This is a genomic window from Serratia sp. TSA_198.1 (assembly GCF_052686505.1).
In genome coordinates this window covers 56,381-114,051 of the sequence record NZ_JBQZFP010000003.1, presented here as the reverse complement: position 1 = coordinate 114,051, position 57,671 = coordinate 56,381, and the positions used below count along the sequence as shown (strand labels likewise).

Genomic DNA, 57,671 nt, shown 5'->3' with positions numbered 1-57,671 from the left:
GCATAGGGATCCGGTACAAACCCCGCGTGCGGCGGTCACTCTGGCGCGTAAGGTGACGATGGTTATCGTGGTGGTAGTGGCGCTGCTGACGATTTACGGTACCTTGCTCTAACAAAATAAAAACGGGCGCTCAGTTCACACTGGCGCCCGTTTTTGTTTGACCGCGAAATATTACAGCTTGGCGAAGCAGCGGCGTGCGGCATCGATGGTGCGCTGAATGTCTTCCTTGCTGTGCGCAACGGACATAAAGCCGGCTTCAAAGGCGGAAGGCGCCAGATAAACCCCCTCATCCAGCATCAGATGGAAGAAGCGCTTAAAGCGTTCCACATCGCACTGCATCACGTCCTGGTAGCAGGTCACCGCCGGGGCATCGGTAAAGAACAGGCCGAACATGCCGCCGACGTGGTTGACGACCAGCGCGACGTTTTCTTCTTTGGCCGCATCCTGCAGGCCTGCCGCCAGCATATCGGTCAATTCGGTCAGCGTCTGGTGGACGCCGACCTGCGAAACCTCGGTCAGGCAGGCATAACCGGCCGCCATCGCAATCGGGTTACCGGACAGCGTTCCTGCCTGATAGACCGGGCCGGTTGGCGCCAGCGCCGCCATCACGTCGCGACGGCCACCGAACGCGCCCACAGGCATGCCGCCGCCGATGATTTTACCCAGACAGGTAAGGTCCGGCTCCACATCGTAATAGGCCTGCGCACCAGCCAGCGCTACGCGAAAGCCGGTCATCACTTCATCGATAATCAGCAATGCGCCGTAGGTGTCGCACAGTGCCCGCAGGCCCGGCAGGAATTCCGGCAGCGGCGGCACGCAGTTCATGTTGCCGGCGACCGGCTCGACGATGATGCAGGCGATCTCGGCAGGATACTGTTCGAACGCGACGCGGACCGAATCCAGATCGTTGTAGGTGCAGGTCAGAGTGTGCTTGGCGAAATCGGCAGGCACGCCCGGCGAGTTCGGTTGGCCCAGGGTCAGCGCGCCGGAACCGGCTTTTACCAGCAGGCAGTCGGCGTGGCCATGGTAGCAGCCCTCGAACTTGATGATTTTATCGCGATGGGTGTAGCCGCGCGCCAGACGAATAGCGCTCATGGTGGCCTCGGTACCCGAGTTTACCATCCGCACCATATCCATGGTCGGCACCAGTTTGGTGACCAACTCCGCCATTTTGACTTCCATCTCGGTGGGAGCGCCAAAACTCAGGCCGCGCTGCGCCGCTTCGATGACCGCGTTGCGGATCGCCGGGTGGTTGTGCCCCAGCACCATGGGGCCCCAGGAACCGACGTAGTCGATATAGGCTTTGCCGTCGACGTCGAACAGGTAAGCCCCGTCCGCCCGCTCGATAAACAGCGGCACACCGCCAACGCCGGTGAATGCACGCACCGGAGAGTTAACCCCACCTGGGATCACCTGTTGCGCTTGGGCATACAGACTTTCGGACTTGCTGTGTAAGCTCATAAATCGGCTCCTGGATTCTCTTTCGAATGATTTAATCGCGCTATTCTAGAGAAGTGTTCGTCGATATGAAACGATCACAGTCAGATACCTATTTTGGGGGGCGGTCGCTCAGTGGGTGCGTTAGAATAATCGGCTTCCCTATTTGTATTACATTTAATTCCGTTAATGAATACCCCATTATGACTGAATTGCAGCAACAGCCGCCGGTGGCGCGGGCTCCACGCCTGAAACGCAGTGACGCGGTGCGTCAGTTTATCCGCCGAGACAAAACGCCGGTGGCCATCTTGTTTATGGCGGCGGTGGTGGGCACCCTGGCGGGATTGCTCGGCGTAGCCTTTGATAAGGCGGTGGACTGGGTGCAGCAGCGGCGGTTATCCGCGCTGGCGCAGGTCGCCGATTCCTGGATCCTGGTTTGGCCGCTGGCTTTCATTCTTTCTGCTGCGTTGGCGGTGCTGGGGTACTACCTGGTGCGCCGCTTTGCGCCGGAAGCGGGCGGCTCAGGCATACCGGAGATCGAAGGGGCACTGGAAGAGCTGCGTCCGGTACGTTGGTGGCGGGTTATCCCGGTGAAGTTTATCGGCGGCATGGGTACGCTGGGGGCGGGCATGGTGCTCGGCCGTGAAGGGCCTACGGTGCAGATGGGGGGCAACGTCGGGCGTATGGTATTGGATATCTTCCGCATGCGCGGCGCCGAAGCGCGTCATTCGTTGCTGGCCACCGGCGCGGCCGCCGGGCTGTCCGCCGCCTTCAATGCGCCGCTGGCGGGCATTCTGTTTATCATTGAGGAAATGCGTCCGCAGTTCCGCTATAACCTGATCTCGATTAAAGCGGTGTTTATCGGCGTAATTATGTCGAGCGCGGTGTTTCAGTTGTTCAATGGTGAGCACTCGGTGATTGAGGTAGGCAAGCTTTCCTCCGCGCCGATCAACACGCTGTGGCTGTATTTGGTGCTGGGTGCGGTGTTCGGCGCCGTTGGGGTGATGTTTAACGCCCTGATTTTTCGCACTCAAGATATGTTTGCCCGTTTCCATGGCGGGGAAATGCGTAACATCCTGATGATTGGTGGGCTGATCGGCGGTACGTGCGGCATTCTTGGGCTAATCCAGCCGCAAGCGGCGGGGGGCGGCTTTGGTTTGATCCCGATTGCTGCTGCCGGCAATTACAGCGTCGGTATGCTGCTGTTTATTTTCATCGCACGGGTGATCACCACACTGCTGTGCTTTGGCTCAGGTGCGCCGGGCGGGATCTTTGCGCCAATGCTAGCGCTGGGCACGCTGTTTGGCACCGCTTTTGGCCTGGCCGGCGCGCACTTGTTTCCACAGTACGGCATTGAGGCCGGTACTTTCGCCATTGCCGGAATGGGCGCGTTGTTTGCCGCCACGGTGCGCGCACCCTTGACCGGGATCGTGCTGGTGTTGGAGATGACCGATAATTATCAGCTCATACTGCCAATGATCATTACCTGCCTTGGTGCTACGCTGGTGGCGCAGTTCCTCGGGGGTAAGCCGTTGTATTCGTCGATATTGGCCCGTACGTTGCAACGACAGGAAGCGCTGCAGGCGCGTGAGGCGGCAGATAAAACAGGTAAAGAAAATACAACAAATGCGGTGAATACTTGAACGCAGCACTCAGGTATTGGATAATCAAAAACATTAATCAGACTGCCATTGTAGCGGCCTGATGCAGAACAATGTTGGGAGTAAAGAGTATGAGTGATGAAACAGCACTGCCCCTGCAATTTACCGAGGCAGCAGCAAGCAAGGTTAAGGTCCTGATTGCTGATGAAGAAAATCCGAATCTGAAGTTGCGGGTTTACATTACCGGTGGCGGCTGCAGCGGATTCCAGTACGGTTTCACTTTTGACGACAAGGTCAACGATGGCGATATGACCATCGAGAAGCAGGGCGTTGCGCTGGTGGTTGACCCAATGAGCCTGCAATATCTGGTGGGCGGTTCGGTCGATTATACCGAAGGGCTGGAAGGTTCACGTTTCGTGGTAACCAACCCTAACGCCAAAACCACCTGCGGCTGCGGTTCTTCGTTCAGCGTCTGATACCGCCTGCAGCAGCATAAAACCCGCCAACCTCACCGGTTTGCGGGTTTTTTTATGGTCGCCATGTCATGCTGATCCGAACCGGGTTTGCTTCGGTGGGCAGTCGTTATCGTTCGAGGATAAACGCGGGCAGTTTCAGATGCCAGCGGATGGCCGCCAGCCGGATCGCCAGCGTGATGCCCATGCCAAGCATCATCGCCTGCTGCAGCGGCATACCGAAGGTAGCGAAAGCGGTAACGTGGACAATGCCGCCGACAATACAGGCGGTGGCGTAAACTTCGGTTCGCAGGATCATCGGAATTTCCCGCGCCAGGACGTCCCGGATAATACCGCCGCCAACCCCGGTAATGACCCCCATGCACACCGCCACCAGCGGACCGGTATCGGCGGCGAAGGCTTTATTGACGCCGATGCCGACGAACACCGCCAGCCCGACGGCATCCAGCACCGGCAGGATCCATTTCGGCAGGCGTCGCGGTTGGCGTACCAGCAGCAGCGTCAGCACGCAGGTTATCATCGCCACCACCAGATCGGTCGGATCTTTCACCCAAAATACCGGGCCATTGGCCAGCGCCATATCGCGGATGGTGCCGCCACCGACCGCAGTGACCACGCCGAGCACCAACACGCCGAACGGATCCATGCGCAACTTGCCGGCCAGCAATACGCCGGAGATGGCGAAAACCGCGGTACCCAGAATATCCAGCCAAAACACCAGCATCAGGGGAGCTCCGCCAGTTGGCTGCACAGTTGCTGTGCGGCCAGCATGATGCGCGGGCCGGCGCGGTTGAACCAGTCGCCGTTCAGCGCAATCACCGGCACTTGCAGCTGTGGCGCCCAAAAGGCTTTCACGCTGGCAATCTCTTTTGCGTCGCCGGTAATCACTACGGCCTGAGGGTGGCGGGCCAACACTTGCTCGCGGCTGATTTGCGGCCACGGCATGCGGCTGTCGGCAAAGATATTCTCCGCTCCGCACAGCGACAGCACCTGGCTTTGCAGAGTGGCGCCGGAGCTGGTGAACAGCGGCTGGGTGCCAAACTGCAACAAGACCCGGTGCGGCTGGTTGTGCGGGTATTTTGCTTTCAGCGCGGCGATCTGTTGGCGCATGGTGCCCGCAGCCTGGTGTGCCTGCTCCGGATGCGGGCTGTATTTGGCCAGGTCATCCAGCGACTGGGCGATGTCATCGAGCGTGGTGGCATCCGCATAAAAAATCGGGATACCGAAGGCGGCGAGCTGATCCAGCACCCGTTGCGGATTGCCGCCGCGCCAGGCGAGGATCAGATCCGGCTTCAGCGCCAGTACCCGCTCAAGGTTGATCCCTTGCCAGGACGCCACCTGTTCCAGCTTCTTGGCCGCCGGTGGGTAATCGGAGAAGGCGCTCACCGCCAGCAGGGTATCGCCCATGCCGGCGGCGTAGGCAAGCTCGGTGGCATTGGGCGCCAGGCTGATCACGCGTTGAGCGGCGCCGGCAGGCAGAGCCGCCCAGAGCATGAGCAGCCACAACAGAGCTGAAAAGCGTGGCTTCACATCAACCGCGCTTGGCCAGGGTTTGCAGCATCGCGTTGACCATCAGCGTTGATTGCTGGGCGGCCACGACAAGGAACTCGTCAAAGCTCATGTGCGATTCACTGTCGGCGACGTCAGAGATGGCACGCACCACCACAAACGGCGTGCCGAACAGGTGGCAAACGTGGCCGACGGCGGCGGCTTCCATTTCTACCGCGGCAACGGTTGGGAAGGTGGTGCGGATGCGTTCCAACGGTTCTGCGCCGTTAATGAAGGCGTCGCCGCTGCAGATCAGACCGCGTACCGCGTTAAGATCCAACTGCTTGATGCAGCTTTCCGCCAGCGCAATCAGCGCTTCGTCCGCCACGAAGGCAGCCGGGCAACCGGCCATCTGGCCTGGTTCGTAACCAAAGGCGGTAACGTCGGCGTCGTGATAGCGCACTTCTTCGGAAACCACGATATCGCCCACTTTCAGCGTAGCGGCCAGGCCACCGGCGGAACCGGTATTGATCACCAGATCCGGCTTGCAGTGCTCCAGCAGCAGGGTGGTGCCCATTGCCGCAGAAACTTTACCGATACCGGATTTCAGCAGTGCCACGTCAACGCCGCCGATCTGGCCGGTATAGATTTCACAACCCGCGCGTTGAATGGTCTGACGGTTTTCAATTTGTTCGCGCAGCAGGGTAACTTCCTGTTCCATGGCGCCGATGATGCCTACTTTCATAAATAACACTCGCTGATTGGGGGGTGGGAATTGCGCCATAGTCTATCATGGCTCTCATAGAGAGATAATCCGTTGCATATGCCCGCGGGAATTGTTATCACGGGGGCTGGGCGCAACGGAGGAGAAACAGATGTCCGGGATCGACTTTAAGCAAAAAATCAGCTTCCAGCGGCCTTTCAGTAAACCTATTGAAGCTGAGGAAGAATATGACATCGTGCGGCAGTTTGAGAGCGATCGCGGGCGTATCGTCAATTCAGCCGCCATTCGCCGTCTGCAGCAAAAAACCCAGGTGTTCCCTCTGGAGCGCAACGCCGCGGTGCGTAGCCGTCTGACGCACTCGATGGAGGTGCAGCAGGTCGGGCGGCACATTGCAAAAGAGATCCTCAACCGTTTCAAACAGGAACGGCGGATCGACGCGCTCGGCCTGACCAAACTGCTCGATCCTTTTGAAAGCATAGTTGAGATGTCCTGCCTGATGCACGACATCGGCAACCCGCCGTTTGGGCACTTCGGCGAGTCGGCGATTAACGACTGGTTTTCCCAGCGGCTCGCTCCCGCCAGTTGCGGGAGCGAGCCCGCCAGCAACGATCGTTGCCAGATCGGCGTGCTGCGCCTGCACGAAGGCGAAGGCGATCTCAACCGCCTGCGCAGCCGCATCCGCCACGATCTCAGCCATTTCGAGGGCAATGCCCAGGCGATTCGGCTGGTGCATACGTTACTGAAGCTCAATCTGACCTATGCGCAGGTGGGCTGCATTCTGAAATATACCCGTCCGGCGTACTGGGCGAGCGAGATCCCCGCCAGCCACAGCTACCTGATGAAAAAACCGGGCTTTTATCTGGCGGAAGAGGCGTTTGTCGATCGCTTGCGGCGCGAGTTGAATATGGGCGAGTTCGATCGCTTCCCGCTGACTTATATCATGGAGGCGGCGGACGATATTTCTTACTGCGTCGCCGATCTGGAAGACGCGGTGGAAAAAAACATTTTCACCGTTGAACAACTTTATCAGCATTTAACTCAGGAATGGGGCGAGGTATCGCCGGGCGATTTGTTTGATAAAACCGTGGCCAGCGCTTTTCGCAAGATCGACCGCGGCGGTGCGCGGCGCAGCAGCGAAGATCAGTTCTTCATGTATTTGCGGGTGTTCACCGTGGCGCGGCTGGTGCCGCATGCGGCGCAGCGTTTTATTGATAATCTGGATGCGGTTTATCGGGGCAACTTTAATCAGGCGTTGCTGGAAGACTCCAGCCCGGCGTTCCAACTGTTGAAGATCTTCAAAAATGTGGCCTTCAAGCACGTGTTCAACCACCCCGAAGTGGAGCAGCTTGAGCTGCAGGGCTACCGGGTGATCAGCGGCTTGCTGGACATCTACAGCCCCTTGCTGGCGATGTCGCTGGCGGATTTTACCCGCTTGGTGCGAGAAGACAGCCATCGCGCTTACCCGATAGAAACGCGCCTGTTCCACAAGCTATCCACCAAACATCGGTTGGCGTATGTCGAAGCGGTTGAAGGGTTGCAACACCTGTCGCCCGAGCAATTGGCGATCCGGGAATATTATTTCCGCGCGCGTTTGCTGCAAGATTATATCAGCGGCATGACCGATCTTTATGCCTATGACGAATATCGAAAACTAATGGCAGCTGAATAATTCATTCAGTTAATAAATATTATTTGAACGCATGCGTTGCAGGTCGCAGTGAGTATTTCGAGTTTTGTAAAGACGGACAATATTTGTTTACTATTACCAATAACCTGCGCCGGAACTTCGGGCTATTAATAAGCTCTGACTATGCACAAAGAACGCAATACTTTCTGAACGACTTTATAAGAGACACACAGATGAAAAAAACCGCATTAGTTCTTAGCGCCCTGGCTTTCAGTATTGGTATGGCACTGGGCCCGATGACGGCCGGCGCCGCAGAAACCGCTTCTTCAAGCACCCAACAGCTGCCTAGCCTGGCGCCGATGCTGGAAAAAGTGATGCCTTCCGTAGTGAGTATTAACGTTGAAGGCAGTACCACCGTCAACGCGCAGAAGATGCCGCCGCAGTTCCAGCAGTTCTTTGGCGAAGATTCGCCTTTCTGCCAGGACGGTTCGCCGTTCCAGGCTTCGCCAATGTGCCAGGGCGGCACTGATGGCGGGCAGGGCGCACCGGGTCAGGGCACCCAGGAAAAATTCCAGGCGCTGGGCGCCGGGGTGGTGATTGACGCGGCCAAAGGCTACGTAGTGACCAACAATCACGTGGTGGATAACGCCAATAAAATTCAGGTGCAACTGAGCGACGGCCGCAAGTTTGACGCCAAGGTGATAGGCAAGGATCCGCGTTCCGATATCGCGTTGATCCAACTGAAAGACTTTAAAAACCTGACGGCAATCAAAATGGCGGATTCCGAGCAACTGCGCGTCGGCGATTATACCGTGGCGATCGGCAACCCTTACGGATTGGGCGAAACCGCGACTTCCGGCATCGTTTCCGCGTTGGGCCGCAGCGGGTTGAATATCGAAAACTACGAAAACTTTATCCAGACCGATGCGGCGATTAACCGCGGTAACTCCGGTGGCGCGCTGGTTAACCTGAACGGCGAACTGATCGGTATTAACACCGCGATCCTGGCGCCGGACGGCGGCAACATCGGTATTGGTTTCGCCATCCCGAGCAACATGGTGAAAAACCTGACGGCGCAAATGGTTGAGTTCGGCCAGGTGAAACGCGGCGAACTGGGCATTATGGGCACCGAGTTGAACTCCGAACTGGCGAAAGCGATGAAGGTGGACGCCCAGCGCGGTGCCTTTGTCAGCCAGGTGATGCCGAAATCCTCCGCCGCCAAGGCGGGCATCAAGGCCGGTGACGTTATCGTCACCATGAACGGTAAAGCCATCTCCAGCTTTGCCTCGTTCCGTGCGGAAATCGGCACGCTGCCGGTCGGCAGCAAAATGTCGCTGGGCATCATCCGCGACGGCAAGCCGGTCACTGTGGACGTCACGCTGGAGCAAAGCGCCCAGACTCAGGTGGAGTCCGGCAATATCTACACCGGCATCGAAGGGGCCGAGCTGAGCAATGCCCAGGCCGGCAGCCAGAAAGGCGTGAAGGTGGATAACGTCAAAGCCGGCAGTGCCGCTGCGCGCATCGGCCTGAAAAAAGGCGATATTATCCTCGGGGTTAACCAGCAGCCTATTCAGAACCTGGGCGAACTGCGCAAAATTCTCGACAGCAAGCCGTCGGTGCTGGCGTTGAACATCCAACGCGGCGATACCCAGCTGTATCTGTTGATGCAGTAAGTTCTTCACGGTCTACCACTCTCAAGGCACGCTACGGCGTGCCTTTTTTACGTCGCGAAAACTGTGAACCTCGCCGCAACTTCAGCAATGGTCACCAAGCTTTGTGCAACTGCACAATGTGCCTGAGGATCGCCGTCGGTATGCTGAAGAATTGGCACCTTTCCGGGCAGGAGAAAACGGCATGTCGGAATACCATCTCGATGGCAAGCTGGCGCAAGAGATCGTTGCGCGCACCATGCAAATCATCGACAGCAATGTCAATGTGATGGATGCGCGCGGCAAGATTATCGGCAGCGGCGATCGTGAGCGGGTGGGGGAACTGCACGAAGGCGCGCTGCTGGTGCTGTCACAGGCGCGGGTGGTGGATATTGACGAAGCGGTGGCGCGTCACCTGCATGGTGTGCGCCCCGGCGTTAATCTGCCGCTGCGCATTGACGGGCGCATCGTCGGGGTCATCGGCCTGACCGGTAACCCTGGCCAACTGCGGCAGTATGGCGAGCTGGTCTGCATGACCGCCGAAATGATGCTGGAGCAGGCTCGGCTGTTGCATATGCTGGCGCAGGACAGCCGGCTGCGGGAAGAATTGGTGCTGAACCTGATCCGTACCGACGAACTCACTCCGGCGCTGATGGAGTGGGCGCAGCGGCTGGGGATTGATCCCAGCCAGCCACGGGTCGCGGCGGTGGTGGAGGTGGACAGCGGCCAGCTTGGCGTTGACAGTGCAATGGCCGAACTGCAGCAATTGCAGACGTTGCTGACCATGCCGGAGCGCGACAACTTGATCGCCATCGTTTCATTGAGCGAAATGGTGGTGTTGAAACCTGCGCTCAATGGCTATGGGCGCTGGGATGCGGAAGATCACCGGCGACGGGTGGATAACCTGTTGTCGAGGATGAATGAGAGCAGCCGGTTGCGGGTGCGCATCGCACTCGGCAATTATTTCACCGGACCGGGCAGCATCGCCCGTTCCTATCGCACCGCGCGTACCACCATGGTGGTCGGCAAGCAGCGAATGGGGGAGCAACGCACCTATTACTATCAGGATCTGATGTTGCCGGTATTGCTGGATAGCCTGCGCGGCGGCTGGCAGGCGGATGAGCTGGCCCGCCCGCTGGCGAAGCTAAAGGCGATGGACGGCAACGGCCTGCTGCGCCGTACGCTGGCTGCCTGGTTCTTGCATAACGTACAACCGACCGTCACCGCCAAGGCGTTGTATATTCATCGTAATACGCTGGAATACCGGCTCAACCGCATTGCAGAACTGACCGGGTTGAACCTCGCCAGTTTTGACGATCGCCTGCTGCTGTATATCGGGCTGCAACTGGATGCTGACGCCTGATCTAGGTCACCGGCGCCGGATTAAATACCGCCAGCGCGTTATGCAGCCCCCATTGATCCGACCAGGTTTGCTTGCGCCCGCTGGCGATATCCAGAATCAGTTCAAACAGCTGCCAGCCCACCTGTTCGATAGTGGCTTCGCCGGTGGCGATAGTGCCGGCGTTGATGTCCATTAAATCGTACCAGCGATCCGCCAGCGCGCTGCGGGTCGCCATTTTAATCACCGGCACCGCCGTCAGGCCGTAGGGCGTACCGCGTCCGGTGGTGAATACCTGGATAGTGATGCCGGAGGCCAGCTGCTGGGTGCCGCAGACAAAGTCGCTGGCGGGCGTGGCTGCGTAGATCAGGCCGCGTTTTGTGGGGCGCTGGCCGGGGGACAGCACCTCTACAATAGCGCTGGTCCCTGATTTGGCGATCGACCCCAATGCTTTTTCCACCACGTTGGCCAACCCGCCTTTTTTATTGCCCGGGGACGGGTTGGCACTGCGATCGCTTTGCCCCGCCTCGAGATAAGCATCGTACCAGGCCATCTCCTCCAGCAAGCGCTTGCCAACCTGTTCATCCGCCACTCTCGGCGTCAGCAGATGTACCGCATCGCGCACTTCAGTGACTTCAGAGAACATCACCGTCGCGCCGCAGCGCACCAGCAGATCGGAGGCGAAACCCACCGCCGGATTGGCCGTCACGCCGGAAAACGCATCGCTGCCGCCGCACTGCATGCCGACCACCAATTCTGAGGCTGCGCAGCTTTCGCGCTGGCGACGGTTCAGGCGTTGGAGGTGGCGCTCGGCGAGCGTCAGAATGTCGTCAACCATAGATCTGAAACCCCGATGTTTCTCGTCTTGCAAACGGACAATGTGGCTCTCGTCGAGCGAGATCGCCTGCACGTCCGGTGTGCCCTGCAACAGGCGTTCCGGCTGCAGTTTTTCGCAGCCCAGGCCGACCACCATCACCTCGCCGCCAAAATTGGGATTCAGCGCCAGATTGTGAATGGTGCGGATCGGCACCACCGCCGCCGGCGCGTTGATCGCCACGCCGCAACCGTAAAGATGGTTGAGGCCGACCACGCCATCCACATTGGGGTAACGCGGCAGCAGATCGCGTTCAATGATTTTCACTACGTAATCAACCACGCCGGCGACGCACTGCACGCTGGTGGTAATGCCGAGCAAGTTTTTGGTGCCGACGCTGCCGTCGGCATTGCGGTAGCCCTCGAAGCGATAACCCTCGAGTGGCGGCAGCGGGGCCGGAACCTTATTGGCCAGCGGCAGGCGCTGCAGCTCGGGGGCCTCCGGCAGTGAGACCAGCGATTCGTCGATCCAGCAGCCGCGCAAAATGGCTCGTTGCGCATGACCGATGATCTCGCCGTAGCGGACAATCTCGCCGCCGGCGGCAATGTTTTCCAGCGCGACCTTGTGCCCCTGCGGTACATGTTCCAGTAATTGCAGCCCGCAGGAAAATAATGCGCCTTTCGGCAGGCCGCGATCGTTTACCACGATGGCGACATTATCCGAGTCGTGAACCTTAATATAAAGCGGCGTCTCGTTTATATCGGACATGCTTATTATCCTGAGTAGATTTATTTTGGGTAGGCTGTGGGTAATAACCGGCACGGTTGCTCATTAAGCAGTATAAGTGCGGTACGGCTGAGTGGCATTATGCAAATGACCGGGATTAGCGGGTATTCGGCATGGATTATTTGGCATCGGACCAGTCGTCTGTGAGACTGCTCACGGATACTCCTTACGTTTAAGCAGCGGCCGGGTTGCAGATTTAAAGCTAAAGGGCAGGAAAGGTTCGTGAGCGGCGTTTCGTGAGCCAGTCGCCACTGCATTGGGCAAATGCCATAAATTACCCGTGATATCCCCGTAATCCTTGTTGTATTGCCTGATGAGATATGAATTTACGGCGCATATACTTTTCTGCGTAGTGAAATTCATTGGATTTAAATATTGCCGCTGGCGTATTAACCGCACTGCTCATTGTTGGCGCAATCTAATTTAATCGATTTCGTTCTGAGATATTTACATGCCCGTTGTATTTCAATTGCATGGAATGTGCGAATTGGCCGATTGGCGGCCACTTGAAATCCATAGGGGATATATCTGTGGTTCAGGATGAATATAGCAAGCCGCTATCATTCAGGAGAACACAATGTCTACCATCAGCTCCGCAACGAGTTCGATTAAAAGAACCCATGCGCGTTACTGGATCGTGGTGATGCTGTTTATCGTTACCTCGTTCAACTACGGCGATCGCGCCACCCTGTCGATCGCCGGCTCGTCGATGGCCAAGGATATCGGGCTGGATCCCATTGGGATGGGCTATATCTTCTCGGCTTTCTCATGGGCCTACGTAATCGGCCAGATCCCCGGCGGTTGGTTGCTCGACCGCTTCGGATCGAAGCGCGTCTATTTCTGGAGCATCTTTATTTGGTCGTTGTTCACCCTGTTGCAGGGGTTCGTGGATATCTTCAGCGGCTTTGGCATCGTCGTGGCGCTGTTCGCCCTGCGTTTCCTGGTGGGGCTGGCGGAAGCGCCGTCCTTCCCCGGCAACAGCCGCATTGTCGCCGCCTGGTTTCCGGCGCACGAGCGCGGCACGGCGGTGTCGATCTTTAACTCGGCGCAATACTTCGCCACGGTGATCTTCGCGCCGATCATGGGCTGGCTGACTCACGCGGTAGGTTGGTCACACGTGTTCTTCTTTATGGGCGGGCTTGGCATCGTGCTCAGCTTCATCTGGCTGAAAGTGCTGCACAACCCCAAGGAGCATCCCGGCGTAAACCAGGCCGAGCTGGACTATATCGAGGCCGGTGGTGCCTTGATCAACATGGATCAACCGCGGTCGCAGCAGGTGAAGGTGAAAGGCGAGAAGTGGCACCAGATCAAACAGCTGTTGCAGTCGCGCATGATGTTCGGGGTGTATATCGGCCAATACTGCATTAACGCACTGACCTATTTTTTCATCACCTGGTTCCCTGTCTATCTGGTGCAGGCGCGCGGCATGTCGATCCTTAAGGCCGGGATGGTGGCTTCGGTGCCGGCCATCTGCGGTTTTGTCGGCGGCGTGCTCGGTGGCGTGATCTCCGACTACCTGATGCGCCGCACACAGTCACTGACCTTCGCCCGCAAGGCGCCGATTGTGCTGGGCATGCTGCTGTCGATGACGATGGTGTTCTGCAACTACGTCGATACCGAATGGATGGTGGTCGGCATCATGGCGCTGGCGTTCTTCGGCAAAGGGGTGGGGGCGCTCGGCTGGGCGGTCATGGCGGATACCGCGCCAAAAGAGATCAGTGGCCTGAGCGGCGGGCTGTTCAATATGTTCGGCAACGTCTCCGGCATCGTCACGCCGATCGCTATCGGCTACATCATCGGCACCACGGGATCCTTTAACGGCGCGCTGGTGTATGTCGGCATCCACGCCCTGCTGGCGGTGGCGAGCTACCTGTTCATTGTCGGCGAAATCAAACGCATCGAATTGAAACCCTTGCACGGGTGAGGAAATCAGCATGAGCAACACGCAAAGCACGCCGGTGATCACCGAAATGCGCGTTATCCCGGTGGCCGGGTACGACAGCATGCTGCTGAATATCGGCGGCGCGCACGGGGCCTGTTTCACCCGCAACGTTGTGGTGCTGACCGACAGCGCAGGGCATACCGGCGTTGGGGAGGCGCCGGGCGGCGAAGTGATTTATCGCACGCTGATGGCGGTTATTCCCCGGGTCATCGGCCAGCAGGTTGCGCACATGAACCGGTTGGTGCACGACATTCACAGCGGCAATCAGGAGGCCGATTTTAACGCCTTCGCTCAGGGGGCCTGGACCTTTGAGCTGCGGGTGAACGCGGTGGCGGCTTTGGAGGCCGCGCTGCTCGATCTGCTCGGCCAGTTCCTCGGCGTGCCGGTGGCGGAGCTGCTCGGCCCCGGCAAGCAGCGTGACGAGGTGGCGGTGCTTGGCTACCTGTTTTATATCGGCGACGCCGGGAAAACGGATTTGCCCTATCAACCTGCTCAACGCGGCCGACACCCCTGGTACCAGCTGCGACATCAGCAGGCAATGGACACGCCGGCGATCGTCGAATTGGCCGCGGCAGCCAGGGATCGTTACGGCTTCCGGGATTTCAAGCTGAAAGGCGGTGTGTTGCCGGGCGAACAGGAAATTGACGCGGTCTGTGCGCTGGCTAAGCATTTCCCGGATGCCCGCATCACCGTCGATCCCAATGGTGCCTGGCTGCTCGACGAGGCTATCGCTTTGTGCAAGGGCATGCGGGGCATTCTGAGCTATGCCGAGGATCCTTGCGGTGCCGAACAGGGATTCTCCGGCCGTGAAGTGATGGCGGAGTTCCGCCGCGCCACCGGCTTGCCGGTCGCCACTAACATGATCGCCACCAACTGGCGCGAGATGTGCCATGCGGTGATGCTGCAAGCGGTGGATATCCCCTTGGCGGATCCGCATTTCTGGACCCTGCACGGCGCGGTGCGGGTAGCCCAGCTGTGCAACGATTGGGGGCTGACCTGGGGTTGCCATTCCAATAATCACTTCGATATTTCACTGGCGATGTTTACCCATGTCGGCGCCGCCGCACCCGGTAATCCCACCGCCATCGACACCCATTGGATCTGGCAGGAGGGCCAGCACCTGACGAAAAACCCGTTGCAAATCGTCGACGGCCGCATTGCCGTGCCGGATCGACCGGGGCTGGGCGTTGATCTGGATTGGGCCGCATTGGAACAGGCGCATCGGTTGCACCAGCAGCTTCCGTCGGGCGCTCGCAACGACGCGGTTGCCATGCAATACCTGGTCCCCGGCTGGCAGTTCGATGCCAAACGCCCGGCCTTTGGTCGCTGATTTTTCTTAAAGGATAACCTTATGACTTCATTTAGTGCCGCAGCCAAAATAACCGCCATGCAGATCGTGCCGGTCGCCGGCCATGACAGCATGCTGCTAAACCTGAGCGGTGCTCATGCGCCGTTTTTTACGCGTAACATCGTGATCCTGCAGGATAATACCGGCCACACCGGCGTGGGCGAAGTGCCGGGCGGCGAGAAAATCCGCCAGACGCTGGAAGAGGCCCGGTCGTTGGTGGTGGGCAAAACCCTGGGAGAATACAAAAACGTGATGGCGGCGGTACGCAACCGCTTTGCCGAGCGTGATGCCGGTGGTCGCGGCCTGCAAACCTTCGATCTGCGCACCACCATTCACGTGGTGACCGGCATTGAGGCGGCGATGCTGGATTTGCTCGGGCAGTTTCTCGACGTGCCGGTGGCGGCGCTGCTCGGGGACGGCCAACAGCGTGATTCGGTGGAAATGCTCGGCTATCTGTTCTACCTCGGTGACCGCAATAAGACGCCGCTGGCGTATCGCAGCCAACCGGATGAGCGCTGCGACTGGTACCGACTGCGGCATGAAGAGGCGCTGACGCCGGCGAGTGTGGTGCGGCTGGCGGAGGCGGCCTATGAAAAATACGGTTTCAACGATTTCAAGCTCAAGGGCGGGGTGCTGGCCGGGGAAGAGGAAGCTGAGGCGGTGACCGCGCTGGCCGAGCGTTTTCCGCAGGCGCGCATTACCCTTGATCCCAACGGTGCCTGGTCGCTGAACGAAGCGGTTTCCCTCGGCAGGCAACTGCGCAACGTGCTGGCTTATGCGGAAGATCCCTGCGGCGCCGAGCAAGGGTTTTCCGGCCGAGAGGTGATGGCGGAGTTTCGCCGCGCCACCGGCCTGCCGACCGCCACCAACATGATCGCTACCGACTGGCGGCAGATGGGCCATACGCTGCAATTGCAGTCGGTGGACATTCCGCTGGCGGACCCGCATTTCTGGACAATGCAAGGTTCGGTGCGGGTGGCGCAAATGTGCCACGAGTTCGGGCTGACCTGGGGTTCTCACTCCAATAATCACTTTGATATTTCGCTGGCGATGTTTACCCATGTCGCCGCCGCAGCACCGGGCAAAATCACCGCCATCGATACCCATTGGATCTGGCAGGAGGGCGATCAGCGCCTGACCCGCGAACCCTTGCAGATTGTCGGCGGCCGCATTGAGGTGCCGAAGAAGCCGGGGCTGGGCATAGAGCTGGATCGCGATCGGTTGATGAAGGCCCATGAGTTGTATATGGCCAACGGACTGGGTGCGCGAGACGACGCTCAGGGCATGCAGTATCTGGTGCCGGACTGGGTTTTTGATCCCAAGCGCCCATGCCTGGTGCGTTAACGCCCGGTGCATAACATTTCAATCTTAACCCAAGGAAACGCCATGAAGACTAGCCTTCTCCCCAACCGCTTCCGCCAGGCCCTGTTGCAGGGCGAAACCCTGATTGGCTGCTGGTCGGCGCTGGTCAATCCGATATCTACCGAGGTGCTGGGGTTGGCCGGTTTCGACTGGCTGGTGCTGGACGGCGAGCATGCGCCTAACGACATCACCACTTTCGTGCCGCAGCTGATGGCGCTGAAAGACAGCGACAGCGCAGCGGTGGTGCGGCCGCCGTGCAACGAACCGGTGATTATCAAGCGCCTGCTGGATATCGGCTTTTACAACTTCCTGATCCCCTTTGTGGAAAACGCGGAACAGGCACGGCTGGCGGTAGCGTCCACCCGTTATCCGCCGGCGGGCATTCGCGGCGTGTCGGTCTCTCATCGCAGCAACGGTTACGGCACGGTGGCGGATTATTTCACCACCATCAACGACAACATCAGCGTACTGGTCCAGATAGAAAACCAGGCCGGGGTGGATAACCTGAATGAGATTGCCGCCGTGGACGGCGTTGACGGCATCTTTGTCGGCCCAAGCGACTTATCGGCGGCGCTCGGCTACCTAGGCCAGCCCAATCATCCGCAGGTGCAGGCGGCGATCCGCCATATCTTTGCATGCGCCAAGGCGCACGGCAAACCGAGCGGCATACTGGCGCCGGCGGAGGCCGATGCGCGCCGCTACCTGGAATGGGGGGCCACGTTTGTCGCGGTTGGGAGCGATCTTGGGGTGTTCCGCTCAGCCACCCTGGCGCTGTGCGACAGGTTTAAAAAATAACGTTCTGCTTTCCACTTTGCAAAGAGGTTAACCTTATGAAAATTGGATTTATTGGCTTGGGTATCATGGGCAAACCCATGAGTAAAAATCTGCTGAAAGCCGGTTATTCGCTGGTGGTGCTCAATCATCATCCTCAGACCACCGCCGAGCTGGTTGCGCTGGGCGCAACCGCCGCCGAGACGCCGAAAGCGGTGGCTGAGCAAAGCGATATCCTGATCACCATGCTGCCGAATTCGCCGCAGGTGCAAGAGGTTGCATTGGGCAAGGACGGCATTATCGAAGGCGCCAGGCCGGGCAGCGTGCTTGTCGACATGAGCTCAATTGCGCCGCTTGCCAGCCGTGAAATCAGCGCCGCGCTGGCGGAAAAACAGATTGCCATGCTGGACGCGCCGGTGAGCGGCGGTGAGCCGAAGGCCATCGATGCGACCTTGTCGGTGATGGTTGGCGGCGACAAGGCGGTATTCGAGCGCTGTCTGCCGGTCATGAAAGCGATGGCCGGTTCGGTCGTGCACACCGGGGAGATCGGGGCCGGCAATGTCACCAAGCTGGCGAATCAGGTGATTGTGGCGCTGAACATCGCCGCGATGTCCGAAGCGCTGGTGCTGGCAACCAAGGCGGGCGTCAACCCGGATCTGGTCTATCAGGCCATTCGCGGCGGGCTGGCCGGCAGCACGGTGCTGGACGCCAAAGCGCCGATGGTGATGGATCGTAATTTTAAGCCGGGCTTTCGCATTGAACTGCATATCAAGGATTTGGCCAACGCGCTGGATACCTCGCACGGCGTCGGCGCACAGCTGCCGCTCACCGCTGCAGTAATGGAAATGATGCAGGCGCTGCGGGCCGATGGACTGGGGGCGTCGGATCACAGTGCGCTGGCCTGCTATTATGAGAAATTAGCCAAGGCGGAAGTGAGCCGATAGGGGGCGACCTGGTCAGGTGAGCAGGCTCTGCCTCTGCCGCGGGCGCCAACGCGCCGGTTGGCGAATCAAAGGACGAGTGCAGTCGAGGAAACGGACCGTATATGAAAATAGTGATCGCGCCGGACTCATACAAAGAAAGTCTGTCGGCACTGGAAGTGGCGACCCAGATTGAAGCGGGTTTTCGCGAGATATTTCCTGATGCCGAGTACATCAAACTGCCGGTAGCCGACGGCGGGGAAGGTACGGTGGAGGCGATGGTGGCCGCCACCGGCGGGCGTAAAGTGGATGTCGACGTCACCGGGCCGCTGGGCGCAAAGGTGAAAGCCTTTTTCGGCCTGTCCGGCGATGAGCAGAGCGCCTTTATCGAGATGGCCGCCGCCAGCGGGTTGGAACTGGTGCCGGGGCGGCAGCGCAACCCGCTGAACACCACCTCTTATGGCACCGGCGAACTGATCCGTTCGGCGCTGGATCACGGCGTAAAACATTGCATTATCGGCATCGGCGGCAGCGCCACCAACGACGGCGGCGCCGGCATGGTGCAGGCGCTGGGGGCGAGGCTGCTGGATAAAAACGGCGACGACATTGGCTTTGGCGGTGCGCAGTTGGAACACCTCGTCGCGATCGACGTCAGCGGGCTGGATGCGCGCATTGCCCAGTGCAAATTCGAGGTCGCTTGTGACGTCACTAACCCGTTAACCGGCAAAGAGGGCGCTTCGGCGATTTTCGGCCCGCAGAAAGGGGCTACGCCACAGATGGTGGCGCAGCTCGATCGCTGCCTGCTGCATTATGCGCAGGTGATTGCGCAGGATATGGCGATTGAGGTGGGCGGAGTACCCGGTGCGGGTGCGGCCGGCGGGATGGGGGCCGCGTTGTTGGCGTTTTGCCATGCCGATCTGCGTCAGGGGATTGAGATCGTCACCGAAGCGCTGGGGCTGGACGCATTGGTGCGCGACGCGACGCTGGTGATCACCGGCGAAGGACGCATCGACAGTCAGAGTATCAACGGCAAGGTGCCTATCGGCGTGGCGCGCGTCGCCAAGCGCTACAACAAGCCGGTGATCGGCATCGCCGGCAGCCTGACGGCCGACGTCGGCGTGGTGCATGAGCACGGGCTGGATGCGGTGTTCAGCGTGCTGTACAGCATCTGCACGCTCGAGGAAGCGCTGGAGAATGCCGCCGACAACGTGCGCATGACCGCACGCAATATTGCGGCGACCATAAGGCTGTCGCAGAAGCTATAGGTTCCGCTAATCATGCTGAGGGGGGCACCCTCAGCTTGTCGCTGGGCGATCGCTCTCCAGATGGCTGCGGGCTGCCTGGCTCACCAGTTCGATCTCATCCAGCAGTTCCAGCCATTCCGGCTCCAGTTCGTCGTTGCCGACGCCTTTGCGCAACTGTTGTTCAAGGTAGAAGCACAGTTGCTTCATGCGCGGCACGCCACTGTAGCTGCAACTGCCGTGCAATTTATGGATCAAATCGAGAATGCTGTCGTCTGGGGTGCCGTCCAGCACCGCCTGCACCCGTTCGCTGACTTGCGGCAGGAAGTCGAGCAGCATCTGCAGTAGATCGCGCGCCAAATCCTGTTTGTTCGCCGCCTGGCGCAACGCCAGTGGCCAGTCTAACGACAGCAATGGCTCGGCGGCCGGTTCGCCGCTGTAATAACGGGCCAGCACGCGGGTCAGCATAGCTTCATCAATCGGTTTGGCCAGATAGTCATCCATTCCCGCTTGCAGCAAATGCTCGCGCTCACCGCTCACCGCATGGGCGGTAACCGCGACGATAGGCGTAGAGTTGTGGTGCGGCAGTTGGCGGATCAGTTCGCTGGTGCGGATGCCGTCGATATTCGGCATTTGGATATCCATCAGGATCAGATCCAGCACGTTATCGCGCGCCAGCGCCAGCGCCTCTTCCCCGCTTTCGCACAGCAGGGTTTTTTCCACTTGTTCAGCCAGCAGGGTGCCAATCAGTTTCAGGTTGGCCGGGTTATCGTCGACCGCCATCACCGTCAATGGCAGGCGTTTGGGTTCCGGCGCGGCGATGAGGCGCTGCGGCGTTTCCATGCGCAGCAGCGGGAACAGGCGGTTGCCGGTGATGGGCTTGATCAGGCAGCCGATAGCGCCCTGCTGTTTAAGCTGCTCGGCGTTGATCTGCGATTGGCAGGGTAGCGCCAGAATCACCCGGTCGGCGATCTTCAGCGCCGCCATCAGTTTGCCTTCGTGCTGCGCCAGGTTGTCGCGGAACGGGATCGGCACCCCCACCAGCAAGAAGTCGTAATCTTTTTTCGGCAGTTGAGCCAGCGTAGGCGAATGGGTGATCACCAGCGGGGTGACGCTCAGCATGTTGAGCGTGGCTTCCGCCGCCATCGGGTTGGCTTCGATATACCCCAACGTCTTGCCGCGCAGGTCCGGCAGGCTCGGCGGCAACGACAACATGCCCTCGTGCAGCTCGAGGGTGATGTGGAACCAGAAGGTTGAACCTCGGTTCAGCTGGCTGTGGAAGCAGATATCGCCGCCCATCTCTTTTACCAGCTTCTGGGTGATCACCAACCCCAGACCGGTGCCGCCGTGGCGGCGCGAAATGCTGGCGTCCGCCTGGCGGAATGCCTGGAACAACTGCGACTGCTGCCGTTCTGATATACCGATGCCGGTGTCATGGATTTGCACTTCAAGTTCGACCTGACGCTCCTGCAGGCCGCGCAGCTCTACGCGGATATCGATGTTGCCGGTTTCGGTAAATTTGATCGCGTTGCCCAGCAGGTTGGTAATGATCTGCTGCAACCGCAACGAATCGCCGATTACCTGCTCCGGCACGTCATTATGCACGTCCAGCGTCAATTCCAGCCCTTTCTCGTGAGCGCTGGGGGCCAGCAATACAATCACTTCGTCCAGCGTTTCACGCAGCGAGAACGGAATGTGCTCCAGCACCAGTTTACCGGCTTCCAGCTTGGAGAAGTCCAGCACGTCGTTGATGATGGTCAGCAGGTTGTTGGCCGAGCGCTCGATGGTTTGCAGATAGTCGGTCTGGGTGACGCTCATCTCGGTTTTCAGCATCTGGCGGGTAAAGCCGATCACACCGTTGAGAGGGGTGCGCAGCTCGTGCGACATGTTCGCCAGAAACTCGGATTTGATACGCGCCGCTTCCTGAGCGCGTTTTTTCGCCAGATCCAGCTCGACGTTCTGGATCTCCATCTGCTCCAGCGTCTCGCGCAGGTCCGAAGTCGCCTGGTCGATATTCTGCTGCATCTCTTCGTGATAGGCGGTCAGCGACATCGCCATCGAGTTGATGCCGTTCTTCAGCATATGCAGTTCGCCGAGCATAAAGCCTTCAACGCGGCTGTCGAGCTGGCCACGGCGGATGCGGTCAACGGTGTTCACCATATTGCGGATCGGGCCGGTCACGTCGCGCATCAGACGGTAAGCAAACAGGATGGCAATGCACATGCACAGCAGCAACAGCAGGGTGGAAACAAACACCTCTTTATACTGTTGCAACCGCACCGATTGAAGATCAAGTTCGATCGCCACATAACCCAGATTGTTGTCCTGCGGAACCGGGTCGGTGGCGTTTTGATCCGGGTACTGGCTCTCCGAAAGGATCGGCGTGCGCAGGATCAGTGAGTTGCCGCGCCGCGTCAGCATCAGATCGGTGGGCATTGGCACACCTTTCGGCAACTGCAATTGGGCGAAATTGTGATGATAATTGGAGGTGACAAACAGATTATTCTGCGCATCGAACACCGTAATTGAACGCACAATATCCGAATGACGGCGGTGCAGCAGGCTGACCAACTGCCTGACCGACTCGCGGCTGCGGAATGTCATGCCGTACTCGCTGGCTACCGCCAAGGGTTCGATAATGCTGGCGCCGGCGTCAACCAGCTGTTCTTGCAGCTCATTGTAACGGTGCACCACGAAGAAGGTGCTGAGCAGCAGACCAATCAACAGCGTTGGGGCCAGAATCAGGATCATCATGCGCGCACGCAAGCTGTATTTGGTCATGGGATTCCAATGTGGGAGAATTGCCGAACTCACTCTACTTTAATGAGCCGGCACGCAATCGGCAAATATGGTGCAATTCTACTCTCCCAAACGCCGCCTGACGACCCGGCAAAGTCTGCAAATGTTAATCGCAAGGGTGAGCGACCTCGATCCCTTTGGGCAGGCGTGACACGCCACAACGGCAAAGACGCGTTTGTGCGGGGGAGTCTTGCTGGGCTGGCAGGCGGAAATCCAGCTGACGGAAGAAAAAAGATGAGGATCGCCAGGCGTTACCGGCCTTTGCGCAGCCAAAAAACGTAACCGTTTATTGGGCACCCGACAGCGACAGGGGCGAAAAACTGTGCGGCGAAACGCCGTATTATCAGGTCGACGGGCTACGCTTAGACATCAGTCCGCGTGGCTTTATTGGGGTAAATGACACAGTAAATCAGCAAATGGCAGCGCAGGCCCTTGAATGGCTCGACATTCAGCCCAATGATCGGGTATTGGACCTGTTCTGCGGCATGGGCCAACGTTACCCTGCCGCCGCGGTGTTGGGGATAGAAGGTATTGCCACGCTGGTAGCGAATGGGCAATATAATGCACATAAGAATAAACTGAATAACGCCTCCTTACTTTCCTTCCATGAAAATCTGGAAGAGGACGTTGAGCGGCAACCTTGAGCAGCACAAGGATTTGATAAAGTGATGCTGGACCTTGCCCGTGCGGGTGCGGTCGGCGCGATGTCACATAGTGTAAAACTGGCGCCAGAACGGGGAGGGGTACGTTTCTTGTAACCCTACCAGGCTGGCACGCGGCAGCAAAATATTGCTGGACGTCGGTTATCGTCTTGCACGTGTGCGGATGTTGGATAGGTTTCCGCATACGGGGCATCTTGAGTCAATGGCGCTGTTTATTAACGACAACACGCCTGGGGTCGCTGCAAAGTAGGGAGAGGGTATGGTTGCGGTAAGAAGTGCACATCTGAACACGGCTGGTGAATTTGCTCTCGACGAGTGGATTGCCAGCTTGGGGCTACCTAACCCGCAGTCATGTGAGCGATTAGCCGCAACCTGGCGCTACTGTGAGCAACAGACCCAGAACCATCCCGACGCACCGCTGTTGTTGTGGCGCGGGCTGGAAATGGTGGAAATCCTCTCCACGCTGAGCATGGACAACGACAGTATGCGCGCCGCGCTGCTGTTCCCGCTGGTGGACGCCGGCATCGTGCCGGAAGAAACCCTGACCGAAGAGTTTGGCAAGGGCATCACCTACCTGGTGCACGGCGTGCGCGATATGGACGCCATCCGCCAACTGAAAGCCACCCAGAACGATTCCATGGCCTCCGAACAGGTCGACAACGTGCGCCGCATGCTGTTGGCGATGGTGGAGGATTTCCGCTGCGTGGTGATCAAGCTGGCGGAGCGTATCGCCCACCTGCGTGAAGTGAAGGATGCGCCGGAAGACGAGCGCGTGCTGGCGGCAAAAGAGTGTTCGAATATCTATGCGCCGCTGGCCAACCGCCTCGGCATCGGGCAACTGAAATGGGAACTGGAGGATTTCTGCTTCCGTTACCTGCACCCGGATGAATACAAGCGCATCGCCAAGCTGCTGCACGAACGCCGCATCGATCGCGAACAGTTTATCGACGACTTCGTCGCCTCGCTGCGAAAAGCGATGGGCGACGAGGGCATCAAAGCGGATATTTACGGCCGCCCTAAACATATCTACAGCATCTGGCGCAAAATGCAGAAGAAGGCGCTGGCCTTCGACGAGCTGTTTGACGTGCGCGCGGTGCGCGTGGTGGTCGAGCGTTTGCAGGACTGCTATGCGGCGCTGGGGATTGTGCATACCCACTTCCGCCATCTGCCGGATGAGTTCGACGACTACGTCGCCAACCCGAAACCCAACGGCTATCAGTCTATCCACACCGTGGTGCTGGGCCCGCGGGGCAAAACGCTCGAAATCCAGATCCGTACCCGGCAGATGCATGAAGATGCCGAACTGGGCGTGGCCGCGCACTGGAAATACAAAGAAGGCGCGGTAGCGACGGTACGCTCCGGCTATGAAGAACGCATCGCCTGGCTGCGCAAGCTGATCGCCTGGCAGGAAGAGATGGCGGACTCCGGCGAGATGCTCGACGAGGTTCGCAGCCAGGTGTTCGACGATCGCGTCTACGTGTTTACCCCGAAAGGCGATGTGGTGGATCTGCCGGCCGGCTCCACGCCGCTCGACTTTGCTTATCATATTCACAGCGACGTCGGCCACCGTTGCATCGGCGCCAAGATTGGCGGGCGCATCGTGCCGTTTACCTACCAGTTGCGGATGGGCGATCAGATTGAAATCATCACCCAGAAGCAGCCGAACCCGAGCCGCGACTGGCTGAACCCGAACCTGGGCTATGTCACCACCAGCCGTGGGCGCTCCAAAATCCATAACTGGTTCCGCAAGCAGGATCGCGACAAGAACATCCTTGCCGGCCGCCAGATGCTGGACAGCGAGCTGGAGCACCTCGGCATCAGCCTGAAAGAGGCCGAGAAGCTGCTGATCCCGCGATACAACATGAATTCGCTGGATGAAATACTGGCGGCGATTGGCGGCGGCGATATCCGCCTGAATCAGATGGTGAACTTCCTGCAAGGCAAGTTCAACAAGCCGAGCGCCGAGGAGCAGGATCGCGAAGCGTTGCGCCAATTGGTGCAGCATAAAGCGCCGCCGGCGACCCGCAGCAAGGACAACGGCCGGGTAGTGGTCGAAGGGGTAGGCAACCTGATGCACCACATCGCCCGTTGCTGCCAGCCGATCCCGGGCGACGATATTGTCGGCTTTATCACCCAGGGGCGCGGTATCTCCATCCACCGTGCGGACTGCGATCAGTTGGTGGATTTGCAGTCGCATGCGCCGGAACGCATCGTTGACGCCGTGTGGGGCGAAAGCTATTCCAGCGGTTATTCGCTGGTCGTGCGTGTGATGGCCAACGATCGCAGCGGCCTGCTGCGCGACATCACCACCATTTTGGCCAATGAAAAGGTCAATGTGCTGGGCGTGGCCAGCCGGAGCGACACCAAAAAGCAACTGGCGACCATCGACATGGACATCGAAATCTACAACCAGCAGGTGCTGGGCCGGGTGCTGGCCAAGCTGAATCAGTTGCCGGACGTGATTGACGCCAAGCGCCTGCACGGCAGCTAAATCCCCTGCGCCTTTCGAGCCGCATCGGTGTTGGCTGCAAGCGAACACCGATACGGCCCGAAATCCATTGGCGACTAATCCGGCTGACGCACAAATGCGCTCCCATTCTTTCTCAGAGATCTTTTTATGACCCAATCCACCCCGCTGCAGCGCCTGCTGAACATCATGAAAACGCTGCGCGACCCGCAGAACGGTTGCCCATGGGACCGCAAGCAGACCTTCGCCACCATCGCGCCTTACACGCTGGAAGAAACCTACGAAGTGCTGGACGCCATTGAGCGCCAGGATTACGCCGATCTGCGCGATGAGTTGGGCGATCTGCTGTTCCAGGTGGTGTTTTACGCCCAGATGGGCCAGGAGCAGGGGCTGTTTGACTTCGATGAGGTGTGCAACGCCATCAGCGACAAATTGGAGCGCCGCCACCCGCACATCTTCGGCGATGCCGATGCGGCGGATAGCGAAGCGGTAGCGGCCCGCTGGGAGCAGTTGAAGGCCGGCGAACGCGCCGAGAAGGCGCTGCATTCCGCGCTGGACGATATCCCGCAGGCGTTGCCGGCGCTGATGAAGGCGCACAAAATCCAGAAGCGTTGCGCCTCGGTCGGTTTCGACTGGCATACCCTGGGGCCGGTATTGGACAAGGTGTACGAAGAGATCGACGAAGTGATGCATGAAGCCAAACAAGCGGTGGTTGATGAACAGAAGCTGGAAGAGGAAATCGGCGATCTGCTGTTCGCTACGGTGAATTTATCGCGCCATCTCGGGCACAAGGCGGAAAACGCGCTGCAGGCGGCCAACCGCAAGTTCGAACGCCGTTTCCGGCAGGTGGAAGAGATTGTCAAACAGCGTGGGCTGCAGATGGAGGAGGCTACGCTGGAGCAGATGGAAGAGGCGTGGCAACAGGTTAAACGTCAGGAAAACTAATCCCGTTCGGCGTTGTCCTAAAGTTGTTCGGCGAGGGTCGTAATGTTGATCGGCGACAAGGTTCGCTCAAGCTGAAACGGTTAAGCTCAGAGCCCTGGTTTGCTGAACGACGAGAGAACGGCAAGAAAATGCCAACAAACTGAAATTTAAGGCGTTTTAGTGCCATGAAACGGCGGTAAAAGAAAATTTTTCATGCTAACTCATTGTTTTAAAAAGACAGTAAGCAAGGTGCCCGCGGATTAAACCCTGATGAACTCCCGGTGGTGACAGAGATGATGGACAGTAAAACGATCGTTTGTAGGTCTGGAGAGGTTCGGGTATACTACTTTCCCGTCTTGGTACTTCCATCGTCTTTAAACCTAAACTCTCAGGTTCAGCATGACAACTAATTATATTTTTGTGACCGGCGGGGTCGTATCCTCTCTGGGTAAAGGCATTGCCGCAGCCTCTCTGGCGGCTATTCTCGAAGCCCGTGGCCTCAACGTTACCATCATGAAACTGGACCCGTACATCAACGTGGATCCGGGCACCATGAGCCCGATTCAGCATGGGGAAGTTTTCGTCACCGAAGACGGGGCAGAAACCGATCTGGATTTGGGTCACTACGAGCGCTTCATCCGCACCAAAATGTCGCGCCGCAACAACTTCACTACGGGTCGCATTTATTCCGACGTTCTGCGTAAAGAACGCCGTGGCGATTACCTAGGCGCCACCGTACAGGTTATCCCGCACATCACCAACGCGATCAAAGAACGCATTCTCGAAGGTGGCGAAGGCCACGACGTGGTGTTGGTTGAAGTGGGCGGTACCGTCGGCGATATCGAATCGCTGCCGTTCCTGGAAGCTATCCGCCAGATGGCGGTAGAAGTGGGCCGCGAGCACACTCTGTACATGCACCTGACGCTGGTGCCGTACCTGGCTGCCGCCGGTGAAGTCAAAACCAAACCTACTCAGCATTCCGTTAAAGAGCTGCTTTCCATCGGTATTCAGCCTGATGTGCTGATTTGCCGTTCCGATCGCACAGTTCCTGCTAACGAACGTGCGAAAATCGCACTTTTCTGCAACGTGCCGGAAAAAGCGGTTATCTCCCTGAAAGACGTTGATTCTATTTATAAAATCCCAGGCCTCTTGAAATCTCAGGGCTTGGATGATTATATTTGTAAACGATTCAGCCTCAACGCACCGGAAGCGAACCTGGCCGAATGGGAACAGGTGATCTCTGAAGAAGCCAATCCGGGCGGCGAAGTGACCATCGGTATGGTCGGCAAATATGTTGAACTGCCGGATGCATATAAGTCGGTGATTGAAGCCTTGAAACACGGCGGTCTGAAAAATCGTCTGACCGTGAACATCAAGCTGATCGACTCGCAGGATGTCGAAACCCGCGGTGTGGAAGTGCTGAAAGGTCTGGATGCGATTCTGATCCCAGGCGGCTTTGGCTACCGTGGCGTAGAAGGCAAGGTGATGACCGCGCGTTACGCGCGTGAAAACAACATCCCTTATCTGGGCATCTGCCTGGGTATGCAGGTGGCGCTGATGGAGTTCGCCCGCAACGTAGCGGGTATGGAGAACGCCAACTCAACCGAGTTTGTGCCAGACTGCAAGTACCCGGTGGTGGCGTTGATCACCGAATGGCGTGACGAAGACGGCAACGTCGAAGTGCGCACTGAAGAAAGCGATTTGGGTGGCACGATGCGTGTCGGTGGCCAGCAATGCCACCTGACAGACAATAGCCTGGTACGCAAGATGTACGGCGAACCGACCATTGTTGAACGTCATCGTCACCGTTATGAAGTCAACAACATGCTGTTGAAGCAGATCGAAGCCGCCGGGCTGCTCGTTGCCGGTCGTTCTGCAGACAACAAGCTGGTTGAGATTATTGAACTGCCGAATCACCCGTGGTTTGTCGCTTGTCAGTTCCACCCGGAATTTACTTCAACGCCGCGTGATGGTCATCCGTTGTTCGCCGGCTTTGTGAAGGCCGCTGGTGAGCACCAGAAGCGCCAGGTGAAATAAAATATTTGGTAAGCGGCGCGCGGTGAGAACCGCGCGTTGTTTGTCTGGAGTTTTAGTTTAACTTGTACTGAGGAAAACCTAATGTCCAAAATCGTTAAAGTCATCGGTCGTGAAATCATCGACTCCCGCGGTAACCCGACTGTTGAAGCCGAAGTGCATCTGGAAGGCGGTTTCGTAGGTCTGGCTGCTGCGCCGTCAGGTGCTTCTACCGGTTCCCGTGAAGCACTGGAACTGCGTGACGGTGACAAGTCTCGTTTCCTGGGTAAAGGCGTACTGAAAGCCGTTGCTGCAGTAAACGGCCCGATTGCTCAGGCAGTACTGGGTAAAGATGCCAAAGACCAGGCTAACATCGACAAGATCATGATCGACCTGGACGGCACTGAAAACAAATCCCAATTCGGTGCAAACGCCATTCTGGCGGTTTCCCTGGCTGCTGCCAAAGCGGCTGCTGCTTCCAAAGGCATGCCGCTGTATGAGCACATCGCTGAACTGAACGGCACCCCAGGCAAATTCTCTATGCCACTGCCTATGATGAACATCATCAACGGCGGCGAGCACGCTGACAACAACGTCGACATTCAGGAATTCATGATTCAGCCGGTTGGCGCGAAGACCCTGAAAGAAGCCGTTCGCATCGGTTCTGAAGTGTTCCATCACCTGGCTAAAGTGCTGAAGGCCAAAGGCCTGAACACCGCTGTAGGCGACGAAGGCGGCTACGCGCCAAACCTGGGTTCCAACGCCGAAGCGCTGGCTGTTATCGCTGAAGCGGTAAAAGCGGCAGGTTACGAGCTGGGCAAAGACGTGACCCTGGCGATGGACTGTGCAGCTTCCGAGTTCTACAAAGACGGTAAATACGTTCTGGCCGGCGAAGGCAACAAAGCCTTCACTTCCGAAGAGTTCACTCACTTCCTGGAAGACCTGACCAAACAGTACCCAATCGTGTCTATCGAAGATGGTCTGGACGAATCTGACTGGGCTGGTTTCGCATACCAGACTAAAGTGCTGGGCGACAAAATCCAGCTGGTGGGCGACGACCTGTTCGTTACCAACACCAAGATCCTGAAAGAAGGTATCGATAAAGGCATCGCTAACTCCATCCTGATCAAATTCAACCAGATCGGTTCTCTGACCGAAACTCTGGCTGCTATCAAGATGGCGAAAGACGCAGGCTACACCGCGGTGATCTCTCACCGTTCAGGTGAAACCGAAGACGCAACCATCGCCGACCTGGCGGTAGGTACTGCGGCTGGCCAGATCAAAACCGGTTCCATGAGCCGTTCTGACCGCGTTGCTAAATACAACCAACTGATCCGTATCGAAGAAGCGCTGGGCGACCGCGCACCGTTCAACGGCCTGAAAGAAGTTAAAGGTCAGTAATAACGGCTTGGTTCGTTGTTGAATAAAAACCCGCTGCGGCGGGTTTTTTTATCGCCATTTTTCAGTATTCATTATTTACGTGAGTAATAGTGTGTTATTTATTGATATTTGATTAATCTTCCAGCAGTGTTTTAACTCTATAATTTAATTGTAATAACAAAATTCCCATTTATAAATTCCATTTTTAATTGCTTTATATTTTTTAGTTACTAGACTGCCTGTAAGGCAGAGCTATTACCCGCTGTCCTGCCTCTTTGAGTTTCCTAACAGAATCGCTGCTCTATGGGCGGCTGGGTGAGGGCTTGATGCGGAACAGGATTGTGATTGTCGGCGGTGGAACCGGTGGGACGATATTGGCCAATTTACTGGCCACTAAATTACATCGGGAGATAGTGAATAATAAGGTTGAGTTATTAATGATTTCGGATTCTCCGATTCATTATTATAAACCGGCATTTATGTATGTGGCATTTAACGCCTTTTTTAAACAGGAGTTAATGCGTCCGCAACAAAGTTTGCTGAGCCCGGAAATTAAGTTTGTTGTGGATAAAGCGGAGCGGTTCGATTTATCTCGGCGGGTGATCCATACCCGTAGCGGCAAACAGTACGCGTACGATTTTCTGGTGTTTGCTACCGGTTGCGTGCCTTGGCCCGAGCGTATCGAGGGGTTGGCACAGGCGGGGGATCACTTCTATCAGTATCAGGCTGCCCGGCAGTTGGCACAAAAGCTGGCGATGATCGAAAAAGGCCGCATTTTTATTACCGTCTCCTTCCCTGAAACGCCCAACGTGCCACACCAATGTGGTATCGCACCGATTGAGACCACGCTGATGCTGGATGATTACCTGCGTCGGCGCGGTGTGCGTAAGGCGATTGAGATTGTTTATACCTATCCCAGCGTTTCACAGCTGCTGCGTAACTGCCTGTTTCTACAGCGCCCTACCGCCGAAGCTTTACCCGCGATTTTCGCGGCGCGAGATATTCGCCATCAACGTGGTTTTACCCTCAACCGGGTGGATACGCAGCGACAGGTGGCTTACTCCGCCGAGGGCGAGGAGCAACCTTTCGATATCCTGATGGCGACGCCGCCCATTCGCGCGGTGGAGGCGGTGCGCAATACCGGGCTGAGCGATATCCATAACGGCGAGGGTTGGCTGCCAACCGATCACCAGACGCTGCAGGTGTACGGCCAGCAGGGGGTTTATGTGATTGGCGATACCGTGGATCTGCCCGTCAGCAAAGCCGGCGGCTCCTGCCACAATCAGGCGCCGGTGATCGCCGATAACATTGTGGCTGAACTGAGGCTGGGCCAGACCGTAAGCCACTACGACGGCAAGGTGCAGGCAATTGCTCAGATGGGGCTGCACGCCGGTATGCCGCTAGTTTATGACTACCGGCATGATGTGTTGCCGACGCCGCCGACCAAGGTGGGCGGTATGCTGCGCAACGTGTTTAACCGCGGCCTCTACTGGGCGACGGTTCGCGGGCTGATATAGTGAGGGGTACTGATGAACGCACCTGAAAATGAACCCCTGACGGCACTGCTGGAGAAGCTGGCACCGCTGCTGGCCGGTGGGCGGCTCGATAACGTAGTCGATCTACTGTCGTTGCTGTCAGATGGGGTGGATATCGCAGATAACGCGCTGGTGGAAAAGCTGGCCGGTAAATTTGAAGGCGTAGTAGCCGCAGGATGGGAAGGCGGCATGGCGCTGCGAATGGCACACACGGAACTGCAGCTGGATCCGCCGCCTGCCAATTTTCGTTCACTGTATGCCTTATTGCGCCAGCCGGATACCTTGTTGGGCCTGATGTTGGTGCTGCGTACCTTGCAAATCATCGGTGGGCGTATGCGCATGAGCACGCTGCCGCCTGACGCCGCTGATGAATAACGGGAATTGTTTTACTCGATCAGGTAAGGAGTTGTTATGTCTGACACTATCCGACACGCCTTTGCCACACGTGCGATCCACCACGGCTACAATCCTCAGCAATATCTGGGGGCGCTTTGTCCACCGGTCTTTATGAGTTCGACCTTTGCCTTTCCCACGGCAGAATACGGCGGCGCCTGTTTTGCCGGCAGCGAGCCGGGCTATTTTTATTCCCGCATCGCCAACCCGACGCTAAATCTGCTGGAACAGCGGATAGCCAATCTGGAGGGCGGGGGGGCGGCGGTGGCGTTTTCTTCCGGCATGGGGGCGATAACCGCCTGTTGCTGGACGCTGTTGGCGCCGGGAGATGAGCTGATCGTCGATGAAACCATTTATGGCTGCACTTTCAGCTATTTTCATCAGGGTCTGGCGCGTTTTGGCGTCAAGGTTACGCACGTCGATCTGACGCAGCCGGAAAAACTGGTCGCAGCCATAGGGCCACATACCCGTTTGGTGTACTGCGAAACGCCGGCCAACCCCAATATGCGGTTGATCGATATCGCCGCAGTGGCGGAGATTACCCACCGGCAGCAGGCGCTGCTGCTGGTGGATAACACGTATTGCACGCCCTATCTGCAACAACCGTTGGCGCTTGGTGCGGACATCGTGGTGCATTCCGCCACCAAATATATCGGTGGTCACGGGGACTTGCTGGCCGGGTTGGTGGTGACCACTCAGGATCTGGCGCAAACTATCCGGCTGGTTGGCCTGAAGGACATGAACGGGGCGGTGCTGTCGGCGCAGGATGCGGCGTTGCTGTTGCGCGGCTTGAAGACCTTGCCGTTGCGCATGGAGCGCCACTGCGATAACGCTCAACGGCTGGCGGAAATGCTGTCTCAGCATCCTGCGGTAGAGCAGGTGTATTATCCGGGGCTGGAGACTTTCCCGCAGTATCCTTTGGCTCGGCGGCAGATGACGCGTCCTGGCGGCATGATCGCTTTTGAACTCAAGGGCGGTATGGCGGCGGGTATTCGTTTCCTCAATGCCTTGCAGTTAATCTTGCGTGCCGTCAGCCTGGGGGATTGCGAAACGCTGGCGCAGCATCCGGCGAGCATGACCCATTCCGCTTACAGCGCGGAAGAGCGTCAGCGGCATCATATCAGCGATGGATTGATTCGCTTGTCGGCGGGCCTGGAAGACATAGAGGATTTGTGCGGCGATATCGAACAGGCGCTGGCGCAGGTGTGATAAAAAACCCGCCTGTGGCGGGTTTAAGCGTTAATACTGAGGCGAGCTTGTGACGGGGGAACTTCCCCCTTTTTTACGCACCCACAACCAGTATGCCAGGGTAAGGAAAGCCACCCACACCAGCCCGACGTACAGGGCGATGCGGCTATCCTCGAAGTAACCGAGCAGGCCGATGACGAACAGCATAAATACCGTCGCCAGCGCCGGTGCTATCGGCCACCACGGAACCGGGAAACTCAGTTTGCTGACCTCCTGCGGCGTCAGCGTACGGCGCATGGCTGCCTGCGACAGCAGGATCATCAGCCACACCCAAACGGTCGCGAAGGTGGCGATGGAGGCGATGATCATAAAGACCTGTTTGGGTATCAGGTAGTTAAGCACCACACCCAACAGCAGGGCGACAGACATCACCAGCACCGTCATCCAGGGCACGCCGTTGGCGGTCAGTTTGGAGAAGCTTTTCGGTGCCTGACCATCCTGCGCCATGCCGTACATCATGCGGCCTGCACCGAAGATGTCGCTGTTGATGGCGGAAATGGCGGCGGTGATCACCACCACGTTCAACACGTTGGCGGCGGAGCTGATGCCCAGATTGCTGAAGATCTCCACAAACGGGCTGCCGTTCTGGCCGATGCTGTTCCACGGATAGATGGCCATCAACACCAGCAGCGTCAGCACATAGAACAGCAGGATACGCACCGGCACCGCATTGATCGCTTTCGGCAGCACCTTCGCCGGGTCTTTCGCCTCGCTGGCGGTGATACCGATGATCTCGATGCCACCGAAGGCGAACATCACGACCGCCAGCGAGGCGATCACGCCGCCGATGCCGTTAGGCATAAAGCCGCCGTGCTGCCACAGATTGCTAAAGCCGGTGGCGTGCTGGGTCTGGCCGAAACCAAACAGCATCACCGCCGCGCCGCCGACGATCATCGCCACGATAGCCGCGACCTTGATCAGCGACAGCCAAAACTCCATTTCGCCGAACACTTTCACGCTGCACAGGTTGAGCGCGCCGATAAACATGATAATGCTGAGCACCCACACCCACTGGGCGACGTCCGGGAACCACAGCCCCATATAGATGCCGAAGGCGGTGACGTCCGCCAGGGCGACGATCACCATTTCGAAGGTATAGGTCCAGCCGGTGAGGAAACCGGCCAGCGGGCCAAGATAGTGGCTGGCGTAGTGGCCGAACGAACCGGATACCGGTTGATGCACCGCCATTTCACCCAGCGCGCGCATGACCATAAATACCGCTGCGCCGCCGACCAGGTAAGCCAGCAGCACGGCTGGGCCGGCCAGTTGGATCGCCCCGGCGGAGCCGTAGAACAAGCCGGTACCTATGGCAGAGCCGAGCGCCATAAAGCGGATATGCCGCGCGTTTAATCCGCGTCTGAGTTGTGTTGTTTCATTACGCATGTTGCTTCCCGTTGAGTTTTTATTGCCGAACAGGCACGCGCTATCCGCACCGGGTGGAAAGCACCCGGCGGGACAGAACAAACTGCGTGGTATAACCCTTATTTACTCGAAGTCGCCGCGTTGTTAGCGGCAACGCCAACTACTTTGGGTAGAGGTTTTATTTATGCCTGGCTAGGCAGCAGCGCTGCTGGCATCAGCGATGTCAGGTGACCGGCCGCCAACAGCAGGCTGGCGGCTTCAATGTCGGGGGCGAAGAAACGATCCTTGTCGTAGTAGCTGACGTGTTCACGCAGCGTGCGGCGCGCCTGCTCCAGGGCTTCCGACGTTTTCAGGCCCTTGCGCAGATCCAGTCCCTGACAGGCGGCCAGCCACTCGACGGCTAAAATGCCGCGCACGTTATCCGCCATTTCCCACAGGCGGCGGCCTGCGGCCGGTGCCATGGAGACATGGTCTTCCTGGTTGGCGGAGGTCGGGATGCTGTCGACGCTGGCCGGGTGGGCCAGTGCCTTGTTCTCGCTGGTCAGCGCCGCGGCGGTCACCTGGGCGATCATAAAGCCCGAGTTCACCCCGCCGTTGTCCACCAGGAATGGCGGCAACTGCGACATGTGTTTATCCATCATCAGCGAGATGCGGCGTTCGGACAGCGAGCCGATTTCGGCAAACGCCAGCGCCAGGTTATCGGCGGCCATGGCGACCGGTTCGGCGTGGAAGTTGCCCCCGGACAGCACGTCACCCTCTTCGGCGAACACCAGCGGGTTGTCGGATACGGCGTTGGCTTCGATCTCCAGCACTTCGCTGGCCTGACGGATCTGCGTCAGGCAGGCGCCCATGACTTGCGGCTGGCAGCGCAGGGAGTAAGGATCCTGCACTTTCTCGCAGTTGCGATGCGAATCGGACACTTCGCTGCGTTCGCCGAGCAAGTGGCGGTAGGCGGCAGCGGCGTCGATCTGGCCACGCTGGCCGCGCACCGCATGGATACGCGGGTCAAACGGGCTGCGTGAACCCAGAGCGGCTTCCACCGTCAGGCTACCGGTGACCGTCGCCGCAGCGTACAGGTCTTCCGCGTCAAACAGGCCGCGCAGGGCAAAGGCGGCGGAAACCTGCGTACCGTTCAGCAGCGCCAGGCCTTCTTTGGCGGCCAGCGTCAGCGGTTTCAGGCCCGCTTTGGCCAGCGCCTCGGTGGCAGGCAGCCATTCGCCTTGATAGCGGGCCTTGCCTTCACCCAGCAGCACCAAGCTCATGTGCGCCAGCGGCGCCAGGTCACCGGAGGCGCCAACGGAGCCTTTCAGTGGAATGTGCGGGTAAACTTCTGCATTCACCAGTGCCATCAGCGCCTGGATCACTTCCAGACGGATGCCGGAAAAGCCGCGCGACAGGCTGTTGATTTTCAGCACCATAATCAGGCGCACCAGGCTGTCGTCGGTCGGGGCGCCAACGCCGGCGGCGTGGGACAGCACGATCGAACGCTGCAGGTTTTCCAGATCTTCACGGGCGATGCGGGTGGAGGCCAGCAGGCCAAAACCGGTGTTGATGCCATAGGTGGTGCGGTTTTCTTCAACGATGCGCTCTACGCAGGCAACGCTTTGCTGAATGGCGGCATAGGCGCTGTCGTCAAGCTGAAGGTTGACCGGGTGCTGATAAACCTCACGCAGTTGCGAAAGCCGAAGTTGGCCAGGGCGAATAGTCAGAGCTTTCATGCTTTGTCTCCTTGAGTGGCGGCGACCATCGGTAGGTTCAGACCTTGCTCGCGGGCGCATTCGATGGCGATGTCGTAACCGGCATCGGCATGACGCATTACGCCGGTGGCTGGATCGTTATGCAAGACGCGGGCGATGCGCTCGGCGGCTTCATCGGTACCGTCACAAACGATAACCATGCCGGAATGCTGCGAGAAGCCCATGCCGACCCCCCCACCGTGGTGCAGAGAAACCCAGGTCGCGCCGCTGGCGGTATTCAGCAGTGCGTTGAGCAGCGGCCAGTCGGATACGGCGTCTGAACCGTCTTTCATCGATTCGGTTTCGCGGTTCGGGCTTGAGACCGAGCCGGAGTCCAGGTGGTCGCGGCCAATCACGATCGGTGCGGACAGCTCGCCGCTGCGTACCATCTCGTTGAACGCCAGACCCAGCTTGGCGCGCTGGCCCAGACCGACCCAACAGATACGCGCCGGCAGCCCCTGGAAGCTGATGCGCTCGCGCGCCATATCCAGCCAGTGGTGCAGATGCTCGTCGTCCGGGATCAGCTCTTTAACTTTAGCGTCGGTTTTGTAGATGTCCTGCGGATCGCCGGACAGCGCAGCCCAGCGGAACGGGCCGACGCCGCGGCAGAACAGCGGGCGAATATAGGCCGGTACGAAGCCCGGGAAGTCGAAGGCGTTGCTGACGCCCATTTCTTTCGCCATCTGGCGGATGTTGTTGCCGTAGTCGAAGGTGGGCACGCCCATCTTCTGGAAGGCCAGCATGGCTTCCACGTGTTCGGCCATTGACTGCTTGGCGGCGATGACCACCTGAGCGGGTTCGGTCTGCGCACGCTGGCGGTATTCTTCCCAGCTCCAGCCCTTCGGCAGGTAGCCGTTCAACGGGTCATGGGCGCTGGTCTGGTCGGTGACCATGTCAGGGCGCACGCCGCGGCGTACCAGTTCCGGCAGGATATCCGCCGCGTTGCCGCACAGGGCGATAGAGATGGCTTTGCCTTCGGCGGTGTATTTCTTGAGGCGCGCCAGCGCGTCGTCCAGATCGGTCGCCTGTTCATCGACGTAGCGGGTTTTCAGCCGGAAATCGATGCGGCTCTGCTGGCATTCGATGTTCAGCGAGCTGGCACCGGCCAACGTAGCGGCCAAGGGTTGTGCGCCGCCCATGCCACCCAGACCGGCGGTCAGCACCCAGCGGCCTTTCAGGCTGCCGTCGTAATGCTGACGGCCAGCTTCCACGAAGGTCTCGTAAGTGCCCTGGACGATGCCTTGGCTGCCGATGTAGATCCAACTGCCGGCGGTCATTTGGCCGTACATGGCCAGGCCTTTGGCATCCAGTTCGTTAAAGTGTTCCCAGGTAGCCCAGTGTGGCACCAGGTTGGAGTTGGCGATCAGCACGCGCGGCGCGTTGCTGTGGGTTTTGAATACGCCGACCGGCTTGCCGGATTGCACCAGCAACGTTTCGTCGTCTTCCAGCGTTTTCAGGGTGGCGACAATTTTGTCGTAGCAGTCCCAGTCACGCGCGGCGCGGCCAATACCGCCGTACACCACCAGTTCATGTGGGTTTTCCGCTACTTCAGGATCGAGGTTGTTCATCAGCATGCGCAGCGGCGCTTCGGTCAGCCAGCTTTTTGCATTTAATTGTGTGCCGCGTGGTGCGCGTACATCGACATGGCGAACTTTGTTATTTGCAGTCACAGCATTTTCCTCAAACAGTATCGGTGCAGATTCCATGACGCGGTGGGGTTAATCATCACGCCATAACAATGCGTAGGGTTTATTAACATATACTTGTATGTACAAGCATATGCAACACTGACCAGTGGATGCCGTAAATGGCATAAGAGAAAGCTATTTTTGTTTATTATCAATGATATGATGTTGTTTATGGAGCTGAGATCATTAGGTTGGGGCAGAAGAATAGTGAGCTATTCAACAAAAATGAATTAAAAATGGGTCATTTTTGAGCGTCAAATCACAATAATTTTACATACCCATTACAAGTTAGCGGTGGCGATAAAAAAATCATATCGCCGACAGCAAAACGCCCGCCGACCCATTTGCAGGGAGCAAGCTGGAACGACGTCCAGTCGGCCTAAAGGATTGGACACATCCATGTGTCTCATCATGGCGGGGGGTTGCCTTATGCCGTCGGTTGCAGCGCCGCTCTTCGGGTCATTTTGAATACCGTAGCGATGGCGGCGATCAGCGCCGGTACGCACAGGAACATCAGGATGCTTTGCACTTCCCAGTGCATGGCCAGCAGTTGCGCGCCCATCATGGTGCCCGCCACGCCGCCAAAGCGGCCGATGCCCTGCATCCAGGCGATACCGGTGGCGCGGCTGTGGGTGGGGTAAAAGGTGGCGGCCAACGTTTGCAGGCCCGACTGCGCGCCGTTCATGGTGATCCCCATCAGGAAGATAAAGGTGCCCAGCAACACGATGTGGCTGTCCTCGGTCGCCATCGCCACAATCAACAGGGCGGTGACCACAAAGCCGCTTGATACCACCTTATGGGCGTTCCAGCGGTCCATCAGCCAGCCGGCCGCCAGAATGCCGAGGGTGCCGCCGAAGGTGAACAGCGAGGTCAGAATGGCCGACTGTTCAAGCTGATAACCCAACCCCTGCATCAGGATCGGCATCCAGCTAAGCAGCACGTAATAAATCACCAGCCCCATGAAGTAGGTTAGCCACAGCATCAACGTGCCGGCCAGATAAGGACGGGTAAACAGCAGGCCGACGCTGGTTTTTGATTGCGCCAGCTTCTCTTCATACAGATAGAAACGCGTGACGTTATCAATATTCTGGCTGACAAAACGCTGGGCTATGCGTCTGATTTTCATCGCGTCTTTGCCGCGGTTCACCATGTATTTCACCGATTCCGGCAGGAACAGGATCAACAGTATCGTCAGGATCAACGGGGCAAGCGCCCCCAACAACAGCACGCTGTGCCAGCCGTAGGCCGGGATCAGCCACGATGAGATAGCGCCGCCACCGGCCGCACCCAGCGGGAACCCGCAGTACATGGTGTTAATCGCCATTGAACGGCAGCGCTGCGGCGCATATTCGGAAATCAGCGTGATGGCGTTCGGCATCGCCGCACCCAAGCCCAGCCCGGTCAGAAAACGCCACAGCGTCAGGCTGTTGAGCGAACCGGCATAGGCGGTGGCCAGGCTGGACAGGCCGAAGAACAGGCACGAAAACACCAGCACCCGCTTGCGGCCGATGCGATCGGAGATCGGTCCGGCCACCAGTGCACCGAGTGACAGCCCCAGCAGCGCGGCGCTCAGTACCGGGCCGAGATCCTGTCTCACAATTCCCCAATCTTTGGCGACCGAAGGGGCGATATAGCCCATTGCCGCAGTGTCAAAGCCATCAATGGCAAGGATCAGAAATCCCAAAATGATCAAAGTCCAATGGAACAGCGAGAATTTGCTGTCGTCGATGGCTTGCTGAATATTCAACTCGGTGGAATGAGCCATGGCACCCTCTAAACGCAGATGTGATGTTGGTGGATGCACTGCCGGAACCGATGTTCGGCTTGTGCTTGCCTGTATATACATCTGCGTCGCGGCAATTCATGTCAAATATATTTGTCCGATTTGTTATCTGGATGTTGTTTTTGCGCTGCAGGATGCATCGCCAATGCGGCCGTTGACGCAGATAAACGTAATAAATGAAGCAGATAGGCGGTGGGGTAGGCTGAACCGCGGGCAGAAGATAAAATTTAATACAATTTAGCCGGTTTGGTTGCCGGGCCGTAATCTGAGATAATCGCTTTTTCCCTATCCTGATTGAGAAACCGATGCAGTACCCGATTAATGAAATGTTCCAAACCTTGCAGGGCGAAGGCTTTTTTACCGGCGTTCCGGCCATTTTTATCCGCCTGCAGGGCTGCCCGGTAGGATGCAGCTGGTGCGATACCAAACATACCTGGGAAAAGGAAGCCAATCGGGAAGTGGATATGCAGCGGATCCTGGTAAAAACCGAAGAGAGCGATGCCTGGGGCAGCGCCAGCGCGGAGCAACTGCTGGCCGTCATGCGCCAGCAGGGCTATACCGCACGTCACGTGGTGATCACCGGCGGCGAGCCGTGCATTTACGATCTGACCCCGCTGACCCAACTGCTGGAAGACAACGGCTATGGCTGCCAGATTGAAACCAGCGGTACCCATGAGGTTCGGTGCTCGGCGAAAACCTGGGTGACGGTTTCCCCCAAGGTGAATATGCGCGGCGGCATGAAGGTGTTGGATCAGGCTTTGCAACGTGCAGACGAGGTGAAGCATCCTGTTGGACGCGAGCGTGATATTGAAGCGCTGGATGCGCTATTGGCGACGCTGCACGATGAAAAACCGCGGATTATCGCGTTGCAGCCAATCAGTCAAAAGGAAGAGGCGACTCGCCTGTGCATTGAAACCTGCATTGCGCGCAACTGGCGCTTGTCGATGCAGACGCATAAGTATTTGAATATTGCATAAAAACTCAGGGCGCTATACAGCGCCCTTTCTTCAACCTTTATAGACGCATCCCGCGCTGCAGGTTTCTTTCACCATTACCGCACTCAGTTCCGGCAACTGGGGTTTAAGCTGTTGCCAGATCCAGGCGGCAAGCACTTCGCTGGTGGGATTTTCCAATCCTGGAATATCGTTCAGATAATGGTGATCCAGGCGCTCCCAAATCGGGGAGAACACGGCTTTAAGCTCGGCGAAATCCATCACCCATCCGGTGTGTGCATCCACTTCACCGGTCACTTCCAGACGCACCATAAACGAATGCCCATGCAGACGGCCGCATTTATGGCCCTCCGGCACATGCGGCAAACGGTGTGCGGCTTCAAACTGAAAATCTTTAAACAGCGTGGTTGCCATTATTACGGCCTCATTGACTCAAAAACCGCCGCATAGTACCGGAAAGCTCGCCTGCTTGCCATTTATACTGCTTTAGTCTAGCCGCGCGCCGTTAAACCGGCGTTAGCACTTTTTTTGTTTGGTCCGTGCCGCACCTATCGGATGGGGTAATCAGCGGTAAATGCGATTCATTCAAAAATCGCCAAAAAAACCGGTTTATTTTCAAAAGGATAAAAAACGCGCTTTAGCGTTTTAACCGTTATCCCTTACCAGAAAAACCGCTTAGTCATTTTGGTTATTATTTATTGCTATCCCTTATTTAATCGTTGCTATTGTGCTCGGTAACCTTACAAACTCTCCTGATCTTTTCAGGACCCCAGACTGAACGAAAAGACAGCGACTGACATTGGCGAGCGCCTAGCTGGATAGGTGCCATACCCGTTGCCTTTCAAACTGCAGCGTTGTTACCTGCACTCGTTCACCCTGGTGACTTACCTAAGTAAGCGCCTGGAGTGAGCGAGTTGGCCGCCCGGCTGCAGCTTGAAATTAATAGGCTATAAGTAAGGAAATAAGTACTGCGATGACGACTCAGGCTCCTCCAACATCTTTGCTCCCGCTGACGCCCGAACAGCTGGCGCGCCTGCAAGCGGCGATTGGTGAATATTCACCGACGCAGCTGGCGTGGCTGTCAGGCTATTTCTGGGGAATGGTTAACCAACAACCTGGAGCCGTAGCCATTGCGCCGGCTGCATCCGCTGCCGCCAACATCACGATAATTTCTGCCTCCCAGACCGGCAATGCGCGCCGCCTGGCGGAGCAGCTGCGTGACGATCTGCTGGCCGCCAAGCTGAGCGTCACGCTGGTGAACGCCGGCGACTACAAGTTCAAGCAGATTGCCCAGGAACGTTTGCTGGTGATCGTCGCCTCCACGCAGGGGGAGGGCGAGCCGGCGGAAGAGGCGGTTGCGCTGCATAAATTCCTGTTCTCGAAGAAAGCCCCCAAACTCAACGAGACCGCGTTTGCGGTATTTGGGCTGGGGGACACTTCCTACGAGAATTTCTGTCAGTCCGGTAAAGATTTCGACGGCAAGCTGGCCGAGTTGGGTGCCGAGCGTCTGGTAGAACGCATTGACGCCGATGTGGAGTATCAGGAGCTGGCCACGGCCTGGCGCAAGCAGGTAGTGGAGGTGCTGAAAGCGCGTGCGCCGGCGGAAAACGCCGCACCGGGCGTGCTGGCTAGTGGCGCTGTTGACCTGCTCGACAGCAGCCCGTACAGCAAAGAACAGCCGCTGACTGCACAACTGGCAGTGAAGCAAAAAATTACCGGCCGCGGCTCCGATAAAGACGTGCGGCACATCGAGATCGATCTCGGCGATTCCGGTCTGCGCTACAAACCGGGCGATGCACTGGGCGTATGGTTCGATAACGATCCTGCGTTGGTGGACGAACTGGTTCAGTTGCTGTGGCTGAAGGGTGATGAGCCGGTGGAAGTGGAGGGCAAGACCCTGCCGCTGGCTGAAGCGTTGCGCAGCCACTTCGAGCTGACGCAAAACACCACGCCGATTGTCGATAAATATGCCGCGCTGTCGCGTGACGAGAAATTGATTGGCCTGTTGGCGGATAAAGCCGCGTTGCAGCATTACGCGCACAATACGCCGATCGTCGACATGGTGCGCCAGGCCCCGGCAGATCTCAGCGCCGAGCAGTTGATTGGCCTGCTGCGCCCGTTGACGCCGCGTCTGTATTCCATCGCCTCCTCGCAGGCTGAGACCGAAAACGAAGTGCACGTCACCGTTGGCGTCGTACGTTACGACATCGACGGCCGCGCCCGCGCCGGCGGCGCTTCCAGCTTCCTGGCCGATCGCCTGGAAGAGGACGGCGACGTACGGGTTTTCATTGAGCATAACGACAACTTCCGCCTGCCGGCCAACCCGGAAACCCCGGTGATCATGATCGGTCCCGGCACCGGCATTGCCCCGTTCCGCGCCTTCATGCAACAGCGTGACGTTGAGGGTGCAAGCGGCAAGAACTGGTTGTTCTTCGGCAATCCGCATTTTACCGAAGATTTCCTGTATCAGGTTGAGTGGCAACGTTATGTCAAAGACGGCCTGTTGACCCGCATTGATTTGGCCTGGTCGCGTGACCAGCAACATAAAGTTTACGTGCAAGACAAGCTGCGCGAACAGGGCGCTGAAGTGTGGCGCTGGATTCAGGAAGGCGCGCACATTTACGTCTGTGGCGATGCGAACCGCATGGCGAAAGACGTGGAAAACACATTACTGGAACTGGTGGCCGAGCACGGTGGCATGGATACCGAGCTGGCGGATGAATTTTTAAGTGAGCTGCGCCTTGAGCGCCGTTATCAGCGAGATGTTTACTGATGAGTGATAAACACCCGGGGCCTCTGGTGGTTGAAGGCAAACTGGCCGATGCCGAGCGTTTGAAGAAAGAAAGCAACTTTCTGCGCGGCACTATCGCCGAAGATTTGAAGGACGGCCTGACCGGCGGTTTCAACGGCGATAACTTCTTGCTGATCCGTTTCCACGGCATGTACCAGCAGGACGACCGCGATATCCGCGCCGAGCGCGCCGAGCAGAAGCTGGAACCGCGTCATGCGATGATGCTGCGCTGCCGTCTGCCGGGGGGCATTATTTCCCCGCAGCAATGGCTGGGCATCGATAAGTTCGCGCAGGAAAGCACGCTGTACGGCAGCATTCGCATCACCAACCGTCAGACCTTCCAGTTCCACGGTATTGTGAAGGGCAACGTCAAGCCGGTGCATCAATTGCTGAACCGTCTGGGGTTGGACGCGCTGGCTACCGCCAACGACGTGAACCGCAACGTGCTCTGCACCTCGAACCCGGTGGAGTCCGAGCTGCATCAGGAAGCCTACGAGTGGGCGAAGAAGATCTCCGAGCATCTGCTGCCACGTACCCGCGCTTATGCGGAAGTGTGGTTGGATCAGGAAAAAGTGGCGACCACCGACGAAGAGCCGATCCTCGGTGCCACCTATCTGCCGCGTAAATTCAAAACTACGGTGGTGATCCCGCCGCAGAATGACGTCGATCTGCACGCCAATGACATGAACTTTGTAGCGATCGCCAAGAACGGCAAGCTGGTGGGCTTTAACCTGCTGGTGGGCGGCGGCTTGTCGATTGAACACGGCAACAAAAAGACCTATGCGCGTCAGGCCAGCGAATTCGGTTACATTCCGCTGGAACACACGCTGGCGGTAGCCGAAGCGGTGGTGACCACTCAGCGCGACTGGGGTAATCGTACCGATCGCAAGAACGCCAAAACCAAATACACGCTGGAACGCGTCGGTGTGGATACCTTCCGCGCCGAAGTGGAAAAACGCGCCGGCATTACCTTTGAACCGATCCGCCCGTACGAATTCACCGGGCGCGGCGATCGTATCGGTTGGGTAAAAGGCATTGATAATCAATGGCACCTGACGCTGTTTATTGAAAACGGCCGCCTGCTGGATTATCCGGGTCGCCCGTTGAAAACCGGCGTTGCCGAGATCGCCCGCATCCACAAGGGGGATTTCCGCCTGACTGCCAATCAAAACCTGATCGTCGCCGGCGTGCCGGAAAGCGAGAAGGCGAAGATCGAAGCCCTGGCGCGCGATCATGGTCTGATCGACGACGGGATCAGCGAGCAGCGTAAAAACTCGATGGCCTGCGTGTCTTATCCTACCTGCCCGCTGGCGATGGCTGAGGCCGAGCGCTTCCTGCCGGAGTTCGTCACCAAGGTGGAAGGGATCATGCACCAGCATGGCGTGGGTGATGAGCACATCGTGTTGCGTATCACCGGCTGCCCGAACGGCTGCGGCCGTGCGTTGCTGGCGGAACTGGGCCTGGTGGGCAAGGCGGTAGGCCGCTATAACCTGCATTTGGGCGGTAACCGTGAAGGCACGCGCATTCCACGCATGTACCGTGAAAATATTAACGAAGAAGAAATTCTCAAGGAGATCGACCAACTGGTTGGCCGCTGGGCGAAAGAGCGCACTGTGGGCGAAGGTTTTGGCGATTTCACCATCCGCGCGGGCATTGTCAGGCCGGTTGTGGATCCGGCGCAGGATTTCTGGGACTGACGCCGTTTGGCCCCTCTTTGGAGGGGCCAAGTGAGCGCGGTAGAGTTCAAGAATCAGGAGGCAGGCAATATGGCTGAATTCGATCTGGCGGCGCTGAATGCGTTGCCCAAGTCCGGACAGGCGTTGAAGCTGGGGGCCGTCAACGGCCAACTGGAAACCCTTTCCGCCGAGCAACGCGTGGAATGGGCGTTGGAACATCTGCCCGGCGAGTTTGTGCTTTCTTCAAGTTTTGGCATTCAGGCGGCGGTGTGTCTGCATCTGGTCACCCGGATCAAGCCGGATATCCCGGTGATCCTCACCGACACCGGCTATCTGTTCCCTGAAACCTATCAGTTTATCGATCAACTGGTCGACAAACTGAAGCTGAATCTGCAGGTGTTCCGTGCCGAGCAGTCGCCTGCCTGGCAGGAGGCGCGCTATGGCAAACTGTGGGAACAGGGTGTAGAAGGTATCGAGAAATACAACCAGATCAACAAGGTTGAACCGATGAATCGCGCACTGGAGACCCTTGGCGGGCAGACCTGGTTCGCCGGCCTGCGCCGCGAGCAATCCGGCAGCCGTGCCAACTTGCCGGTGCTGGCGGTGCAGCGTGGCGTATTCAAAATCCTGCCGATTATCGATTGGGATAACCGCAAGATCTATCAATACCTGACCGACCACGGCCTGAGTTACCACCCGTTATGGGAGCAAGGCTATCTGTCGGTCGGGGATACCCATACCACGCAGAAATGGGAGCCGGGCATGAGCGAAGAAGAAACCCGCTTCTTCGGCCTCAAGCGTGAGTGCGGTCTGCACGAAGGCTAATTTTGCAGTTAACCCGCTCAAGGCCCGGCAACGTTTGTCGGGCCTTGTTATTTCAGTTGGACATTACTTTTTCTGCGCTTTAACCGGATGCGCCTGCGCCAGTTCCTTGATTAGCGGCAGCAGGATCTGCACGCTCTCGCGGCTGCGCTTGTCGATCCTGCCCGGCAGATAACGTTCCAGATACTGCAGGTTGTCGTACTGCGGGCGATGCCAGGTCATGCCTTGCGGGAAATGGGGGCTGACGGCGCGCTGCTGGTAGCCGTCTTTATCACCCAGAGACCAGTTGGTGGCTTCGACCGAAAGCACCGGCATACCTGCGTTATCAAACACCTCCTGATCGGAACAACAACCGGTGCCTTTCGGCCGCTGTTTGCTGCCAGGGTTAATGGCGGCGGCGATGCCGTAACGGTGGGCGATATCCAGGGCGCGATCGCGGCTCCGCTTAGCCATCTTCGGCGGCGTATTGCGACCGGCGTTGAAGTACAGACGATCGCCGGTTACCAGGCTGTCGAGGTTAATCACCAGTACGGTGTTGCGTTTTTCTTCCGCGCTCATGCGTTGCAGGTAGTTCTGTGCGCCCAGCGAACCGATCTCCTCGGCGCTGGTGGCAACAAAGCGCAGGCCGTAAGCGGTGGGGATGTTCTTCAGGCGTTCCGCCAACTCCAGCATTACGCCGACGCCTGAGGCGTTGTCGTCGACGCCCTGCAGCGTCAACCCGCCAAGGTTATTGTCCAGATCGGTATCGCTTTGCGGGGTGTAAGTATCAAAATGCGCCACGATCAGGATCTGCTGCGGACTGCTGCCATTTTTGGCGGCGATCACCGAGCTGGCGGTGACGTTATTCCAGTTCTTTTTACCGTCTTTGCTGGTGTAGAGATAGCGGGTGTTGAAGCTGCGGATATCGCTCTGATAGCCCATCTTGCCGAATTGTTGTTTGAGGTAGTCTGCCGTGAGCAATTCTGCCGGGCTGCCCGCCATGCGGCCGGGGAAATAGGTGGCGATATGGCGAATCTGGTCGGCGGCGAATTTCCCCACGGGGGCTTCTTTCACTGCCGGGAGAGCGGCCGAAACGCTGAAAACGCCGCTGAGCGCTGCTGCCAGCAGGCCGGTCTTCAGGTAAACGCGGGAGAACATACCGAAAAATCCTTCTTTGATATCGGCGATACCGATGATTTTTTGCGGTGTCCAGTATGAGACGACGCGCGGCATTACACAATTTCTTCGGCTCCTAATTTTGGTGTCGGCGCGCAAACTTTCACCCTGCTTATCACCGCCTGAGCCATGCAATGCGGCCTATATTCCATAAAGGAACTATTAATTCCTTTTCGTCATTTCAGAGGCTAAATCTCAGCCCGTATAGTCACACTATCTTCCCGCATTACGAAAAGGCTGTTGTGGACTATCTACCTATATTTGCCGACCTGAAACAACGCCCGGTGTTGGTCGTTGGCGGCGGCGAAGTGGCTGCGCGCAAAGTTGATCTTCTCCTGCGCGCCGGGGCTGAAATACGGATAGTTGCGCAGTCGCTCTCACCGGAACTTGAACATCAGCGTCAGCAGGGGCATATCCGCTGGCTGGGGCAGGCTTTCGCCGCGCAACAGCTGGATGACGTTTTCCTGGTGATTGCCGCAACCGACGACAGCGTGCTGAATGCCCAGGTGTTTAGCGAGGCGGATAAACGCCGGGTGCTGGCTAATGTGGTCGACGATCAGCCGCGCTGCTCGTTTATTTTCCCGTCGATTATCGATCGCTCACCGCTGGTGGTGGCCGTTTCTTCCAGCGGCCAGGCGCCGGTATTGGCGCGCATGCTGCGCGAAAAGCTCGAAGCGCTGTTGCCTGCCAGCCTGGGGCAGATGGCGGAAGTGGCCGGGCGCTGGCGCGGCCAGGTGAAGCAACGGCTGAGTTCGATCGGCGAACGTCGTCGCTTTTGGGAGAAAACCTTCGGCGGTCGCTTCTCCACGCTGGTGGCCAATGGCCAGCAGGCGCAGGCGGAGCAGCAGTTGGAGCAGGATTTGCAGCAGTTTGCACTGGGCAGCGAAGGCACCCAGGGTGAAATTGCGCTGGTGGGCGCAGGCCCTGGCGACGTGGGGTTGCTGACCCTGCGTGGGCTGCAGGTGATGCAGCAGGCCGATGTGGTGCTATATGACCATTTGGTTAGTGATGAAATCCTGGATTTGGTGCGTCGCGACGCTGAACGCATCTGTGTGGGTAAACGCGCCGGGGCGCACTCGGTGATTCAGGAAGAAACCAACCGTCTGCTGGTGGAACTGGCGCAGCAGGGCAAACGCGTGGTGCGGTTGAAGGGGGGCGATCCCTTTATCTTTGGCCGCGGAGGCGAAGAGCTGCAAGTGGCTGCAGCCGCAGGCATTCCATTCCAGGTTGTGCCAGGTGTAACTGCAGCGGCCGGGGCGACGGCTTATGCCGGCATTCCGCTGACGCACCGTGACCACGCGCAGAGCGTGACCTTTATTACCGGCCACTGTCGTCCCGACGGCGACGGGCTGGATTGGGCCGATCTGGCGCGTGCGCGACAGACTCTGGCTATCTACATGGGCACCATGAAGGCGGCGGATATCAGCCAGCGCCTGATTGCTCACGGCCGCGAGGCCAGCACGCCGGTCGCGGTGATCAGCCGCGGTACGCGTGCGGACCAACAGGTGCAGATCGGTACCTTGCAACAACTCGAACAATTGGCTCAACAGGCACCGTTACCGGCGCTGCTGGTGATCGGCGAAGTGGTGGAACTGCATCATCAAATCGCCTGGTTTGGGCATCAACCGCAGACGGAAGGGGTATCACGCCCAGCCGTCGTGAATTTGGCTTAAGGATCTGTTATGGACGAAAAACGACTCACTCATTTGCGGCAATTGGAGGCGGAGAGTATCCATATCATCCGTGAAGTCGCCGCTGAATTCGGCAACCCGGTGATGCTCTATTCCATCGGCAAAGACTCTTCCGTGATGCTGCACCTGGCGCGTAAGGCGTTCTACCCAGGCACGTTGCCTTTCCCGCTGCTGCATGTGGATACCGGCTGGAAATTCCGCGAAATGTACGAATTCCGTGATCGCACCGCGAAAGAATACGGCTTTGAACTGCTGATACACAAAAACCCGGAAGGCGTGGCGATGGGCATCAACCCGTTCGTGCACGGCAGCGCCAAGCACACCGATATCATGAAAACCGAAGGTCTGAAGCAGGCGCTTAACAAGTACGGCTTCGACGCCGCCTTTGGTGGGGCGCGCCGTGACGAAGAGAAATCGCGCGCCAAAGAGCGCATCTATTCCTTCCGCGACCGCTTCCACCGCTGGGATCCGAAAAACCAGCGCCCGGAGCTGTGGCACAACTACAACGGCCAGATCAACAAGGGTGAGAGCATTCGCGTGTTCCCTCTGTCGAACTGGACCGAGCTGGATATCTGGCAATACATCTTCCTGGAAAAAATCGACATCGTGCCGCTGTATTTGGCGGCACCGCGTCCGGTTGTAGAGCGTGACGGCATGTTGCTGATGGTGGACGACGATCGTATCGATCTGCAGCCGGGCGAAGAGATCAGCCAGCGTATGGTGCGCTTCCGCACCCTGGGCTGCTGGCCGCTGACCGGCGCGGTGGAATCGGAGGCGGAAACGCTGCCGGAGATCATCGAAGAGATGTTGGTATCTACCACCAGTGAGCGCCAGGGACGGATGATCGACCGCGATCAGTCCGGCTCGATGGAGCTGAAGAAGCGTCAAGGGTATTTCTAAGGAGCCGCCGGATGAAGACTATAGTTTCGCAAAACCAGGCAATTGCCCAGCAAATCGCTGACCAGGGCGGAGTAGAAGCCTATCTGCACGCGCAGCAACATAAAAGCCTGTTACGGTTCCTGACCTGCGGCAGCGTCGATGACGGTAAAAGCACCCTGATCGGCCGCTTGCTGCACGATACCCGCCAGATCTACGAAGATCAGCTGTCAACGCTGCACAGTGACAGCAAGCGTATCGGTACTCAGGGCGAGAAACTCGATCTGGCGCTGCTGGTGGACGGCCTGCAGGCCGAGCGCGAGCAAGGCATCACCATCGACGTGGCTTATCGCTATTTCTCGACCGAAAAACGCAAATTTATCATCGCCGATACCCCGGGACATGAGCAGTACACCCGCAATATGGCGACCGGCGCTTCGACCTGCGATCTGGCGATCCTGCTGATCGACGCCCGCAAAGGGGTGTTGGATCAAACCCGCAGACACAGCTTTATCGCTACGCTGCTGGGGATTCGTCACCTGGTGGTGGCGGTTAACAAAATGGATCTGGTGGACTATAAAGAGTCGGTGTTCGAGCAGTTCAAGCAGGACTATCTGACCTTTGCGCAGCAGTTGCCGAACGATCTGGACATCAAGTTCGTGCCGCTGTCGGCACTCGACGGCGACAACGTCGCGACCGAAAGCGTGCATATGCCTTGGTACAGCGGCCCTACGCTGCTGCAGGTATTGGAAACCGTGGATGTGATCAGCGAGCGTGAAGCGCAGCCGCTGCGCTTCCCGGTGCAATACGTCAACCGACCGAATCTGGATTTCCGCGGCTACGCGGGCACGCTGTCGGCCGGTGTGGTGCGTGTGGGCCAACGTGTGAAGGTACTGCCTTCCGGCGTGGAATCCACCGTAGCGCGCATCGTCACCTTTGATGGCGACTTGCAGGAGGCGGTGCCGGGCGAAGCCATTACGCTGGTGCTGAAAGATGAAGTGGACATCAGCCGCGGCGATCTGCTGGTCGATGCCGGGGAAACCCTGCAGGCGGCGCAAAGCGCGTTGGTTGACGTGGTGTGGATGGCTGAGAAGCCGCTGCTGCCGGGCCAGAGCTATGACATCAAAGTCGCGGGCAAAAAGACCCGAGCGCGCGTGGAAGGCATTCGCCACCAGGTAGAAATCAACTCGCTGGCGCAGCATCAGGCGGATACCCTGCCGTTGAACGGCATCGGTTTGGTGGAACTGACCTTTGACGAGCCGCTGGTGCTGGACAGCTATCAGCGCAACCATGATACCGGCGGGCTGATCTTTATCGATCGTTTGAGCAACGTTACGGTCGGCGCCGGCTTGATCCGCGAAACCTTGCAAGGTGCGCAGGCGCTGGCGGGGGACCATAGCGCGTTCGAGCTGGAACTGAACGCCCTGGTACGCAAGCACTTCCCGCATTGGGGTGCGCGCGACCTGCTTGGGGGCAAATAACGTGACCGAGGATCAACAACGGCCCACCGGGCCGGATGATGACAACGTGGTCTGGCATCCGCATGCGGTAACGCGTGCGGATCGCGAAGCCCGCAACGGCCATAAGGGTGTGGTGCTGTGGTTTACCGGGCTTTCCGGCTCGGGAAAATCTACCGTTGCCGGCGCGCTGGAACAGGCTCTGCATGCGCTTGGCGTCAGCACCTATCTGCTGGACGGCGATAACGTGCGTCACGGCTTGTGCCGCGATCTGGGTTTCTCCGATGACGATCGGCGTGAGAATATTCGCCGCGTGGGCGAAGTGGCAAAGCTGATGGTGGATGCCGGGTTGGTGGTGCTGACCGCGTTTATTTCACCGCATCGCGCCGAACGGCAAATGGTGCGTGAACTGCTCGATAGCGATCGTTTTATCGAGGTGTTTGTCGATACCCCGTTGGCGATTTGCGAAGCGCGCGATCCTAAGGGATTGTACAAAAAAGCACGTGCCGGCGAGCTGCGTAATTTCACCGGGATCGACTCGGTTTACGAGGCGCCGCAGCAGCCTGATATTCACCTTGATGGCCAACAATTGGTAACAAATTTGATTGCGCAATTGTTAGACGTGTTGCGTGGTCGGGCTATTATCAAACCCTGAATTCAAAAAAGCGTGTGGCGTTTTTGCGCCATACGCTTTTTACGCTAAGCTCGCCGCAGAGCGCGCCGAATAACCAGGGATTACTATGCAAAATGTCTCGCCTGTCTTGATCGACTCTACGCTTGAAAAAGAGGAACCCTCGTATTCTTTCCTGGGCGGCGTCTGCGGCTTTATTTTCTACTGGCTGGCGTTCGCTGTGCCGTTTCTGGTTTACGGTTCCAACACCCTGTTCTTTCTGCTCTACACCTGGCCGTTCTTCCTGGCTCTGATGCCGGTTTCGGTGCTGATTGGCATCACGCTCAGCATGTTGCTGCGCGATAGGCTGCTGCTGACGTTGCTGCTGACCGGCGTGATCGTGCTGTGCCTGTTCTGGCTGGTATTCAGTTTCCTGACCGGCTGGTGAGCTGCCGGGCGCCAAACCAGCGTGCCCTAAGCATTGCAAAGCGGTGCTGAAGGTTACAAAACTTTGCTTAACACGCCTGAATGCGCGGTTGGGGCGGGTGGGTGAACATCTGCTGCGGCAACCTTTCCTCTTAATCACGCCCCGAACGGTGAATTTAGCCCCATCTGCGCTAAAATGCTGTTTTCCGGCATTGCCAGCGGTGCAAACAGAGTAAGACTGCCACCCCATTTTTCTTGCTGCATCACCTCCAAAAGCATAACAGGAGAAAAAACCGTGCGGTCGATAGGTTTTTTCTGAGATGAAATGGGCTTTTTTTACCGCTTTCAGCGCGAATTTAGGTTATAAACTCAGTAAATTCTCATCCTTACTCTGAATTTGGCGGTGAATGCCGCTCTCAGTGTGGAGTCCAACGAAAAGTTGTGGGATGATTGGTCGGTTTTTCAGGGGGCGGAGATGGGAAAACTTACGCTGCTATTGCTGGCATTGCTCGGATGGTTACAGTATTCACTGTGGCTGGGTAAAAATGGTGTTCACGATTACGTGCGGGTCAATGAGGATGTTGCGCTCCAACAGGGCAGCAATGCTAAATTGAAAGCGCGTAACGATCAGTTGTTTGCCGAAATCGACGATTTGAACGGTGGTCAGGAAGCGATCGAAGAGCGTGCGCGCAATGAACTGAGCATGATTAAGCCCGGTGAAACCTTCTATCGTCTGGTTCCTGATCAATCAAGACGCAACGCGGCGTCCTCCTCGCAAAATAACGTACAAAAGTAACGAATGAATCACTCTGCAGGCACCTTTCCCTCGGTGATTGCCGTCCTGCCCGCTGCCGGTATCGGCAGCCGCATGCAGGCGGATTGCCCGAAACAATATTTGACCATCGGTAAGCAAACCATTCTCGAACATGCGATCCACGCGCTGCTGCGTCATCCGCGCATTCCGCAGGTGATTGTGGCGATCGGTCCTGAGGATCGGCAGTTTTGCCAGTTACCTATTGCCCAGGATCCTCGAGTACGGGTGACCGTTGGCGGCCGGCAGCGCGCCGATTCGGTAATGGCCGGGTTGCAACTGGCGGGCGAGGCTGATTGGGTGCTGGTGCATGACGCCGCACGCCCCTGCTTGCATGCAGAAGATCTCGATCGTCTGCTGGCGATCACCGAACACAGCAACGTTGGCGGCATTCTGGCGGCAATGGTGCGCGACACCATGAAGCGGGCGGAGCCCGGCCACGCAGCTATCTCCCATACCGTTGAACGTCAGGACCTGTGGCATGCGCTTACGCCGCAACTCTTCCCGCTGCAATTGCTCAAGCTTTGTTTGCAGCGCGCGCTGGACGACGGGGCGACGGTCACCGATGAAGCCTCTGCGCTGGAGCATTGCGGTTATCACCCGCTGCTGATTGCCGGGCGCTCGGACAATATTAAAGTGACGCGGCCGGAGGATTTGGCACTGGCGGCGTTCTATTTAACCCAGTTAGACGATTAAGGAGCGCATCATGCGTATCGGTCACGGTTTTGACGTACATAAATTTGGTGGCGAAGGGCCGCTGGTGATCGGTGGTGTTCGCATCCCTTATGAAAAAGGTTTGCTGGCCCATTCGGACGGTGACGTGGCCCTGCATGCGGCGACGGATGCCCTGCTGGGGGCGGCGGCGCTTGGGGATATCGGTAAGCTGTTTCCGGACACCGATCCGGCCTTCAAAGGCGCCGACAGCCGCGAGCTGCTGCGTGAAGCCTGGAAACGCATCCGCGCCAAAGGTTATCGTCTGGGGAACCTGGATATCACTATTATTGCCCAGGCGCCCAAAATGGCGCCGCATATTCCGCAGATGCGCATTTTCCTGGCGGAAGACCTGAAGTGCCATATGGACGACGTTAACGTGAAAGCCACAACCACCGAACAGCTTGGTTTTACCGGGCGTGGCGAGGGCATTGCCTGCGAAGCGGTTGCCTTGTTGATCAAGGAATAACGCATGGATATGGCTAATTTGACCTGGCTGCACGGCCAGCCGCAAAGTACAGGCGTGCTGAAAGCCAGCCCGGAAGATTTCGTGGTGGTGGAAGATCTGGGCTTTGAGCCGGACGGAGAAGGCGAACATGTGCTGGTGAACATCCGCAAGAACGGATGTAACACCCAGTTTGTCGCCGATTATCTGGCGCGTTTCGCCGGCATTCACGCCCGTTCGGTCAGCTACGCCGGCCTGAAAGATCGCCATGCGGTGACCGAACAATGGTTCTGCCTGCATCTGCCGGGCAAAGAAACGCCTGATTTCAGTCAGTTCTCGCTGGAGGGCTGCGAAGTGCTGGCCAGTGCCCGCCATCTGCGAAAAATGCGCATCGGTACGCTGAAAGGCAATGCTTTTACTCTGGTGCTGCGTCAGATCTCCGATCGTCAGGATGTGGAACAGCGCCTGCAGGCCATTGCGGCGGGTGGCGTGCCGAACTATTTCGGCAGCCAGCGTTTTGGTCGCGGTGGCAATAACCTGGTCATGGCGCGCCGCTGGGCGAATGATGAGATCCGGGTTAAAGAACGCAGCAAGCGCAGTTTTTACCTTTCCGCCAGCCGCAGCGCGCTGTTTAACCTGATCGCCAGCCGACGCTTGGCCAATCAACTGCACCGCACGGTGCTGGAAGGGGATGCGCTGCAACTTACCGGCCGCGGCAGTTGGTTTGTCGCCAAACCGGACGAACTGGCTGAGTTGCAGCAGCGGCTGGATGCCGGTGAACTGTTGATTACCGCACCGTTGCCGGGCGACGGCGAACCGGGCACCGCCGGGGAAGCGCTGAACGTTGAACAGCAATGTTTGGCGGAACAGCCGGAACTGATGGCGTTGTTAAAGCGGGAACGCGTTGATCCGGCTCGTCGCGCGTTGTTGCTGCAGCCGCAAAAGATGCAGTGGAATTGGTGGGACGATGCCACCGTTGAATTGCGCTTTTGGCTGCCGGCCGGCAGTTTTGCCACCAGCGTGGTACGCGAAATCATGCGGCAAGAGAGCAGTGACGCGGACATTAGCGAGTAATAAAGAAAACCTGCAGAGGCAGGTTTTTTTTCGTCTGGCGAAGGGTGACCGTGAAACTGGGGGGCTTTTGACCTGCCAGTGGCTGGGCGGTCAAAATTCGTCTTTCCCCTTGGTTACTGGACACGCCGGGGGGAGTAAACATAATATCTGCTGGTTAAGTACCGCCTTTTGGGCGGCTATTGCGAGTATTTAAATGCCAGGCTGCGTGAAACGCTGCGTGGGTGAGAGAGATAAAAGAAGACAACCTCTTATGCGGATATTGCTGAGTAATGACGACGGTGTTACCGCCCCTGGTATCCAGGTGCTGGCGGCGGCGCTACGGGAATTCGCTGAGGTGCAGGTTGTGGCGCCCGATCGTAACCGCAGCGGCTCTTCGAATGCGCTGACGCTGGAATCACCGCTGCGTACCCTGACGTTGCCCAATGGTGACATTGCAGTGCAGCAGGGAACGCCGACCGACTGCGTGTATCTGGGCGTGAATGCCCTGATGCAGCCTGCGCCGGACATCGTGGTTTCCGGCATCAACGCCGGCCCCAATCTTGGCGATGACGTTATTTATTCCGGCACCGTAGCGGCCGCCATGGAGGGGCGCCATTTGGGCTTGCCCGCGTTGGCCGTGTCGTTGAATGGCCATCAGCATTACGCTACTGCAGCTGCTATCACCTGCCGCGTGCTGCGCGCTTTACAGCGTGAACCGTTGCGAACGGGAAAAATTCTGAATATTAACGTACCGGATTTACCGCTGGACCAGATCAAAGGCATTCGCGTGACCCGCTGCGGCAGCCGTCACCCGGCCGACAAAGTGTTCTGCCAGCAAGATCCGCGTGGGCAAAACCTCTATTGGATTGGGCCGCCGGGTGATAAGTTTGATGCCGGGCCAGACACGGATTTCGCCGCGGTGGAGCAAGGGTATGTGGCGATAACGCCATTGCAGGTGGATTTAACCGCCTATGCGGCCCAGGACGTGGTAAAAACGTGGTTAACCAAAGCAGGGGTTGGCGGGGAATGGTGAACAAGCGTATGCAAACATTGCTGACGCAACTGCGTCAACAGGGGATCCAGGAAGAACGGTTGCTGCAAGCGATAGAGGCGGTACCGCGTGAACGCTTTGTTGACGAAGCGCTTGAACACAAAGCCTATGAAAATACTGCGCTGCCTATCGGCTCAGGCCAAACCATTTCCCAACCTTATATGGTTGCGCGAATGACCGAATTGTTGAATCTGACGCCAACGTCGAGAGTCCTGGAGATCGGTACAGGCTCCGGCTATCAAACCGCTATTCTGGCGCATCTGGTGCAACATGTCTGTTCCGTCGAACGTATCAAAGGGCTGCAATGGCAGGCCAAGCGCCGTTTGAAACAGCTCGATCTTCACAACGTGTCCACGCGTCATGGCGACGGCTGGCAGGGGTGGGCATCGCGCGGCCCGTTTGATGCCATTATCGTTACTGCAGCGCCGCCGGAGATCCCACCGGCGCTGATGGAGCAACTGGACGACGGCGGCATTCTGGTGTTGCCGGTGGGCGAACAGACCCAAACTCTCAAGCGTATTCAACGTCAGGGTAATGATTTTGTCATCGATACCGTCGAAGCGGTGCGTTTTGTGCCGCTGGTGAAGGGTGAGCTGGCCTAAGGATTGTCTGAATTTTAGGCGTAAAACGAAATCTGTTGCACTTTCATCACGCCTGGTTAAGGTTTTAACGTTTCAATAAAGTTAATTTTCAATACAATTGCCTTTCTGCGTAGTTGTCTTATGGTGCGGCATCGCTAATGTGGTTAGCATTGGCGCGCTGTTTTGAGGCTCCGGCAGGAGATTTCCTGGCATTCAGGGATCGGCCGCGGGCACCTTTCATCGCAGAAACTGAGAGAGTGGTAAAAGCTCAGCTACGATGTAAAGGGTATTTTGGATATATCGCTGATATTGCTGTCATGGGGGAAGCATGAGCACGGGAAGCCCAATGATTACTTTACGCCGGGTTGCGGTGTGTACGATGGTGAGTTTGTGGTTGGCGGGTTGTACGAATGATGCATCGACATCAGCCCCTATCAGTAGTGTGGGCGGTGGCGGAGCCGCTGCATCCGGCAACGCCGGAGCAAACGCCAGCCCTGAAGGGCGTATCGTTTACAACCGCAGTTACAATTCAATCCCCAAAGGGAGCTACAGCGGTAATACCTACACGGTAAAACGAGGCGATACGCTATTTTACATCGCGTGGATCACCGGGAACGATTTCCGTGACCTGGCGCAACGTAATAATATTCCTGAGCCATACAGTTTGAATGTGGGTCAAAGCATTCAGCTTGGTAATGGTTCTGCGAACGGAAACGGTGGCATGCTGGCGGCGACAGACGCAACCCGCGGCGGTGTTCCGAAGCCGCCTTCCACTACGCAGATACAAACTGCAACGGTTGATTCTCCATCAACTAACGCGTATTCTGATAATTCGGGTAAACAGAATGTAGGTAAAATGTTACCTGCAGCGGGTGCAGTAGCGGCAACCACCGCAGCAGCACCTGTTACCGCACCGGTCGTTGCTCCACCAGTGAGCAGCACCGTCAGTAACAGCTCGCCAGTGAGTAGCTGGAGATGGCCAACTGACGGTAAGATTATTGATAACTTTTCCTCATCAGAAGGTGGGAATAAAGGTGTCGATATCGCCGG

The 57,671-nt window shown here is 57.8% G+C and carries 47 protein-coding genes and 1 pseudogene (2 of these 48 running past the window's edge); 36 read left to right on the top strand and 12 right to left on the bottom strand.

The features are described 5' to 3' along the window. Positions 1-112, top strand: partial view of a beta-lactamase regulator AmpE gene (gene ampE / locus ACUTSW_RS15180; protein WP_004950178.1) — the end only. 743 nt of this gene lie to the left of the window's left edge; the window shows 112 of its 855 coding nt (coding positions 744-855); its start codon lies off the left edge, out of view; its stop codon occupies positions 110-112. A 59-nt stretch (positions 113-171) separates the two neighbouring features. On the opposite strand, the gene hemL is transcribed toward ampE, so the two are convergent. After that, complete coding sequence (gene hemL / locus ACUTSW_RS15175; RefSeq protein ID WP_063198719.1) at positions 172-1,461, bottom strand: glutamate-1-semialdehyde 2,1-aminomutase; 1,290 nt, start codon at positions 1,459-1,461, stop codon at positions 172-174. A 179-nt stretch (positions 1,462-1,640) separates the two neighbouring features. Between hemL and clcA the strand changes: the two genes are divergently transcribed. Together clcA and erpA are read left to right on the top strand one after the other, a co-directional pair. Then, entirely contained in the window at positions 1,641-3,080 is a 1,440-nt protein-coding gene (clcA, locus tag ACUTSW_RS15170) for a H(+)/Cl(-) exchange transporter ClcA (protein ID WP_445584788.1), read from the top strand. An 89-nt stretch (positions 3,081-3,169) separates the two neighbouring features. Further along, the gene (gene erpA, locus ACUTSW_RS15165; RefSeq protein ID WP_004950184.1) at positions 3,170-3,514 is read left to right on the top strand and encodes an iron-sulfur cluster insertion protein ErpA; all 345 of its coding nucleotides are present in this window, start codon (positions 3,170-3,172) and stop codon (positions 3,512-3,514) included. Positions 3,515-3,620: 106 nt separating this feature from the next. On the opposite strand, the gene ACUTSW_RS15160 is transcribed toward erpA, so the two are convergent. Genes ACUTSW_RS15160 through mtnN form a run of 3 tightly spaced genes read right to left on the bottom strand, consistent with a single transcriptional unit; the run spans position 3,621 to position 5,744 of the window. Continuing rightward, positions 3,621-4,235, bottom strand: coding sequence for a TRIC cation channel family protein (locus ACUTSW_RS15160; protein WP_004950186.1), 615 nt, complete (start codon positions 4,233-4,235; stop codon positions 3,621-3,623). Beyond that, positions 4,235-5,005, bottom strand: coding sequence for a vitamin B12 ABC transporter substrate-binding protein BtuF (gene btuF / locus ACUTSW_RS15155; RefSeq protein ID WP_434462365.1), 771 nt, complete (start codon positions 5,003-5,005; stop codon positions 4,235-4,237). Before btuF ends, ACUTSW_RS15160 begins: the two co-directional genes overlap by 1 nt. A gap of 37 nt (positions 5,006-5,042) precedes the next feature. Beyond that, a complete protein-coding gene (gene mtnN, locus ACUTSW_RS15150; RefSeq protein ID WP_006323608.1) occupies positions 5,043-5,744 on the bottom strand; it encodes a 5'-methylthioadenosine/S-adenosylhomocysteine nucleosidase in 702 nt (233 codons plus the stop codon). A gap of 130 nt (positions 5,745-5,874) precedes the next feature. Here mtnN and dgt point away from each other — a divergent pair, with 130 nt between their 5' ends. From dgt to ACUTSW_RS15135, 3 genes are all read left to right on the top strand, one after another. Next, positions 5,875-7,392 carry a dGTPase gene (gene dgt / locus ACUTSW_RS15145; protein ID WP_445584787.1) on the top strand — a complete coding sequence of 506 codons (1,518 nt, stop codon included), beginning with the start codon at positions 5,875-5,877 and terminating at the stop codon, positions 7,390-7,392. A gap of 191 nt (positions 7,393-7,583) precedes the next feature. After that, positions 7,584-9,023, top strand: coding sequence for a serine endoprotease DegP (gene degP, locus ACUTSW_RS15140; RefSeq protein ID WP_006323617.1), 1,440 nt, complete (start codon positions 7,584-7,586; stop codon positions 9,021-9,023). Positions 9,024-9,204: 181 nt separating this feature from the next. Then, positions 9,205-10,362: a CdaR family transcriptional regulator gene (locus tag ACUTSW_RS15135; RefSeq protein ID WP_445584786.1), complete on the top strand. Its 1,158-nt coding sequence runs from the start codon at positions 9,205-9,207 to the stop codon at positions 10,360-10,362. Between the two features lies 1 nt (position 10,363). Here the strand turns inward: ACUTSW_RS15135 and garD are convergent, their stop codons facing one another. Continuing rightward, positions 10,364-11,920 carry a galactarate dehydratase gene (gene garD, locus ACUTSW_RS15130; RefSeq protein WP_445584785.1) on the bottom strand — a complete coding sequence of 519 codons (1,557 nt, stop codon included), beginning with the start codon at positions 11,918-11,920 and terminating at the stop codon, positions 10,364-10,366. 595 nt (positions 11,921-12,515) lie between these two features. Here garD and ACUTSW_RS15125 point away from each other — a divergent pair. From ACUTSW_RS15125 to ACUTSW_RS15100, 6 genes are all read left to right on the top strand, one after another. After that, on the top strand, positions 12,516-13,862 hold the full coding sequence (locus ACUTSW_RS15125; RefSeq protein WP_445584784.1) for an MFS transporter: 1,347 nt from the start codon (positions 12,516-12,518) through the stop codon (positions 13,860-13,862). 10 nt (positions 13,863-13,872) lie between these two features. Further along, positions 13,873-15,210 carry an enolase C-terminal domain-like protein gene (locus ACUTSW_RS15120; protein ID WP_445584783.1) on the top strand — a complete coding sequence of 446 codons (1,338 nt, stop codon included), beginning with the start codon at positions 13,873-13,875 and terminating at the stop codon, positions 15,208-15,210. 21 nt (positions 15,211-15,231) lie between these two features. Further along, entirely contained in the window at positions 15,232-16,572 is a 1,341-nt protein-coding gene (gene gudD / locus ACUTSW_RS15115) for a glucarate dehydratase (RefSeq protein ID WP_445584782.1), read from the top strand. Positions 16,573-16,614: 42 nt separating this feature from the next. Continuing rightward, a complete protein-coding gene (garL, locus tag ACUTSW_RS15110; RefSeq protein WP_445584781.1) occupies positions 16,615-17,385 on the top strand; it encodes a 2-dehydro-3-deoxyglucarate aldolase in 771 nt (256 codons plus the stop codon). Further along, the gene (gene garR / locus ACUTSW_RS15105; RefSeq protein ID WP_257784246.1) at positions 17,382-18,305 is read left to right on the top strand and encodes a 2-hydroxy-3-oxopropionate reductase; all 924 of its coding nucleotides are present in this window, start codon (positions 17,382-17,384) and stop codon (positions 18,303-18,305) included. The genes garL and garR overlap by 4 nt, the downstream gene beginning before the upstream one ends. Positions 18,306-18,406: 101 nt before the next feature. After that, positions 18,407-19,546, top strand: coding sequence for a glycerate kinase (locus ACUTSW_RS15100; protein ID WP_445584780.1), 1,140 nt, complete (start codon positions 18,407-18,409; stop codon positions 19,544-19,546). Between the two features lie 30 nt (positions 19,547-19,576). Here ACUTSW_RS15100 and barA read toward each other — a convergent pair whose 3' ends face one another. Further along, the gene (gene barA / locus ACUTSW_RS15095) at positions 19,577-22,303 is read right to left on the bottom strand and encodes a two-component sensor histidine kinase BarA (protein ID WP_004950209.1); all 2,727 of its coding nucleotides are present in this window, start codon (positions 22,301-22,303) and stop codon (positions 19,577-19,579) included. 257 nt (positions 22,304-22,560) lie between these two features. Between barA and rumA the strand changes: the two are divergent. The 8 genes and pseudogenes from rumA to ACUTSW_RS15055 all read left to right on the top strand — a co-directional run. Beyond that, positions 22,561-23,233: pseudogene (gene rumA / locus ACUTSW_RS15090) on the top strand (23S rRNA (uracil(1939)-C(5))-methyltransferase RlmD); the annotation flags it as partial. 9 nt (positions 23,234-23,242) lie between these two features. Beyond that, the gene (relA, locus tag ACUTSW_RS15085; protein ID WP_062869650.1) at positions 23,243-25,474 is read left to right on the top strand and encodes a GTP diphosphokinase; all 2,232 of its coding nucleotides are present in this window, start codon (positions 23,243-23,245) and stop codon (positions 25,472-25,474) included. 126 nt (positions 25,475-25,600) lie between these two features. Continuing rightward, positions 25,601-26,395: a nucleoside triphosphate pyrophosphohydrolase gene (mazG, locus tag ACUTSW_RS15080; protein WP_004950214.1), complete on the top strand. Its 795-nt coding sequence runs from the start codon at positions 25,601-25,603 to the stop codon at positions 26,393-26,395. Positions 26,396-26,773: 378 nt separating this feature from the next. Then, entirely contained in the window at positions 26,774-28,411 is a 1,638-nt protein-coding gene (gene pyrG / locus ACUTSW_RS15075) for a glutamine hydrolyzing CTP synthase (protein WP_004950216.1), read from the top strand. Positions 28,412-28,492: 81 nt separating this feature from the next. Beyond that, positions 28,493-29,788, top strand: coding sequence for a phosphopyruvate hydratase (gene eno, locus ACUTSW_RS15070; RefSeq protein WP_004950218.1), 1,296 nt, complete (start codon positions 28,493-28,495; stop codon positions 29,786-29,788). Between the two features lie 305 nt (positions 29,789-30,093). Continuing rightward, positions 30,094-31,284, top strand: coding sequence for an NAD(P)/FAD-dependent oxidoreductase (locus ACUTSW_RS15065; protein WP_445584779.1), 1,191 nt, complete (start codon positions 30,094-30,096; stop codon positions 31,282-31,284). 12 nt (positions 31,285-31,296) lie between these two features. Continuing rightward, complete coding sequence (locus ACUTSW_RS15060) at positions 31,297-31,677, top strand: hypothetical protein (protein ID WP_063198748.1); 381 nt, start codon at positions 31,297-31,299, stop codon at positions 31,675-31,677. 36 nt (positions 31,678-31,713) lie between these two features. After that, entirely contained in the window at positions 31,714-32,904 is a 1,191-nt protein-coding gene (locus ACUTSW_RS15055) for a methionine gamma-lyase (protein ID WP_445584778.1), read from the top strand. Positions 32,905-32,934: 30 nt separating this feature from the next. On the opposite strand, the gene ACUTSW_RS15050 is transcribed toward ACUTSW_RS15055, so the two are convergent. The 4 genes from ACUTSW_RS15050 to ACUTSW_RS15035 form a co-directional block, all read right to left on the bottom strand. After that, positions 32,935-34,326, bottom strand: coding sequence for an amino acid permease (locus ACUTSW_RS15050; protein WP_013811526.1), 1,392 nt, complete (start codon positions 34,324-34,326; stop codon positions 32,935-32,937). Between the two features lie 161 nt (positions 34,327-34,487). Next, positions 34,488-36,023: a histidine ammonia-lyase gene (hutH, locus tag ACUTSW_RS15045; protein WP_445584777.1), complete on the bottom strand. Its 1,536-nt coding sequence runs from the start codon at positions 36,021-36,023 to the stop codon at positions 34,488-34,490. Beyond that, positions 36,020-37,711: a urocanate hydratase gene (gene hutU, locus ACUTSW_RS15040; RefSeq protein ID WP_004950232.1), complete on the bottom strand. Its 1,692-nt coding sequence runs from the start codon at positions 37,709-37,711 to the stop codon at positions 36,020-36,022. Before hutU ends, hutH begins: the two co-directional genes overlap by 4 nt. 445 nt (positions 37,712-38,156) lie before the next feature. Beyond that, the gene (locus tag ACUTSW_RS15035) at positions 38,157-39,494 is read right to left on the bottom strand and encodes an MFS transporter (RefSeq protein WP_063198753.1); all 1,338 of its coding nucleotides are present in this window, start codon (positions 39,492-39,494) and stop codon (positions 38,157-38,159) included. 323 nt (positions 39,495-39,817) lie between these two features. On the opposite strand from ACUTSW_RS15035, the gene queE reads away from it, so the two are divergent. Next, the gene (queE, locus tag ACUTSW_RS15030; protein WP_073440738.1) at positions 39,818-40,489 is read left to right on the top strand and encodes a 7-carboxy-7-deazaguanine synthase QueE; all 672 of its coding nucleotides are present in this window, start codon (positions 39,818-39,820) and stop codon (positions 40,487-40,489) included. Positions 40,490-40,519: 30 nt separating this feature from the next. Here queE and queD read toward each other — a convergent pair whose 3' ends face one another. Beyond that, the gene (gene queD, locus ACUTSW_RS15025) at positions 40,520-40,879 is read right to left on the bottom strand and encodes a 6-carboxytetrahydropterin synthase QueD (RefSeq protein ID WP_004950240.1); all 360 of its coding nucleotides are present in this window, start codon (positions 40,877-40,879) and stop codon (positions 40,520-40,522) included. A gap of 559 nt (positions 40,880-41,438) precedes the next feature. On the opposite strand from queD, the gene cysJ reads away from it, so the two are divergent. From cysJ to ACUTSW_RS15010, 3 genes are all read left to right on the top strand, one after another. Then, positions 41,439-43,238 (top strand): NADPH-dependent assimilatory sulfite reductase flavoprotein subunit, encoded by a 1,800-nt coding sequence (cysJ, locus tag ACUTSW_RS15020; RefSeq protein WP_445584776.1) that lies wholly within the window; start codon positions 41,439-41,441, stop codon positions 43,236-43,238. Next, positions 43,238-44,953 (top strand): assimilatory sulfite reductase (NADPH) hemoprotein subunit, encoded by a 1,716-nt coding sequence (gene cysI, locus ACUTSW_RS15015; RefSeq protein WP_013811531.1) that lies wholly within the window; start codon positions 43,238-43,240, stop codon positions 44,951-44,953. Before cysJ ends, cysI begins: the two co-directional genes overlap by 1 nt. 69 nt (positions 44,954-45,022) lie before the next feature. Then, positions 45,023-45,757, top strand: a complete 735-nt coding sequence (locus ACUTSW_RS15010; RefSeq protein ID WP_006323641.1) for a phosphoadenylyl-sulfate reductase — start codon at positions 45,023-45,025, stop codon at positions 45,755-45,757. A gap of 63 nt (positions 45,758-45,820) precedes the next feature. Here the strand turns inward: ACUTSW_RS15010 and ACUTSW_RS15005 are convergent, their stop codons facing one another. After that, on the bottom strand, positions 45,821-46,891 hold the full coding sequence (locus ACUTSW_RS15005) for an aminopeptidase (RefSeq protein ID WP_241922295.1): 1,071 nt from the start codon (positions 46,889-46,891) through the stop codon (positions 45,821-45,823). 260 nt (positions 46,892-47,151) lie between these two features. Between ACUTSW_RS15005 and cysG the strand changes: the two genes are divergently transcribed. From cysG to nlpD, 12 genes are all read left to right on the top strand, one after another. Further along, positions 47,152-48,582: a siroheme synthase CysG gene (gene cysG / locus ACUTSW_RS15000; RefSeq protein ID WP_199638311.1), complete on the top strand. Its 1,431-nt coding sequence runs from the start codon at positions 47,152-47,154 to the stop codon at positions 48,580-48,582. 9 nt (positions 48,583-48,591) lie between these two features. Further along, positions 48,592-49,500, top strand: coding sequence for a sulfate adenylyltransferase subunit CysD (cysD, locus tag ACUTSW_RS14995; RefSeq protein WP_004950261.1), 909 nt, complete (start codon positions 48,592-48,594; stop codon positions 49,498-49,500). Positions 49,501-49,511: 11 nt separating this feature from the next. Further along, complete coding sequence (gene cysN / locus ACUTSW_RS14990; RefSeq protein WP_062869661.1) at positions 49,512-50,957, top strand: sulfate adenylyltransferase subunit CysN; 1,446 nt, start codon at positions 49,512-49,514, stop codon at positions 50,955-50,957. Between the two features lies 1 nt (position 50,958). After that, positions 50,959-51,588 carry an adenylyl-sulfate kinase gene (gene cysC, locus ACUTSW_RS14985; RefSeq protein ID WP_004950265.1) on the top strand — a complete coding sequence of 210 codons (630 nt, stop codon included), beginning with the start codon at positions 50,959-50,961 and terminating at the stop codon, positions 51,586-51,588. 85 nt (positions 51,589-51,673) lie between these two features. Next, positions 51,674-51,991, top strand: coding sequence for a DUF3561 family protein (locus tag ACUTSW_RS14980; protein WP_062869662.1), 318 nt, complete (start codon positions 51,674-51,676; stop codon positions 51,989-51,991). A 453-nt stretch (positions 51,992-52,444) separates the two neighbouring features. Continuing rightward, a complete protein-coding gene (gene ftsB / locus ACUTSW_RS14975) occupies positions 52,445-52,765 on the top strand; it encodes a cell division protein FtsB (RefSeq protein WP_004950270.1) in 321 nt (106 codons plus the stop codon). A 3-nt stretch (positions 52,766-52,768) separates the two neighbouring features. Further along, positions 52,769-53,476, top strand: coding sequence for a 2-C-methyl-D-erythritol 4-phosphate cytidylyltransferase (gene ispD / locus ACUTSW_RS14970; RefSeq protein ID WP_062869663.1), 708 nt, complete (start codon positions 52,769-52,771; stop codon positions 53,474-53,476). 10 nt (positions 53,477-53,486) lie between these two features. After that, positions 53,487-53,960: a 2-C-methyl-D-erythritol 2,4-cyclodiphosphate synthase gene (gene ispF, locus ACUTSW_RS14965; protein ID WP_445584775.1), complete on the top strand. Its 474-nt coding sequence runs from the start codon at positions 53,487-53,489 to the stop codon at positions 53,958-53,960. Between the two features lie 3 nt (positions 53,961-53,963). Continuing rightward, positions 53,964-55,010 carry a tRNA pseudouridine(13) synthase TruD gene (truD, locus tag ACUTSW_RS14960; RefSeq protein ID WP_445584774.1) on the top strand — a complete coding sequence of 349 codons (1,047 nt, stop codon included), beginning with the start codon at positions 53,964-53,966 and terminating at the stop codon, positions 55,008-55,010. A 250-nt stretch (positions 55,011-55,260) separates the two neighbouring features. After that, positions 55,261-56,022, top strand: coding sequence for a 5'/3'-nucleotidase SurE (gene surE, locus ACUTSW_RS14955; protein ID WP_006323649.1), 762 nt, complete (start codon positions 55,261-55,263; stop codon positions 56,020-56,022). After that, complete coding sequence (locus ACUTSW_RS14950; RefSeq protein WP_006323650.1) at positions 56,016-56,642, top strand: protein-L-isoaspartate(D-aspartate) O-methyltransferase; 627 nt, start codon at positions 56,016-56,018, stop codon at positions 56,640-56,642. The genes surE and ACUTSW_RS14950 overlap by 7 nt, the downstream gene beginning before the upstream one ends. 325 nt (positions 56,643-56,967) lie before the next feature. Further along, a protein-coding gene (nlpD, locus tag ACUTSW_RS14945) for a murein hydrolase activator NlpD (RefSeq protein ID WP_062791335.1) crosses the window boundary here: on the top strand, positions 56,968-57,671 show its 5' portion. The gene runs 283 nt beyond the window's last position; only the first 704 of its 987 coding nucleotides appear in the window; it begins with the start codon at positions 56,968-56,970; the stop codon falls past the right edge of the window.

What these genes read in the sequence shown, in the direction of transcription:
- hemL (WP_063198719.1), bottom strand. Translation starts at nt 1,461, where the DNA reads ATGAGCTTACACAGCAAGTCCGAAAGTCTGTATGCCCAAGCGCAACAG.
- clcA (WP_445584788.1), top strand. Translation starts at nt 1,641, where the DNA reads ATGACTGAATTGCAGCAACAGCCGCCGGTGGCGCGGGCTCCACGCCTG.
- erpA (WP_004950184.1), top strand. Translation starts at nt 3,170, where the DNA reads ATGAGTGATGAAACAGCACTGCCCCTGCAATTTACCGAGGCAGCAGCA.
- ACUTSW_RS15160 (WP_004950186.1), bottom strand. Translation starts at nt 4,235, where the DNA reads ATGCTGGTGTTTTGGCTGGATATTCTGGGTACCGCGGTTTTCGCCATC.
- btuF (WP_434462365.1), bottom strand. Translation starts at nt 5,005, where the DNA reads ATGCTCTGGGCGGCTCTGCCTGCCGGCGCCGCTCAACGCGTGATCAGC.
- mtnN (WP_006323608.1), bottom strand. Translation starts at nt 5,744, where the DNA reads ATGAAAGTAGGCATCATCGGCGCCATGGAACAGGAAGTTACCCTGCTG.
- dgt (WP_445584787.1), top strand. Translation starts at nt 5,875, where the DNA reads ATGTCCGGGATCGACTTTAAGCAAAAAATCAGCTTCCAGCGGCCTTTC.
- degP (WP_006323617.1), top strand. Translation starts at nt 7,584, where the DNA reads ATGAAAAAAACCGCATTAGTTCTTAGCGCCCTGGCTTTCAGTATTGGT.
- ACUTSW_RS15135 (WP_445584786.1), top strand. Translation starts at nt 9,205, where the DNA reads ATGTCGGAATACCATCTCGATGGCAAGCTGGCGCAAGAGATCGTTGCG.
- garD (WP_445584785.1), bottom strand. Translation starts at nt 11,920, where the DNA reads ATGTCCGATATAAACGAGACGCCGCTTTATATTAAGGTTCACGACTCG.
- ACUTSW_RS15125 (WP_445584784.1), top strand. Translation starts at nt 12,516, where the DNA reads ATGTCTACCATCAGCTCCGCAACGAGTTCGATTAAAAGAACCCATGCG.
- ACUTSW_RS15120 (WP_445584783.1), top strand. Translation starts at nt 13,873, where the DNA reads ATGAGCAACACGCAAAGCACGCCGGTGATCACCGAAATGCGCGTTATC.
- gudD (WP_445584782.1), top strand. Translation starts at nt 15,232, where the DNA reads ATGACTTCATTTAGTGCCGCAGCCAAAATAACCGCCATGCAGATCGTG.
- garL (WP_445584781.1), top strand. Translation starts at nt 16,615, where the DNA reads ATGAAGACTAGCCTTCTCCCCAACCGCTTCCGCCAGGCCCTGTTGCAG.
- ACUTSW_RS15100 (WP_445584780.1), top strand. Translation starts at nt 18,407, where the DNA reads ATGAAAATAGTGATCGCGCCGGACTCATACAAAGAAAGTCTGTCGGCA.
- barA (WP_004950209.1), bottom strand. Translation starts at nt 22,303, where the DNA reads ATGACCAAATACAGCTTGCGTGCGCGCATGATGATCCTGATTCTGGCC.
- relA (WP_062869650.1), top strand. Translation starts at nt 23,243, where the DNA reads ATGGTTGCGGTAAGAAGTGCACATCTGAACACGGCTGGTGAATTTGCT.
- mazG (WP_004950214.1), top strand. Translation starts at nt 25,601, where the DNA reads ATGACCCAATCCACCCCGCTGCAGCGCCTGCTGAACATCATGAAAACG.
- pyrG (WP_004950216.1), top strand. Translation starts at nt 26,774, where the DNA reads ATGACAACTAATTATATTTTTGTGACCGGCGGGGTCGTATCCTCTCTG.
- eno (WP_004950218.1), top strand. Translation starts at nt 28,493, where the DNA reads ATGTCCAAAATCGTTAAAGTCATCGGTCGTGAAATCATCGACTCCCGC.
- ACUTSW_RS15065 (WP_445584779.1), top strand. Translation starts at nt 30,094, where the DNA reads ATGCGGAACAGGATTGTGATTGTCGGCGGTGGAACCGGTGGGACGATA.
- ACUTSW_RS15060 (WP_063198748.1), top strand. Translation starts at nt 31,297, where the DNA reads ATGAACGCACCTGAAAATGAACCCCTGACGGCACTGCTGGAGAAGCTG.
- ACUTSW_RS15055 (WP_445584778.1), top strand. Translation starts at nt 31,714, where the DNA reads ATGTCTGACACTATCCGACACGCCTTTGCCACACGTGCGATCCACCAC.
- ACUTSW_RS15050 (WP_013811526.1), bottom strand. Translation starts at nt 34,326, where the DNA reads ATGCGTAATGAAACAACACAACTCAGACGCGGATTAAACGCGCGGCAT.
- hutH (WP_445584777.1), bottom strand. Translation starts at nt 36,023, where the DNA reads ATGAAAGCTCTGACTATTCGCCCTGGCCAACTTCGGCTTTCGCAACTG.
- ACUTSW_RS15035 (WP_063198753.1), bottom strand. Translation starts at nt 39,494, where the DNA reads ATGGCTCATTCCACCGAGTTGAATATTCAGCAAGCCATCGACGACAGC.
- queE (WP_073440738.1), top strand. Translation starts at nt 39,818, where the DNA reads ATGCAGTACCCGATTAATGAAATGTTCCAAACCTTGCAGGGCGAAGGC.
- queD (WP_004950240.1), bottom strand. Translation starts at nt 40,879, where the DNA reads ATGGCAACCACGCTGTTTAAAGATTTTCAGTTTGAAGCCGCACACCGT.
- cysJ (WP_445584776.1), top strand. Translation starts at nt 41,439, where the DNA reads ATGACGACTCAGGCTCCTCCAACATCTTTGCTCCCGCTGACGCCCGAA.
- cysI (WP_013811531.1), top strand. Translation starts at nt 43,238, where the DNA reads ATGAGTGATAAACACCCGGGGCCTCTGGTGGTTGAAGGCAAACTGGCC.
- ACUTSW_RS15010 (WP_006323641.1), top strand. Translation starts at nt 45,023, where the DNA reads ATGGCTGAATTCGATCTGGCGGCGCTGAATGCGTTGCCCAAGTCCGGA.
- ACUTSW_RS15005 (WP_241922295.1), bottom strand. Translation starts at nt 46,891, where the DNA reads ATGTTCTCCCGCGTTTACCTGAAGACCGGCCTGCTGGCAGCAGCGCTC.
- cysD (WP_004950261.1), top strand. Translation starts at nt 48,592, where the DNA reads ATGGACGAAAAACGACTCACTCATTTGCGGCAATTGGAGGCGGAGAGT.
- cysN (WP_062869661.1), top strand. Translation starts at nt 49,512, where the DNA reads ATGAAGACTATAGTTTCGCAAAACCAGGCAATTGCCCAGCAAATCGCT.
- ACUTSW_RS14980 (WP_062869662.1), top strand. Translation starts at nt 51,674, where the DNA reads ATGCAAAATGTCTCGCCTGTCTTGATCGACTCTACGCTTGAAAAAGAG.
- ftsB (WP_004950270.1), top strand. Translation starts at nt 52,445, where the DNA reads ATGGGAAAACTTACGCTGCTATTGCTGGCATTGCTCGGATGGTTACAG.
- ispD (WP_062869663.1), top strand. Translation starts at nt 52,769, where the DNA reads ATGAATCACTCTGCAGGCACCTTTCCCTCGGTGATTGCCGTCCTGCCC.
- ispF (WP_445584775.1), top strand. Translation starts at nt 53,487, where the DNA reads ATGCGTATCGGTCACGGTTTTGACGTACATAAATTTGGTGGCGAAGGG.
- truD (WP_445584774.1), top strand. Translation starts at nt 53,964, where the DNA reads ATGGATATGGCTAATTTGACCTGGCTGCACGGCCAGCCGCAAAGTACA.
- surE (WP_006323649.1), top strand. Translation starts at nt 55,261, where the DNA reads ATGCGGATATTGCTGAGTAATGACGACGGTGTTACCGCCCCTGGTATC.
- ACUTSW_RS14950 (WP_006323650.1), top strand. Translation starts at nt 56,016, where the DNA reads ATGGTGAACAAGCGTATGCAAACATTGCTGACGCAACTGCGTCAACAG.